36 protein-coding genes (1 of these 36 cut by a window edge) are annotated in these 47578 nt (G+C 50.8%); 6 read left to right on the top strand and 30 right to left on the bottom strand.

Annotated features, from left to right (window positions below):
• Nucleotides 1-24: 24 nt before the first annotated feature.
• Both DXC51_RS02595 and DXC51_RS02590 read right to left on the bottom strand, forming a co-directional pair.
• Nucleotides 25-549, bottom strand: a complete 525-nt coding sequence (locus tag DXC51_RS02595; RefSeq protein ID WP_117543580.1) for a DUF4276 family protein — start codon at nt 547-549, stop codon at nt 25-27.
• 17 nt (nt 550-566) lie between these two features.
• Nucleotides 567-1784: an AAA family ATPase gene (locus tag DXC51_RS02590; RefSeq protein WP_102287456.1), complete on the bottom strand. Its 1218-nt coding sequence runs from the start codon at nt 1782-1784 to the stop codon at nt 567-569.
• 439 nt (nt 1785-2223) lie between these two features.
• Here DXC51_RS02590 and DXC51_RS02585 point away from each other — a divergent pair, with 439 nt between their 5' ends.
• The gene (locus DXC51_RS02585) at nt 2224-4683 is read left to right on the top strand and encodes a cation-translocating P-type ATPase (RefSeq protein ID WP_117543579.1); all 2460 of its coding nucleotides are present in this window, start codon (nt 2224-2226) and stop codon (nt 4681-4683) included.
• A gap of 198 nt (nt 4684-4881) precedes the next feature.
• Nucleotides 4882-5376: an HD domain-containing protein gene (locus DXC51_RS02580; protein ID WP_117543577.1), complete on the top strand. Its 495-nt coding sequence runs from the start codon at nt 4882-4884 to the stop codon at nt 5374-5376.
• Between the two features lie 259 nt (nt 5377-5635).
• Here DXC51_RS02580 and DXC51_RS02575 read toward each other — a convergent pair whose 3' ends face one another.
• Entirely contained in the window at nt 5636-8176 is a 2541-nt protein-coding gene (locus tag DXC51_RS02575; RefSeq protein ID WP_117543575.1) for a glycoside hydrolase family 95 protein, read from the bottom strand.
• Nucleotides 8177-8298: 122 nt separating this feature from the next.
• The gene (locus DXC51_RS02570; protein ID WP_117543573.1) at nt 8299-9711 is read right to left on the bottom strand and encodes an MATE family efflux transporter; all 1413 of its coding nucleotides are present in this window, start codon (nt 9709-9711) and stop codon (nt 8299-8301) included.
• 345 nt (nt 9712-10056) lie between these two features.
• Here DXC51_RS02570 and DXC51_RS02565 point away from each other — a divergent pair, with 345 nt between their 5' ends.
• Nucleotides 10057-10995, top strand: a complete 939-nt coding sequence (locus tag DXC51_RS02565; RefSeq protein ID WP_117543571.1) for a LysR family transcriptional regulator — start codon at nt 10057-10059, stop codon at nt 10993-10995.
• 62 nt (nt 10996-11057) lie between these two features.
• Here the strand turns inward: DXC51_RS02565 and DXC51_RS02560 are convergent, their stop codons facing one another.
• From DXC51_RS02560 to DXC51_RS29245, 3 genes are all read right to left on the bottom strand, one after another.
• The gene (locus tag DXC51_RS02560) at nt 11058-11333 is read right to left on the bottom strand and encodes a hypothetical protein (RefSeq protein WP_021634649.1); all 276 of its coding nucleotides are present in this window, start codon (nt 11331-11333) and stop codon (nt 11058-11060) included.
• 10 nt (nt 11334-11343) lie between these two features.
• Entirely contained in the window at nt 11344-13032 is a 1689-nt protein-coding gene (locus DXC51_RS02555; protein WP_117543569.1) for a thioredoxin domain-containing protein, read from the bottom strand.
• Nucleotides 13033-13165: 133 nt separating this feature from the next.
• The gene (locus DXC51_RS29245) at nt 13166-14128 is read right to left on the bottom strand and encodes a GNAT family N-acetyltransferase (protein WP_147332328.1); all 963 of its coding nucleotides are present in this window, start codon (nt 14126-14128) and stop codon (nt 13166-13168) included.
• A 153-nt stretch (nt 14129-14281) separates the two neighbouring features.
• On the opposite strand from DXC51_RS29245, the gene DXC51_RS02545 reads away from it, so the two are divergent.
• Nucleotides 14282-14803 (top strand): peptidylprolyl isomerase, encoded by a 522-nt coding sequence (locus DXC51_RS02545; protein WP_021634652.1) that lies wholly within the window; start codon nt 14282-14284, stop codon nt 14801-14803.
• Between the two features lie 143 nt (nt 14804-14946).
• Here the strand turns inward: DXC51_RS02545 and DXC51_RS02540 are convergent, their stop codons facing one another.
• The 15 genes from DXC51_RS02540 to ftsH all read right to left on the bottom strand — a co-directional run bounded on the left by DXC51_RS02540 (nt 14947) and on the right by ftsH (nt 32757).
• Nucleotides 14947-15513, bottom strand: a complete 567-nt coding sequence (locus tag DXC51_RS02540) for a GNAT family N-acetyltransferase (protein ID WP_117543565.1) — start codon at nt 15511-15513, stop codon at nt 14947-14949.
• Nucleotides 15514-15609: 96 nt separating this feature from the next.
• Nucleotides 15610-16815 carry a DNA glycosylase AlkZ-like family protein gene (locus DXC51_RS02535; protein WP_117543563.1) on the bottom strand — a complete coding sequence of 402 codons (1206 nt, stop codon included), beginning with the start codon at nt 16813-16815 and terminating at the stop codon, nt 15610-15612.
• Between the two features lie 219 nt (nt 16816-17034).
• Complete coding sequence (locus DXC51_RS02530; RefSeq protein ID WP_181970014.1) at nt 17035-17982, bottom strand: helix-turn-helix transcriptional regulator; 948 nt, start codon at nt 17980-17982, stop codon at nt 17035-17037.
• A gap of 306 nt (nt 17983-18288) precedes the next feature.
• A complete protein-coding gene (locus DXC51_RS02525; RefSeq protein ID WP_117543559.1) occupies nt 18289-20340 on the bottom strand; it encodes a TIM-barrel domain-containing protein in 2052 nt (683 codons plus the stop codon).
• Nucleotides 20337-20468 (bottom strand): hypothetical protein, encoded by a 132-nt coding sequence (locus tag DXC51_RS30230; protein ID WP_278336965.1) that lies wholly within the window; start codon nt 20466-20468, stop codon nt 20337-20339. Before DXC51_RS30230 ends, DXC51_RS02525 begins: the two co-directional genes overlap by 4 nt.
• Before the next feature lie 359 nt (nt 20469-20827).
• Nucleotides 20828-21691 carry a class II fructose-1,6-bisphosphate aldolase gene (gene fba, locus DXC51_RS02520; RefSeq protein WP_025488333.1) on the bottom strand — a complete coding sequence of 288 codons (864 nt, stop codon included), beginning with the start codon at nt 21689-21691 and terminating at the stop codon, nt 20828-20830.
• A gap of 173 nt (nt 21692-21864) precedes the next feature.
• Nucleotides 21865-22776: a diacylglycerol/lipid kinase family protein gene (locus tag DXC51_RS02515; protein WP_021634661.1), complete on the bottom strand. Its 912-nt coding sequence runs from the start codon at nt 22774-22776 to the stop codon at nt 21865-21867.
• A gap of 131 nt (nt 22777-22907) precedes the next feature.
• Nucleotides 22908-23171 carry an HPr family phosphocarrier protein gene (locus DXC51_RS02510; RefSeq protein WP_021634662.1) on the bottom strand — a complete coding sequence of 88 codons (264 nt, stop codon included), beginning with the start codon at nt 23169-23171 and terminating at the stop codon, nt 22908-22910.
• A 37-nt stretch (nt 23172-23208) separates the two neighbouring features.
• Nucleotides 23209-24234, bottom strand: a complete 1026-nt coding sequence (whiA, locus tag DXC51_RS02505) for a DNA-binding protein WhiA (RefSeq protein ID WP_021634663.1) — start codon at nt 24232-24234, stop codon at nt 23209-23211.
• A gap of 35 nt (nt 24235-24269) precedes the next feature.
• Nucleotides 24270-25130 carry an RNase adapter RapZ gene (rapZ, locus tag DXC51_RS02500; RefSeq protein WP_025488332.1) on the bottom strand — a complete coding sequence of 287 codons (861 nt, stop codon included), beginning with the start codon at nt 25128-25130 and terminating at the stop codon, nt 24270-24272.
• A gap of 175 nt (nt 25131-25305) precedes the next feature.
• Nucleotides 25306-26217 carry a UDP-N-acetylmuramate dehydrogenase gene (murB, locus tag DXC51_RS02495; protein ID WP_181970013.1) on the bottom strand — a complete coding sequence of 304 codons (912 nt, stop codon included), beginning with the start codon at nt 26215-26217 and terminating at the stop codon, nt 25306-25308.
• Between the two features lie 54 nt (nt 26218-26271).
• Nucleotides 26272-27210 (bottom strand): ROK family glucokinase, encoded by a 939-nt coding sequence (locus DXC51_RS02490; protein ID WP_021634667.1) that lies wholly within the window; start codon nt 27208-27210, stop codon nt 26272-26274.
• Nucleotides 27211-27212: 2 nt separating this feature from the next.
• Nucleotides 27213-28160 (bottom strand): HPr(Ser) kinase/phosphatase, encoded by a 948-nt coding sequence (hprK, locus tag DXC51_RS02485; RefSeq protein WP_025488330.1) that lies wholly within the window; start codon nt 28158-28160, stop codon nt 27213-27215.
• A 63-nt stretch (nt 28161-28223) separates the two neighbouring features.
• Nucleotides 28224-30095 carry an excinuclease ABC subunit UvrC gene (uvrC, locus tag DXC51_RS02480; protein WP_102287441.1) on the bottom strand — a complete coding sequence of 624 codons (1872 nt, stop codon included), beginning with the start codon at nt 30093-30095 and terminating at the stop codon, nt 28224-28226.
• A 184-nt stretch (nt 30096-30279) separates the two neighbouring features.
• Nucleotides 30280-32757, bottom strand: a complete 2478-nt coding sequence (gene ftsH / locus DXC51_RS02475) for an ATP-dependent zinc metalloprotease FtsH (RefSeq protein WP_117543555.1) — start codon at nt 32755-32757, stop codon at nt 30280-30282.
• 535 nt (nt 32758-33292) lie between these two features.
• Between ftsH and DXC51_RS02470 the strand changes: the two genes are divergently transcribed.
• Nucleotides 33293-34768, top strand: coding sequence for a DUF1846 domain-containing protein (locus DXC51_RS02470; protein ID WP_025488327.1), 1476 nt, complete (start codon nt 33293-33295; stop codon nt 34766-34768).
• A gap of 180 nt (nt 34769-34948) precedes the next feature.
• Here DXC51_RS02470 and DXC51_RS02465 read toward each other — a convergent pair whose 3' ends face one another.
• From DXC51_RS02465 to DXC51_RS29415, 5 genes are all read right to left on the bottom strand, one after another.
• Nucleotides 34949-35863 carry a YitT family protein gene (locus DXC51_RS02465; RefSeq protein WP_049942257.1) on the bottom strand — a complete coding sequence of 305 codons (915 nt, stop codon included), beginning with the start codon at nt 35861-35863 and terminating at the stop codon, nt 34949-34951.
• Between the two features lie 153 nt (nt 35864-36016).
• The gene (locus DXC51_RS02460) at nt 36017-37642 is read right to left on the bottom strand and encodes a M56 family metallopeptidase (protein ID WP_117543553.1); all 1626 of its coding nucleotides are present in this window, start codon (nt 37640-37642) and stop codon (nt 36017-36019) included.
• Nucleotides 37632-38012, bottom strand: coding sequence for a BlaI/MecI/CopY family transcriptional regulator (locus DXC51_RS02455; protein WP_025488324.1), 381 nt, complete (start codon nt 38010-38012; stop codon nt 37632-37634). The genes DXC51_RS02460 and DXC51_RS02455 overlap by 11 nt, the downstream gene beginning before the upstream one ends.
• Nucleotides 38013-38217: 205 nt before the next feature.
• Nucleotides 38218-40491, bottom strand: coding sequence for a glycoside hydrolase family 3 C-terminal domain-containing protein (locus DXC51_RS02450; RefSeq protein ID WP_117543551.1), 2274 nt, complete (start codon nt 40489-40491; stop codon nt 38218-38220).
• On the bottom strand, nt 40464-40607 hold the full coding sequence (locus DXC51_RS29415; RefSeq protein WP_021634679.1) for a hypothetical protein: 144 nt from the start codon (nt 40605-40607) through the stop codon (nt 40464-40466). The genes DXC51_RS02450 and DXC51_RS29415 overlap by 28 nt, the downstream gene beginning before the upstream one ends.
• A 124-nt stretch (nt 40608-40731) precedes the next feature.
• On the opposite strand from DXC51_RS29415, the gene DXC51_RS02445 reads away from it, so the two are divergent.
• Nucleotides 40732-41694: an AraC family transcriptional regulator gene (locus DXC51_RS02445; protein ID WP_051358318.1), complete on the top strand. Its 963-nt coding sequence runs from the start codon at nt 40732-40734 to the stop codon at nt 41692-41694.
• Between the two features lie 35 nt (nt 41695-41729).
• On the opposite strand, the gene DXC51_RS02440 is transcribed toward DXC51_RS02445, so the two are convergent.
• The 3 genes from DXC51_RS02440 to DXC51_RS02430 form a co-directional block, all read right to left on the bottom strand.
• Nucleotides 41730-41942 (bottom strand): DUF378 domain-containing protein, encoded by a 213-nt coding sequence (locus DXC51_RS02440; protein WP_021634681.1) that lies wholly within the window; start codon nt 41940-41942, stop codon nt 41730-41732.
• A gap of 110 nt (nt 41943-42052) precedes the next feature.
• Nucleotides 42053-44563 (bottom strand): transporter substrate-binding domain-containing diguanylate cyclase, encoded by a 2511-nt coding sequence (locus DXC51_RS02435; RefSeq protein ID WP_117543549.1) that lies wholly within the window; start codon nt 44561-44563, stop codon nt 42053-42055.
• A gap of 215 nt (nt 44564-44778) precedes the next feature.
• Nucleotides 44779-47578, bottom strand: partial view of a D-serine ammonia-lyase gene (locus tag DXC51_RS02430; protein ID WP_117543547.1) — the 3' portion only. It continues 74 nt past the right edge of the window; the window shows 2800 of its 2874 coding nt (coding positions 75-2874); its start codon lies off the right edge, out of view — the gene reads right to left on this strand; the stop codon is at nt 44779-44781.

Raw genomic sequence — 47578 nt, 5'->3', positions numbered from 1 at the left:
GGAAACCGGGTACATACCAATTTACTACAATACACAGTTATATAGACAGTCTCGATATATCATATTGGCTAATACTTCCCATGTATCGCAAATGCCATCCTGGGTATAGCTGCGGATATACGTTTTCCTTACCTGAGGATACGCTGCTTCAATGGCATTTAAATCGCCCAACAGCCACGCTTCCATTTCTTTAATTGCAATGCAGAAAACATGATCAATCTGGATTTTGTTTTGGATTGCCATGTTTTCCAGCTGCTTCCTGAATTGTGTGGTATCTCTTTTATCATTATCCAGAACGATTACTAATGCCGCTTTATCCCAATAACTTAATTCTCTGTTAAAAGCCCTTAAATACATGGGTAAATCGTTTAGAAGTTTTCCTGTCTTCTGTTCCAGGGGCTTTCCCTTTTTTACAAATCCTCCTATTCCTTTGAAGGCTTTGCAGTCGAATGTGATTTTCTTTTCAGAATATTTCCTCAGTAATTTTATCATTACAGCATCAATCAGTTTATTTGTTGAATCGTCTTCCACCAAGAACTGAAAATGCATAGTATTCTGTCCTCCCTTTAACCAAAATACTTGCTGTACCACATATCACCCAGGGCTACTCCTTCTTCCGACAGAGCCTGGACAAATTCATACTCCGATGCTTTCTTAGCCGTCGAGCAGCCGTCGCTGCCTTTAGTTAAAACCCAGACATCCTCCGGTGACAGGGCATTCACAAAAAATGGGCTGTGTGTTGTTACGAAAAGCTGTTTTCCATATCCGGTTCCTACATTTCTTTTCATTTCTTCAGCAAGGGAAGCCAAATAATAATGGTATAATCCATTTTCCGGTTCCTCAATAAAAATAAGCTGTCTGGGATTTTTCTCATGCAGAAGCAGATAATATGCAAATAATTTTAGGGTTCCGTCCGACATTCTGGGAGAATAGAACGGTTTCTCAAATCCCTGTTCCCAGAAACGCAAAATCATCTGTCCATTTTCTAACTTGACCGGCTCAATCTTTTCAATCCCGGGAATTTTTGTCTGGATATCCCTGAGTACCTTTTCAAAATCCTTACTATTTTCCCGATACATATACTGTGCAACGTTATTTATATTGCTTCCTATACGATCCAGATATGGCTGGGGTGCTTCTGTCTGGACCTTTCTGGCAGCATCAGGTGAAAAATAACACAAATACCAGCCCCTCAGAAAAGTGAGAAATTCCACAACTCTCTCATACTGGCGCATAATTCCCAGTGTCACAATTCCCGGTTTCCGTATATCCGCCAATTCCACATCTACTTTATTCCCGATAATACTGCCGTCATCATCTTGTCCGCTTTCCAAACCTTCAAAAACATAGCCCTTACCATTTTGCAGATACATAAACGATAAAGGCCTCCCTATGCTTTTTACCCTCTGGCGTAAACGTTCCTCCTTCACAAAAGGTCTCCCCAGGCTGTCCTTATCTATAACCAACTCATAGATAATGGGTCTGACATTACCGGATTCCCGATAACACAGTTCAAAAGAAATCGGATTATTGCTTCCTTGTGTCTGAATCTGGTCATAGCCGCCCCGATTATTCGCATCGCATGCTGCTTCCGCCCCAATTTCCAGACAATCAGCAATAAAACCGAATGCATCTGCAAAAGTACTCTTTCCGTTTCCGCTTGCCCCGATAACTGAAACCAGATTTCCCAAAGCTTTCGTATTTGGATGAGATAAAGTTTTCCCTAGTGTAATATCTTTCAGCGGACCATAATTTTGAATTCGTATTCCTTCTATTTTTCCCATTTCAAACCTCCCTGTATCCGCCCGGATTTTAAACTGTTCATGTCACATATCTTAGCATAAAGTATACTCCTTTAAAACTATTTTGTACTACTTCTATTTTTTTAAATAGTAAAAGTATGTTTTATAATCTTTTAAAGATGAAACCTTCATATCATATCGGCAAAAAATAAAAAATACTCTTCCAGACGCTTTAAGCCATAGCCGGATTATAAAACAATTCTTAATCATTCCTTAAATTACCATAAATTTAGACAAATGTGGCAAAATGAGTATAGGAACAGGCGTTGTGGAGGGTTATAATAACATAACATATGTTGGGGGCTGTATGAAAAACCGGTTGGATCCGGCCCGGAAGGGTGTGGATACGTTATAGCAGAGCAGGTAACTGTAAAGCAATTGAACAATTGTACAGTTACCAATGCAGAAGGAATGATTGCTTATGAATTGGAAGAAAAACAGCAAAAGCCTGGAAAACCAGGAAGCAGGGAAAGGAAATGTGGACACAGAGGAACGCAGGGAAATCGCGGTTTTGGAGGCAGAGCCCGGATGCGGGCTGGGTGCTGAGGAGGTACGGCTGCGGGTAGAAAACGGGTATGTCAACCGCAGTGATTCTTCTCCTACGAAAAGTGTGGGGGATATCATTAAGTCTAATACGTTTACTTTTTTCAACCTGGTATTTGTTGTGCTGGGGGGCTGCCTGATTGCAGTGGGCTCTTATACCAACCTGCTTTTTCTTGTGATTGCCGCTGCAAATACGTTTATCGGGATTTTTCAGGAGGTCCGTTCCAAAAGTGCTGTGGACAGGCTCACGCTTCTGGCGGAGCAGAAAATACATTGTATCCGGGACGGGGAATGGGCGGAAATTCCTTCTTCAGAGCTGGTGCGGGACGATATTGTGGAATTTGATAACGGGAGCCAGATTTGTGCGGATGCCGTGATTTGCTCCGGGCAGGTAACTGTGAATGAGTCGCTGCTTACGGGGGAAACCGACGCTATTTTGAAGCAGGCCGGGGACGAGCTGAAATCGGGCAGCTTTGTAAACGGCGGGCGGTGTGTTGCCAGGCTTTCGCAGGTAGGCAGTGATTCTTATGCTTCCCGTCTTGCAAGAGAGGCGAAAAGCGATGTAAAGCTGGCAAAATCCGAGATGATGCGTTCTTTGGACAGGCTGATCCGGGTGATAGGTATTTTACTCGTCCCCGTGGGGATCTGCCTGTTCATCAATCAGTATCAGATGCTGGGGCTTCCGGTGAAGGGGGCTGTGGAGGCGACGGTTGCCGCGCTTATCGGGATGATCCCGGAGGGGCTGTATCTTCTGACAAGCATCGCCATTGCCGTAGGGGTTCTGCGTCTTTCCAGGCGGAAGGTTCTTGTGCGGGATATGAACTGTGTGGAAATCCTTGCCCGTGTGGACACGCTTTGTGTGGATAAGACCGGCACCATCACTGAGCCGGGGATGGACGTGGATCGTTTTATTCTGCTGGATGAGGAAAATTTCCCTGAGGAAGCGGTAACGGAAATGCTGGCCGCATTTTATGACAATATGGATGCGGATAATGATACGGGACGCGCTATGGCGGAGCGTTTCCGGCAGGATTCGGACTGGGAGGCCGCTGATATCGTTCCCTTTACCTCTGATACCAAATGGAGCGGCATCACCTTTGAGGAGCATGGCAGTTTTCTTATCGGCGCTCCGGAATTTATTATGGGGTCCCGTCTGAAGGAGCTTAAGAAAAAAATCCGTCCCTGGGCGGAGCAGGGCATGCGTGTCCTTCTTGCCGCCGCTTACGATGGCAATCTGAAGGAAGACGGGCTGCAGGAGGCGTGTATCCGTCCCATGGCTCTCATTCTCATCACCAACCGGCTTCGGGGCGAGGCCGCGGAAACGTTCCGGTATTTTAAGGAGCAGGGCGTATCCGTCCGGGTTATTTCCGGCGATAATCCTTCCACCGTATCCGAGGTGGCAAGGCAGGCCGGCATTGAAGGCGCCGAGCTTTATGTGGATGCTTCCACGCTGAAAACGGAAAGCAGCCTGGAGGCGGCGGCTGAAAAATACCGTGTTTTCGGACGTGTCACTCCTGAGCAGAAATGCAGGCTGGTGAAGGCGCTACAGAAAAACGGACATACGGTGGCCATGACGGGAGACGGCGTCAACGATGTGCTTGCCCTGAAAGAGGCGGACTGCGGCATCGCCATGGCCTCCGGCAGCCAGGCAGCCTGCCAGATCGCCCAGCTTGTGCTGCTGAATTCGGATTTCCAGTCCATGCCCGCCATCGTTGGCGAGGGACGGCGTGTTATCAATAATATCCAGCGGGCGGCATCGCTTTTCCTGGTTAAAAATATTTTTTCCTTCCTTCTGTCTTTAGTAAGCCTGTTTGCCGGCTTCCCTTATCCGCTCCTGCCGCTGCAGCTGTCCCTGATCGGATCCCTGACCATAGGCATTCCCTCCTTCTTCCTGGCGCTGGAGCCGAACAGCAGCCGTGTGGAGGGGCATTTTATGAGCAATGTCTTTTACAAAGCGCTTCCCGGCGGCCTGACAAACCTGTTTCTTGTTTTGGGAATCGAGCTGTTTACCTACGCCTTTGATTTCCCGGTGGAACAGCTTTATAGCATTTCCGCTGTAACCGTCCTCTTCGTGGGGCTTCTTGTCCTTTATCAGGTATGCAGGCCCTTTGACTGGAAGAGGCGCACGGTCTGGGGCGTCATGACCGTTGCCGCCCTGGTCTGTGTTGTCTTTTTCGGAGAGCTTTTCAGCATACGTCCCCTGACGCTGCAGACCGCGCTGGTTCTGGCAGTATTCCTTCTCCTCGCCCAGCCCGCCATGCATCTGGCCCTGTGGCTGTTTGAGCAGGGTAACCGTCTGTACCGCCGCCTGAAGAAATACGGAACGGAAAACAATTAGCCAAAATCCGTCGCGGCAGATAATCCGGAATGTTTCCGGGCAGTAACTGTGAGTGGTACTGAACAGTTACAAAAAAATCTTATTTCTTTCTTAAATCCATTGATTCACTGGCAAAAACGCGCCATAATCATAGTATAAAGAGTAACGTTTCAGACCGGAATGTTGCGGCCGTTTCAAAATGGAAAGGACGTGTTGCCGATGGACATTACATTGTCGGAGGATATTGACGCAGAGTATCTTGAGGATGTTGCCGACATCCTCACAAATAAAGAATTTCTGGCCCTGAACAGCTACAGACACCATGTGGCCACGACAAGGCTGATGCACAGTATTAATGTTTCCTATATCTCGTGGCTTACGGCAAAGAAGCTGGGATGCGACGCCCAGGCAGCCGCCAGGGCGGGGCTGCTTCATGATTTCTTTCTGTATGACCCCAGAGAGGGCAGGCCCTCCAGGGAGCTGCAGGCCTTCTGCCATCCCAAGGTAGCCGCCAGGACCAGCAGGGAAACCTTTGAAATTTCCGAAAAAGAAAGGGACGCCATACTGTCCCATATGTTCCCGCTGGGACCCCTTCCCAAATCCCGGGAAGCATGGATTATATCCGGCGCGGACAAAATATGCGCCTGTGCGGAAGTCTTCCATATTACGATTGCACTGGCAAGAGACGGACGCGTGGCAGTCAGCCCGGCGTAAGGATGAAGGTTTTCTTTCCAACTGCATAAAGAGTGCCGGAGAGGGCGCTTTTCAAGGCGCTGTTTCCCTCACGGCAGTACAAAGGACCGGCCGGGTTTATCCCGCGCCGATCCTTTGCTTTTTTGTCCTCCTATAGTAAAGCGGCCTCCGCTGCCTGCCGGGCCTGAAGCCTGCTGCCCGCCTCATTGTCATGCAGTCCGTCAGGCTCACATCTGGCAGCCTCACATCCACCTGTTAAATTACGGTATTCCCTTATCCGTTAAATATAGTACTCCCTGCCTGCGATTTCCTCTGCGTCAAATCCCAGCACATAAGAAACCCCTTTTTCCGCAGTGAAGCTAACCATGCCGTCCTGCGCCCTGACGTTTACGCCGGGACCGCTTACTCCGGCCAGCCCTTTTGCCTTCACACAGCATGGGCCGCCGATAAGGGCTTTGATTTCTCCGGTCCGAAGCTTTCCCCTGTCCCAGGAAGCCGATACCTCAAAACCGCCCCTGGCGCGCATTCCCCGGAAATGGCCGTCAGCCCAGTCCACCGGCACCGCAGGAAGGAGCTCAATGAAGCCCTGGTGACTCTGCAGAAGCATTTCCGCGATTCCGGCTCCCAGACCGAATATGGCGTCAATCTGCTGGTTCACATTGGTCATCATTCCCGCTCCCAGACCCTCTCCCGTGCTCTTTAAAAGATGGCCACATTCCAGTGGATTCTTGAACCGGGCCATCAGGCAAATCTTCCAGGAGCCGGGCCAGCCGCCCTGTTTTCTGGCATGAAGAAGCCTTCTTTCCAGGCTGCGCCTGGCCGCTTCAAATAACTCCGGTGTTCTGGTTTCCGTAATCAGTTCTCCCGGATAGACAGGGTACATATGGGAGGTGTGGGACATTCCCGGCGTACACTCCTCGTAATCCTCATACCATTCCAGCAGTTGTCCGAAGCGTCCGGTACGAAGAGGCGGGAATTTTTTCATGGCTTCCTGAGCCTGTGCAGGGACAGGATCGTCCTCCAGCTTGAGAATATCGGCAGCCTGCGCCACATTGGAAAACAGCTCACGCAAAATACTCATATCCATCGTGGATCCGATTGTCACCGCGCTGATCCTGGGGTGATTGGGCGAACATCTGCTTTCCCTGGATACCTCATCGATAAGCTCAATTACCGTATCCTCCCCATCCGTGATGAATTTGTTTTCCGGGGAAAGGGAAGGCGCCGTCACCAGATAGCCTTCCTTATTTTCCACAAGGAAATCCAGCATAAATACCGCAGCCTCCCTGAGCACCGGATACATTTTCCGCAGGAATGCCTCATCCCGGGTAAATTCATAATGCGTCCAGATATGCTGGCACATCCATGCGCCTCCGAAGGGCCACCAGCTCCAGGAAGCATCCTCACAGCTTGGCTCCGTAGAACGCCACAGATCCGCATTATGGTGGGTTACCCAGCCCCTGCTATGATAATAGCCTTCGGCTGTCTGTTTCCCGCTTTCGGAAAGCTCCGTCAGCAGATCCATCATGGGCAGATGGCATTCGGGAAGCCCCAGCGCTTCACAGGGCCAGTAATTCATTTCCACATTAATGTTATTGGTATAATTGCTGGACCAGGGAGGCGCGGGCGTATCATTCCAGATGCCCTGCAGGTTCAGCGCCTGTGTGCCCGGCCGGGAACCGGCAATGGTCAGATATCTGGAATACTGCAGCAGCAAGGCGGCCAGGGACGGATCATCCACACCCTCGGCGCAGTAGGCCAACCGCTGTGTTGTGGGCAGGTTCCCGCTAAGCTCCCGTCCCAAATCCAGATCCAGCCGGTTATAAAGAGACTGGTAATCCGAAATATGCCTGTTTTTTATGGAAGCATAGCTTATGGACTTTGCGGCAGCCCCGACTGTGCTCCCGTACGCTGCCTCAAGGCTGTCCAGATCTTGCCGGATCTGTTTCAGAAGCTTTCCTGCATCCCTGTCACGCTCTTTACGGAAACCTGCATAATTCGTTTTTGCCTGTACGGCAATCAGCGCATAGCCTGCATGGTTCACATATACCCTGGCCCCGTCGGAAAAAACCCTCCCGTCACAGGATACCACTCTGGCGCAGCAGGCAAAACGTATGGCATCCGATTCCTCCGGCGCCTTGTAGATGAAGCGGGGCGTAACCGCCGTATAATTGGGTTCCGCATGATCAGGGGCAATCCCTGTCAGATAAGCCTCCCCGTCCTGTGTCCCGTTAACATAATGCAGCGAGGAGTCCAGGCCAAAAGCGAAATCCAGCAGTTTTTCTCCCTCCGCTCCGCCTTCTTCCCTTTCTGCGGTACAGTAAATAAACGCTTTATTATCAGGAAAGCTGACAAAATATTCCCTGGTATAACGGATGTTATCCCTCACCCAGGAAACAGTCTCCAATGCAGTTCCAAGCTGCAGCTGCCTTCTGTAATCGCTGATATCATCCTTTTGTGGCTCTATCACCATCTTCAGCGGCATATTCCGTCTGTTATTTGCCTGCCCCACAGTTAAATGCAGGCTTGCCAAAGGCAGATACGCTTCAAACCAGCGCCCTTCCATATCATTATTAATGATATTGTTGGCTTCCTTCACCTTTCCTTCCAGGGAAAGCCTTCTTGCCTCTTCAAATTTGTCATAATGCTGAGGATTCAGATAGAATTCCTCGCTGCCCGACCAGAGAGTATCGTCGTTGATGTAGACCTCTTCCAGCGGCGCGCCTCCCATCACCGACATGCCAAGCCTGCCATTGCCCAGATAATGGGCGTCACAGAATTTTTCCGCAGGCTTATCTTCCCAAAGCAGATAATCCTTCATTCCCTTGTTTCCCCTTTCCCCGCTGCCCAGTTAATTCTTTTTATGTGCGGCAGCCTATCTTCTTTGTACCACATTCGGGGAAAAATGGAAAGGAACATTTCTTCACATCCGGTTACAATATTTCAGGCGTTTTCCTCTTCCATGAACATAAGCGCTCCTTCTGTCTCCAGCTCCGGAGCCTCCTCCATATCCTCCGCGCTGTCCGTAAGCGCACTGCTTTTCCAGACACCTTTTTTATAGAAGGAAAGGGAAAGCACCATGGCCACCATCCAGCCAATCGGCCAGGACAGCCAGATTCCAAGCGTCCCGAAGGGGCCTGCCAGAATAAATGCCAGGATAACGCGAAGCAGCAGATCCGAAAATGTAGCTATCATAAAAGACTTCATTGCGCCGGCGCCGCGCAGTACACCATCCGCCATCAGCTTCAGGGAAATCACGAAATAGAAGGGCGATACAATTTTTAAAAATTCCATGCCCGTTTCCATTGCTACCGTGCTGCCTTCATTCATAAACAGGGACAGCATGACGTGGCTGCCGAAGAAAAAAGCCACAAAAAAGGGCACCGTAATAATCAACGCCAGCTTCACAGCTGCGCCAAAGCCCGCTTTCACTCTCCCCTGCTTTCCCGCGCCCAGATTCTGTGCCGTAAAGCTGCTCGTTCCGTTTCCCAGCGTGGTCAGGCTGGTGATGGCGAAGGTATTCAGCTTAATCGCTGCAGAGTAACCGGCGATAACAGAAGAACCAAAGGAATTTATCAGGCCCTGGATGAAAATATTTCCGATAGAGATAAAGGACTGTTGCAAAATACTGGGCACTGCGATCCTGCTGATTTTCCCAAGCATATTCCAGGAAAACAGCGCTGCCTTACCAGTCGTTTCAACAGAGGCCAGCCTTCTTTTCAGGGTAACGAGCGCCAGCACGCAGGCAACGCCCTGGGCAAGGAAGGTAGCCCAGGCCACACCGGCCACGCCCCAGTGGAAAACCGCCACAAAAAGCGTATCCAGTAAAATATTTCCGATGGAGGAACCAATCAGAAAATACAGCGGCGTTTTGGAATCCCCCAGGGAGGTAAAAATTCCTGTTGCCACATTATACAGGAAAAGGAATACAAATCCGCCGATGTAAATCCGCAGATACAGATCCCCGTCCGCAAAAATATTATCCGGTGTGTTGATCATCACCATCAGGCCTCTGCTGCCCAGAAGCCCTGCGACAGTAAGCACAAGGGAAAGAGCCAGGGAAGCGATCAGCGTGGTGGACACCGCCGTTTTCATTTTGTCATACCATTTCGCGCCGAAATACTGAGAAATCACTACGGAGCAGCCAATATTGCTTCCCACGGCAATCGCCATAAAAATCATGGTTATGGGATAAGAAGCCCCTACCGCAGCCAGCGCGTCCTCTCCTGCAAATTTCCCCGCAATCACGCTGTCCGCAATATTATACATCTGCTGGAAAATCACGCTTACAAACATAGGAATCGAAAATTTCCACAGTACGCTCTGCGGGTCTCCTACCGTCAGGTCCTTATTCATCACTCTTACCTCTCTCATTCTGCCGTCATGCCGGCCATTTCTGTTCTGTTCCGGCTTCCTGGCCGCCAGCGGGTTACTATGCAGCCTGCAGCCGCTCTGTAATTACAACCACCCTGTAACTGCATCCATATTGTAACACCGGCGGACAAAACCTCCGCATAACATTTGCCTTTCAAACCGTCCTGTATTATACTACTTCTAAAAAGATAAATAAAATCAATCATTTCTATGTATTACATAGATTTTATCTATAGTTGTATCTTTTCATGATATAAACCGGGATAAATGCTGGCGAGGGCAGCGTTGGAAAAGCAGAAATATATCTGCCTATGAGAGGAATACCGAATGAGCGTGAGCTTTGATTCTTACAAAACTTTTTATTATGTTGCCAGGCTGGGAAGCTTTACGGAGGCCGCAAAGGCGCTTTACGTGACCCAGCCCACAGTCACCCACGCCATACAGATGCTGGAACAGGAGCTGGACTGCGTGCTGTTCCAGCGCTCCCGCAAGGGTGTTTCCCTGACCCCCGAGGCCGCCATGCTCTATGAGCATGTCAGGGCCGCCTGCGAGCACATTTTTGAAGCGGAAAGCGCGCTGAAAGCAAAAAAGAAACTGCTGGAGGGCCAGGTGAGAATCGGCGCCAGCGAAACCACCCTGCACTTTTTCCTGCTGCCCTTCCTCAAGGAATTTAAAACCCTGCATCCCGGGGTGAAGATCAAGGTGAGCAACAGCAGCACCCCCACTGCCCTGGCGGCCCTGCGTTCCGGCCATATTGACTTCGCTATTTTGGTCATGCGTCCTGGTTATAAGGGGGCTTTCCTGCCACAGGATAAATTCTCCGTTACCAGGCTGGCAGGCTTTCAGGATATTTTCATCGCCGGAAATGACTTTTCCGATTTGGCCGGCCGAAGCGTCACGCCGGGGGAGCTTTGCGGCTACCCTTTTATCTGCATGGAGCCGGGCACCGTCACCAGACAGTTCCTGGATGATTTTCTTCTTCAGTTCCATCTGGCCGTAAGCCCGGACATCGAGCTGGCCACCACCGACCTGATCACCCCTATGGCCGCCAATAATCTAGGTGTGGGCTTTGTCCCCCGCGCCTTCGCCCGCAGTGCGCTGGAGGAAGGAAGCGTCTTTCAAATCCGGCTGACGGAAACGGTTCCCGAACGGGAGATCTGCGTCATATCCCGCACCGATACACCGCTGTCCCTTGCCGGGAATGCCTTTTTGCGGCTGTTTTCTGATTTTGCAGAACCTTCCTGTATAAAGAAGGACTGCCGGTAAGCAGCAATCCCTGATAATTGTGTCACCCCGCGCATGTCCTGGCAGTCAATCTTTCCCTGGCCTTACCCGAAGTCCACACTGTCAACTGCCACTCCCATATATTTTTCCCACAGCTCCCATTCTCCGCGCCCTGCGGCTTCCTCCAGCTCTGCCAGCAGCCTTACCCTGACAGCGCTCCTGTGGATAAAGCAGGGATTGGGATCATTGAAAAATTCCTCGCTCTTTTCCAGGATAATCTCTTCCTTCAGCGGCAGATCGGTCAGCGTTCCCCTGTAAACTTCATGTTCTCCCAACCGGACGCAGATTTCATTCTCCTGCTTTTTCTTTTTCCCAAACATGGTTCTCCCCCTAAATCAGCATATACAGAGAAAATACAGCAAACACAATAAACAGCGCCGCATAGCACAGCTTTACCGCCGGCATCCGCCGCAGGCTTCCTTCCGACAGCGCCAGGATGCTCTTCCCTCCTGCCACCAGAAGAATGATGAGCAGCGCAGGAATACACATAGCTCCCACATACAGGCAAAAGACGAAGACCGGAATGCCCTTCTGCGCATCCGTCTGCACCCAGCGCAGTATGGAAGCCAGATAAATCTGTCCTGTGCAGAAAAATTCCCCCAGGGAAACCAGCACGCTCCCGCCGAATACGGCCAGGAAAAGCAGCCCTCCCAGCCCCGGACGGACTGCGGACTGCAGAAGCTTTTCATTCCATCTGCGCAGCCCTGCGGGAAGCTGCATTCTGACCTTCCCATAATTTCCTCTTTTTATCTGGACAAAATCCCAGATGTTTCCCAGTGCCGCTGCCAGGCAAAAGCATACCAGTATTACATTCAATATATTCCGGGCCAGTCCGAAGGCCTCCAAGGGTATAGCCGATGCGGCTGCGGAAACTGCCAGTCCCAGTCCCAGATAAGCCGCAAATTTTCCAGCCAGGAAACAGAAACCGTACCGCAGGAAACGGCCGCCGGCCGCCGCAAGCAATGAAAGGAACAGAAGCGTCATGGAAAGCGCACAGGGATTCAGGCCATTCAGCAGCCCCGTAAGAAGGATGCTCCCGACAGAAACCGCTCCTTCGAAGCCTTTTCCCGCCGCGCTGCCAGGCACCCGTCCCCCATCCGCCGGCCTGCCGTCCGAAGGCAGATACAGCGCCCCAAGGCCTTCCAGTGCATTGATATACTCTTCCAGCCTCCCGCTGCGGATCTGTTTTTCTCCAGCAAGATAGTGAGTTCCGATAAATACCACAGGCACCTTCTGATCTGCCGACGGCACCTGGAAGGAGTCATACAACTCCATCAGGTAGTCCGCATTGTCCTCCTCCATCACGGAAATTTCACCAAGCTCAACGGGATAGCTCCTCCCGTCCGCTACAGCTTCCGTCGGCAGTCCTGCCAGATATTCCTTTGCCTTCTCACAGCTGTTGCAGCTTTCCGTGGTAAACAGCAGAATATGTATGGAATCCTGGGTTTTCCAGCGGAAACCGCTTTCGCCGCTTCCATTCATTCCGGCGGTTCCCCCGTTGACAGCATCTTCTTCCCCGGTCTTTACCACTCCGTCTACGGCTGCTTCCCTTTCCTCTTGCGCCCCGTATCCGGCTGTTTTCCCCGACTCTGCCTCTCCGCTGCTTCCTTTTTCAGCAGCCAACTTAAGGCTGTCGTATAATTCCTCTCTTATCTGGGTATAGCCAATCAGACAGCGTTCTCCTACAATTGCCAGCGGATAGGAAATATTCTCCTGAGAAATTCCCCTCTCTTCCATGAGCCGGTTCATTTTTTCCTTATTTTCGGGCCGGTAAATATAATATTCATCTATCCAGTAGGGAATGTTGTCTTGCTTTTCCGCAAGCGTATCCCTGACCAGCTCCCTGAATTTTTCACCCTCGTGGCAGGATTCACAGGGATTATTATGGAAAAAATAAATCACTGTTTTTTCCGGTTCCGTGTCCGCATCAGCCTCTTTTTTCCCCGCTGTCCACAGTCCAAAGAAACCTGCCGCCGCCAACAACACAATAACAAGAACCGCTGCCGCTGCTTTCCTCATACTCCCGCCCCTGCCTTTACTCTGAATTCACCAGCTGTTTACCACTGTCCGGTATCTGCACATTTAACTGAATTATAGCTTTTCCACGTCATATACGTCAATAGCCATGCTGCCGTTCAACAGCCAATCCCGGCTACCTGCTCCATACGAACCGTACATAACTTCTGCCCTCCCATACGATGCTTCCACTCCTCTGCCCGCCCAATTTCCGGCATACAGCCAGAGAAGCGCTATTCCTCTCCGCCGCCAGCGCCTGCACCCGCTCAAATCCCAGCTCCCGGAATCCATACTCCAGTATTGCGCCACAGGCCTCCATACAGTACCCCTTCCTCTGTGCCTCCCGGGCAATAATGAAGCCAAGTTCCGGTTCATCGAACCCTTCCCTCATAAAAAACCCCGCTCTTCCCACACATCTGCCCGATTCCCTCTCCGCAAGCATCCAAAGCCCAAATCCGTAAAAAGGATAGGCCCGTTCTATATAAGCCCTGACATATGCCCGCTCCTCCTCCCTATCCTCCGACAGCCCATCCATAACATCCTCAATTCCCGGCTGGTCATAGATCCGGTACAGCGCATCCAAATCCTCCTCTGTCATTTCCCGGACAATAAGCCGGTCCGTCTGCAGAATCTCCCAGGGCTCCTTCACATGCCGCTGATAGACCTTTTCCAGGAAATCTCCGTCCAGTCCTTCCAGACCTTCCACCGCATAAGGAATATCCCCCCATATTTTGCCCCTGTTTTCTTCTGTCAGATACAACAAAATACAGGCGTCTTCTCCCGCTGCCGCCCTGACCGCATCAGGCCTGTCCGTAATGTAGACGGCGGCGTCTTTCCCGGAAGCTTTTCCATCAGCAATCCGGCCCGCCCCAACCGTTTTATCCGTCCTGTCTGTCTTATCCGTCCTGTCTGCCTTATCCGCTTTGTCTGCCTTATCCGCCTTATCTGCATTTTCCGCCTTATCTGCCCGTTTTTTCCCCCTACACAGCCCTGTATCCACCAGCAGCTCCGTCTGATACAGTGCAAGCTTCTCCCTAAGTTCCTTTATTTTATCTTCCGCCGCCTCTTTTTCCAGCGACACAATCACTTTTTCCAACATAAACCGGTTAACTCCCTTTACGAATTCCCGCATTTCGGCTACAATAGACCTGTCGGCCATGCGCCTTGCCGCATAGGCTTATTGCAACGTAACTGTGAGGACATTGAACAGTTATATTGTAACCAAATAAATACCAGAAAGGAAGTTTTATTTATGGCACAGAATCCCGTTGTAACAATCACCATGGAAAACGGAAATGTTATAAAGGCAGAGCTTTATCCTGAAATCGCCCCTATTTCCGTAAATAACTTTATCAGTCTGATCAATAAGAATTTCTATGACGGGCTGATTTTCCACAGAGTCATCAAAGGCTTTATGATCCAGGGCGGCGACCCGGTTGGTAACGGAACCGGCGGCCCCGGCTACTCCATTAAAGGAGAATTCTCCCAGAACGGTGTAAAAAATGACCTGAAGCACACAGAAGGCGTTCTTTCCATGGCCCGTTCCATGGCTCCCAACTCCGCAGGCAGCCAGTTCTTCATCATGCATAAAAATTCACCCCATCTGGATGGCTCCTATGCAGCCTTCGGAAAGGTCATCGAAGGAATGGACGTGGTAAACAGCATCGCTGAAACCCGCACGGATTATTCCGATCGCCCGCTTGAGGATCAGCGCATCAAAACCATGACCGTGGAAACCTTCGGCGTGGATTATCCGGAACCGGAAAAAATGTAAGCTGTAGCCGTCCGGGCAGCCGGATGGTTACACAGGCTTTTCCCCAAAATTTCAGCCGGAGCCGGAAAGCGTATTTACGCAGCAGTTCAGACAATCCTGAACCTGCTGCCGCTTCCGGCTCCGGCTGAATTATGGACATTTCCTCACTCACACCGCAGCATATAATAATCACCATAGGCTGTCCCATCATGGCCTTTCAGCTTTTCCGCCGTCTCCTTAAATCCCAGACATTCCAGAGCCTTCCGCCTCTCCGCCGCTTCCTTCACCGCCTTGGTGGAAACAGATTCACACCCGAACAGCTCCGGCGCCTGCTCCAGCAGCGGCTCCAAAATACTGCATATCACATCTTCCTTCTCATACTCACTTTTTAAATCCAGCCGCAGCAACCCCGTCTTATTAAAAAAATCATCCGCCATCCTGCAGAACATTTCAATCGTTCCCACAGCCCTGCCGCTGCTCCGGTCAAAAATACTCCATCTGACAAATGCCCTGCTCCGGTAAGAAGCTTCCCAGAAGTTTATCTCTGCCTGCATCTGCTCCAGCGTCCTGTAAAAAAAATTGTCCCCGTTACAGTTATCACTGTTGAAAAAAGGCACCGCCTTCTCATCAGAATAAACCTCCAGAAGCTCCTGAGCATCCGCCATCACCGTTCTTTGCAGCAAAAAAGCCTCGTTTCCCAATACCGGACATTCTACATACACATCTTTCATATTGCCCTTCCCTTTCCCACCGTTTTTCCCAATGTTTTGCTTAACCTTTCACTTGATGTTTGATATACTGTTTTACCTGATGTTCTGCTTAACCTTTTACTTAATCACCTGCACTGTCCCTTCCGTTCTCTCAGCGCCGAGATACGCCCCGAACCGTTTCCATGCATCCGCCAGAGACTCCCGCATATCCATGTCACCCCCGCAGCCTTCCTCCCACCACCAGTTTTTAATCCGCAGCACAGAATCCCCCTGCCGGTACTGCTCCGGCTCAAACCTTCCCGCAAACCGGCTTCCATACAAGACAGGCAGTACATAGTAACCGAATTTTCTTTTATCTGCGGGCAAATATACCTCCCAGCTGTAGGTAAAATCAAACAGCATCCGCAGCATCTCCCTGTCCCACAAAAGATTATCCAGCGGCGCCATAAAAGTCGTCCTTCCCTCCTGAAACGGCCTGTTCAGAACATCCGCATCCTCTGTGCGCATATAAAAAGGCTCTTCAATCCCCTCCACCCGGAATTCCCGCAGCTCACCCCTATCCAAAAGCTGCCGGATACACGCTCCACGCCGCTCCCTATCCGATACAAAGTGCCCCAGCCAGGCGCCTCCGTTTTTATTCCACAGCATTCCTACACTGCCAATCCTGCGCTTCACATACCATCGGAAAAAAGCTGACTCTCCATCCTCTCCCTGGAATTCCTCTGTCCTTACTTCGTGAAACAGATTTTCAGTAAAATCAAATATCTTCTGAGTGCCTGTTTTTCCCGCAACCGACAGCTCACCCGTATTGTAAAGATAATCCAGCGCCGAGCTGGACAGCTTTTTCGGCCCCCACCTTCCCTTCCGGTTACAGCCGATGGAAAAATCCTTCGCCTGGGCAGGCCCATTCCTGCGGATATCCTCTCGTATCACATCCAAAAGCTCCAGCGCTTCCGTCTGTCCCCGGCGCCGCATCACAGCCGCCGCGCCATCCGCCGCCGCTTTCCTGACCCGCGCCATCCTTCCGAAATCCTCCGTCCTGTAAATGCACATCATCTTGTCATAACCATCCACCAGGCTCCGATCCGTATACAAAAGCTCCTCCAACAGCCTGGGCCGATAGCCCACAATTCTTGACTGCAATACTAAGTCCGCATTCCGCCCCGCCACATTCAGCGGATCGTACTGAATACATCCCACGCGGTTCATAAACCGCATGATCCCATCCTTTCCCGACAGCCCCTGGCCGCCGTCCAGTCCATGGTACTTCACCAGGAAACGCCTGGCCTCCTCTTTTGATATACAATTGCTGCCAGCTGTCATACCTGCCCTTCCTCTCCTGCATTTCTTACATTATACCAGCCAAAGTATGACAGCTGTATGTCATAGTTGCCCTGCCCGGAATTTTAGCAGCAGAAATATTCATAACAGACGGGGCCTGACCATCATAACTATTCATCTCCGGACCTTAATGAATCCACATCAGACATAATCTCATAATAATGATAATCCCCGCTAATCCGATCACACTCCGGAAAATGTTTATATTCGGTTTTTATATAACGCATGCCGCTTTTCTGCATAACACGCAAGCACCTCCCTGCAGTCCCGGCAAATCCGTTCCTTCAGGCTTTCCGGCTCCAGAACCTTTATCTGGTTTCCCAGCCCCAGAATTGTCCCATACCAGAAATGCTCATTTTCCGGCACCCTGAGCCGCATTATGAAATCCCCGTTTTCCTTCTCCTCCTCAATTTCACCCTTCAGGTATTCCATGCATTTTACCTTTACCTTCTTCCTGCCCTCCAGCCTGATGTCCAGCTGTTTTCTTGTATCCGGCCGGCTGCGCAGTATTTCCGCCGCCTCCCCTGCATCATGCTTTTGCCGCATTGCCTCCTCCATACAGCAAAGTGTGCGCATCCTCACCAGCTTAAACAGACAGTAGCTTTCCTTTTCCGGATAATATGCTGCCAGATACCAGGCGTACCATTGAAAAATACAGGCGGCAGGCTCCACCTCAAACTGCTTTTCCCTGTCTTCGGCATTCGTATAAAAAAAAGACAGCTTTTTCCCCTGATCCATGCATTCCCTGATAATTGCCAGCTTTCCGCTGATGCCGTTTTCCTCCCTGGCCACGCTGAAGTCAAGGATTACCTCCGGAGCGGATGTTCCCGCCAACGCCTTCATTTTTTCAAGCGTATCTTCGGCCGTTTCTTCCTCGTAGGCGGAAAGCAGGCCCTGCAGCGCCGCCACAATATGCTGATAATCCATCTGCTCTGCGGTCTGGCGTTCCATGCAGAAGGTATCCAGTATTTCATAGCCGCCGTCGGCGCCCATACTCGCCGCAACAGGGATTCCCGCCATACACAAGGCTTCAATATCTCTTTGAATCGTACGTACTGAAACCTCAAAGCGCTTTGCCAGGGTACTGGCGCTGGTTTTCTCATGATTCAAAAGATAAATTGTGATTCCCAGAAGTCGGTCCAGCTTCATTTTCACCTCCATCGTCTGCTATTACAGACGTATAAAACATGTTTTTTTCTGTCAGTTTTTGCCAAAAACAGCGTTCATATTTTGTTCATATTTATTTTAAAGAAAGTTAATCTGCCAATCACTGTTTAGACACTTCTCTTTACTATACTATAAACATAAGATGAAGCGAGAAAAACATACAACTTCATCTTCCCTCCTTTAGCGTACAACAAAACTTTTTATAAATAGCTTTTTCATAATAAATGCCAGGTAAACAGTTACCTGGCATCCTCCCTGTCCAGGGGAGTTTTTTTGCGTTTTTTGAAGTCAAATCAAATAAAATTCCTTCCGGCTTCCCTCTCCGCCGCTGCTTATCCTTCCCTCTGCGTCCACAGTAATCTGCGTATAGTGGGAAGGCGATTCATAATCCCTGCTGTATCCGTCGTCATCATACAGCTCATAGGAGCCTTCCTTTTCCACAAAGCCCAGAAGTCCAAGATGATCAAAATCCACCTTTTCCACACAGCTTCCGCCCTTTGACATGGGAACCAGATGATCCGGCCGGATAAAGAAAACCACCTCATCCAGAGCGATATGCACATAATGGTGGCCCTTTTCCAGAACCTCTTCCTTCCTGTCCTCAGGCCCCCGGAAACGTACCAGCTTCATTCTCTCCGGCAGATATACATAACGCCCCTTTGCGTTCTGCTCATACACAGGAGCAATCATAATGCTTTCGCCTACCATCAGCTGATCCTCCACACGGCGGGCAAAGCGATCCCCGGCGTACACAAAGGACAGCGGGCGGAACATCATTTCATCTCTCAGCGCTGCCTTCATATATTCACTGTACAGGTAGGGAAGCAGACAGTAGCGCAACGCAATTATTTTCCGGAAGCTCCCTGTCTGGGTAAAACGGTAAACCTCCTGCCGTCTTGTCCCCCAGGCAGAATGGTTGCGCATCAGCGGCGTGAAAATTCCCAGCTCCAGCCAGCGCATGAGCAGTTCCTCCGTTGTATCCGCGCCGAAGCCTCCGAGATCAGCCCCTGTGTACAGGAAACCGCACATATTCAGGGAAGGCATCATATGCAGATTCAGCAGGATATGGGACCACCAGGAAAGATTATCCCCCGTCCAGATGCCGCCGTAACGATGCATCCCGATATAGGAGGAACGTGAAAACATAAGAATCCTCTTATTCGGCTCCAGCTCCTCAAACGCCTCTCCCGCAGCACGGGTCATATTGTATCCGAACAGATTATGTACCTTATCATGCCTTACCCTGCCATCCTTATGCTCATGGTAAAAAAGCTTATAATCCTCTTCATTATTGCTCAGTCCGCCAACCAGCCTGTTCAGGGACGCGGAGGCTTCATTATCCAGATTGATCCCCCTGAATTCCTCCAGCTGCTCAAAAACCTCCTGCAGATGCTTTTCGGAATAAAAAATAGCCGGTTCATTCATATCATTCCAAAAGCCCTCAATCCCCTGATCAAGAAGCACCTTATATTTTCCGCCGAACCATTTTCTCGCATCCGCATTGAGCATATCCGGAAAATGCACACGCCCGGGCCATACGCCGGCCACAAATTCACTACCGTCCTCTTCCTTGCAGAAATATCCGCCCGCCATGCCTTCCTCGTAAATATCATAGCCCTCTTCTATTTTCACACCCGCGTCGATTATCGGCACCAGATGGATTCCCTGCTCCTTCATCTCTTCCGCAAAGCCCGCAAGATCCGGGAAGGTTTCCTCATTTACGGTAAAATCCTTATACTTGACCATATAATCAATATCCAGATAAATGCTGTCCAGGGGAATACCGGCCTCCCTGTGCTTCTTCACCACCTCCCGGATTTCATCCTCATTCATGTAGCTCCATCTGCTCTGTCCATAGCCGAAAGCCCACTTGGGCGGAATGTAGCTGCGTCCCACAAGCCCGCGGAACTGCTTCGCGATGTCCTCCGGCCCCTCCCCTTCGATCACATAAACATCAATATCCCCTGTCTGTGCTTCTATGAGCATCACGTTCCTGTCGGTATAACCAATATCAAAGGTAAGCTTACCCGGATAATCAAAAAACACGCCAAAGCATTCCTTTCCATCCACTATAAGGAAATTATGGGCGCCGTAAAGAGAGCGCTTGTCCTCCCTGTGGTTCGGATCATCGCTGCATTTGCTTTCATAAATCCAGCCGCGCTTATTGATTCCGCGCACATTTTCCCCAAGGCCGAATACAATATCCTCCTCCGCCATCCTGTAGGAAAATTTTCTTCCCTCTTCCTGGGAAAAATAAGGCAGCTCTCCCTGCCAGCTTTCATAGGCTCCGGTAACCGCCTCCGTATCAAAGGGGGCTCCATAGGTTATTTTCTTTATCATCCTTCTGCATCCTTTCTGCGGTATTGCCATAATTTGATAACACCCTTTTGCAAAACCTCAATTCCGCCGGTTCCTTCTGCCAGCCCGGTTCCTTCTGCCAGCCCGGCTCCCTGGCAAAACCTTTTCACCTTCCTGGTAATCCTGGTAAAACCGGCTCTTTTTTATACTATAACCGTGCAGGTCCGTAACTGTCAATCCGAATATTATTGACTGTCAGGATGAAAATTTTTTTAATAATATGCATCAGCATAAAGCTGCAGGTACACCGTCTTCCATTTTTAATTCTTATCTGCATGGCTGTTCCGCACAGTTCCCGCAGCAGGCAGAAAATCACCCGCCGCCCCCGCTGTCCCGGCCCATCTATTTAAAAAGAGCGCCGGCATACTGCCGACGCTCTGATTTTATCTGTAATTATAAACCTGTGAAAGTCCGATAAATACGCAAGCGCATTCATCCGGCCTGTCCCCGTAAGAAATAAAACCTATATTCAGGCTTTTCCAACGGAACCGAACATTTCCATTTTCTCTTTCACGGTATCCTTGATAGCCTGTGCTCCGGGAGCAAGAAGCTTACGAGGGTCGAAGCCCTTGCCTTCCTGATCCTTGCCTTCTTCGATGTACTTTCTGGTAGCTGCTGCGAAGGAAAGCTGGCACTCTGTGTTAACATTGATCTTGGAAACGCCGAGGGAGATAGCTTTCTTGATCATGTCTTCCGGGATACCTGTGCCGCCGTGAAGAACGAGAGGCATGTCCCCTGTCAGCTGCTGGATAGCATCCAGAGTTTCGAAGGAAAGTCCCTTCCAGTTTGCAGGATATTTTCCATGGATGTTGCCGATGCCTGCTGCCAGGAAATCGATTCCCAGATCAGCGATCATCTTGCATTCCTGAGGATCTGCACATTCGCCCATTCCGATAACGCCGTCTTCTTCACCGCCGATGGAACCAACTTCAGCTTCGATGGAAAGTCCTTTTTCATGAGCTGCTGCAACCAGTTCTTTAGTCTTGGCAACGTTCTCTTCAATAGAATAATGGGATCCGTCGAACATGATGGAAGAAAAGCCAGCTTCGATGCACTTGTAGCAAGCGTCATAGCTGCCATGGTCAAGGTGAAGAGCTACGGGAACAGTGATGTTCATCTCTTCCAGCATTCCGTTAACCATACCAACTACAGTCTTGTATCCGCACATGTATTTGCCAGCGCCTTCGGATACACCGAGGATTACAGGAGAATTCAGTTCCTGTGCTGTCTGCAGAACGGCTTTTGTCCATTCCAGGTTATTAATGTTGAACTGGCCGACTGCATAGTGGCCTGCTTTTGCTTTGTCGAGCATTTCTTTAGCTGATACTAACATTTTATTTACCTCCGTTAAATTGTAAAATAAATTCCCTTTACTGGTGTTATTATAACCCATCTTCTTCAAAAAGGAAATAAGGAAAGTTAAACTTTTCACATAACTTGCCTGAATATAACTGTTCAGTCCCTCCACAGTTACTGCCCAAAACACAGCGGACCGGAAGCACTGCCTTAAATCAACACATTTTCAGGCCAGGGAACCCTGATTTCCAGAGCCTGCTTCCGGTTTTCCATATCCACTACCCTGTGGCGCCCTCCGAATTCCCCGTCCAGGGTCCAGGCAACCTCTTCTTCGGATTCAATATGAAGGGAAGCCGTCTTAAAGCAGTACATCTGATCCGTATCTATGTTCCTGTTTACAAGATCAGTAAGGATCTGGTTCAGCTCAATGGCGTTGGTGGGGCGCTTAATCAGGGTCACTTCGAATTCCCCGTCATCCAGTTCCACATATTTTCCGGTGATCCGCTTGAAGCCTCCCACGGACATGGAATTGGTAATCATACCGAAAATGAAGTCGCCTTCAATCTCCAGGTTCTCCGCCGTCACCTTCATCTGATAGGATTTGATGGAAGGCAGGCGCTTCATCCCTTCCAGGATATATGCCATATGTCCCAGGACGTTCTTATATTCCTGCTTCGTCTCATAGGAAACATCGGTAAAAAGCCCAAAAGCCGCAATGTACACAAACGTGTCGTCATTAAAGGCGCCGATATCGCAGGCAAAGGGTCTGCCGCCGACCACTGTTTCCGCGGCGGCCTTCATATTCCTGGGAATCCCCAGGCTGTTGGCGAAATCATTGGTGCTTCCCGCCGGGATATAGCCCACCGGAACCAGCTTGTTGCTCTTCATAATACCGGTGACCACCTCATCCAGCGTCCCGTCACCCCCGCTGCAGACAACACAATCGTATTTCTTTGACTTCTCAGCAGCCATCCTTACCGCATCCCCTGCATACTGGGTGGGATAAACGGTAACCTCATTCCCTGCCTTTACAAAAACATCTATAATATCACAAAGGTTGTTTTTAATCTGTCCCTTGCCGGCCTTTGGATTATAAATAAACAGCATTTTTTTCTTAGCCATCTCAAATCCTCCATGTTTTGCGGAGCAAAATGCGAGTCCCCTGTTTTCCTCTTTTTAATGGCCCCCTCAGAACTTCAAAAAAGGAGCATGTAAATGCTCCTTTCGCTATTATTTTAAAGCCTTTTCTTCATTCAGTTGCTTTTGCCGCTGCAAAGATATTTTGCAATGTCTTCCACCGCAACCTCCTCGTCAGGGCCATCGGCGATTACAGTTACCATTTCGCCGCTGTCCAGTCCAAGGCTCATCATTCCCATGATACTCTTTGCGTTTACCTTCTTGCCTTCCGATTCCAGATAAACAGTACTGTCATGCTGGCTGGCCACCTGAACAAGCATAGCTACGGGTCTCGCTTCCAGTCCGCCGTTTAACTGAATTCTGACTGCCTTCATTTTCATAATTACTCCTCCTTTTACTGCTTTCCTTCCACTTCTGTTAACTCTTTATCCCCTGCTGTGATCTGACCTTGTCCGCCAGCTCACCCAATTTACGAAGCCTGTGATTCACACCGGACTTACCAACAGGAGGATCCAGATATTCCCCCAGCTCCCTCAAGGGGGCGTCGGGATAGGCCAGTCTGACCTCCGCCATCTCCCTCAGGCTTTCCGGGAGATTCTCAAATCCGTATTTTTGCTGCAGGAGAAGGATATCCTCCGCCTGTCTTGTGGACGCACTAACGGTTTTGCCGATATTCGCCGTCTCACAGTTCACTCTCCGATTTACAGAATTGCGCATTTCTTTTACAATCCTGAAATTTTCAAAATTCATCAGGGATACATGCGCTTCCACAATATTCAGGAAGTCTGAGATCCCGGTGCCGTCCTTCATATAAACCACCTGGTACTTCTTCCGCTGTACAATCCTCGCTTCCACTTCAAATGCAAGAAGAATGGACTGTATCTGTTCCGCCTGGAATAAATTCGTACATACAATTTCCAGATGGTAGCTCTTTCCCGGATCGCTCATAGAACCCGACGCCAGAAACGCCCCTCGCAGGAATGCCCTCTGACAACATGAATTCTTGATAAGAATCGCGCTGACAGGCGCTTTCATATCCCTCAGATGCCCTTCCCCGTCCATGAATTTAGTGGCCTGGAGAACCTGCTTTATCTGAGAGGGATCCGTAAGCTCAATCTCATAAGCCCTGGGCTTTGCACCGGTCCCGGCGCCTGCTTTTCCGCTCTTTCCGACTCTTTTTTCATTCACGCTAGTATTTATATTAAATGTTTTCTTCAATAATGTAAAGCATTTTCTGATAACCGCCTCATTTTCTGCCTGAATCAGCAGCTTTTCACCGTTAAAAATGCTCTTTTTTTCTTCATTTTGTAAATTATTACTGCCCTCCGCCGCCGTATGGCTGCCGCAGAAATGCAGTATGGATGCAAGCTCCGCCAGCTGGCAATGCCTGGCCGGAGGCGTGTGTTTCATCAGTTCTTCTTTTACTTCTCCCGAAAAAGACATATTGCGCCCTCCTGGATATGAGTCCCGCCGGCCATTTATTTCACATCCCGGTGGCTTAATGTCAGTCCATAGTTCCCTTTATCCTTCATGCGCCCGTACAGTTCATTTGCAAGCGTCACGCTGCGGTGTTTTCCTCCGGTACAGCCTATGGCAACCACCAGCTGATATTTACCTTCTTTAATATAGTTGGGGATCAGAAAATGCAGCATGTCCTCCAGCCTGTCCAGAAACTGCCCGGCCTCAGGAAAACTCATCACATAATCCTGTACGCCTTTATCAAGGCCTGTCAGATATTTCAGCTCGTCAATGTAAAATGGGTTGGGCAGGAATCTCACGTCAAAAACAAGATCCGCGTCCGCCGGTATTCCGTGCTTGAAGCCGAAGGAAACAATGCTTACTATAAGATTATTATATTCCCCGTTCTGCACAAAAATTCTGTCTATTTCTTCCTTCAGCTCGCGTGTCAGCAGCTTGGAAGTATCTATGATATAATCCGCCTGTTTTTTCATGGCGGTAAGGATTTCCCTTTCCCTGCGGATGCCGCTCTCAATCCGGTTGTCCTCCGGAGTAGCCAGGGGGTGTACCCTGCGGCTTTCCTTATAACGCTTCATCAGGGTTGCATCGCTGGCATCCATAAAAAGGATTTCAAAAACAAAGCCGTTCTGGCGCATCTTATTCAGTATTTTCATGGCATCGCCAAAGGACTGGTCGGCCCTCACATCCAGCCCCAGCGCAGCTTTGGATATTTCGTTATTGGGCATCATGAGCAGTTCCATGAACTTCTCAATTAAAGGCACCGGCAGGTTGTCCACGCAGAAAAATCCTGAATCCTCAAGCATTCTCATGGCTGTGCTCTTGCCCCCGCCGCTCATTCCCGTCACAATTACGAATCTCACCTTTTATACCTCCTGCATATCGCAGGCCTGCCTGCGATACTGCATAAATCAGTAGTTTGAAAGGAATCTTGCGCTTCCCTTCCGTATTCCGGCAGGCAGAACGAAAGCCCCTTCAGGGGCCTCCGTTTACCCGTTTCATACTGTTAAAAGCGCTGTCCACACAAAGGACAGCCGCCTAAAAATCTCCCAGGAAAATAACCTCCGGCTCCAGCGTGACTCCGAATTTTTCCTTTACAGTCTCAATGACCTCCTGGATCAGCTCCGCAATGTCCGCCGCTACTGCCGTGCCGTCATTAATCACGAAGCCGCAGTGCTTTTCGGACACCCGCGCGCCGCCGATTCTGGCGCCCCTCATACCGCTGTCCATAATGAGCTTTCCGGCAAAGTGGCCTTCCGGCCTCTTAAAGGTACTGCCCGCGCTGGCGTATTCCAGCGGCTGCTTTTCCTTCCGTCTTGCCGTCAGTTCATTCACTCTGGCAAGGATCGTCTCCCTGTCACCCTCCTGAAGCCTCATGGAAACCTGGAGCACCACATAAGGCCTGTTTTTGATTACGCTGTTGCGGTAACCGAACTCCATGGTTTCATTGTCAAGGTCCAGTATGCTTCCGTCCTTGTACATCACCTGTACGGATTCCACGATATTGCGCATTTCGCCGTCATAGGCCCCTGCGTTCATCTTGACGCCTCCGCCCACGCTTCCCGGTATGCCGGAGGCAAATTCCATTCCGGCCAGGCCGTTTTCCATAGCCGCCCTGGCGGCTGCGGACAGCAGTACGGAAGCCCCCGCCGTCAGAAGCGTCCCTTCCACTGTAAGATGGTTGAAATCACCGCCCAGCCGGATGATGACTCCCCGGTAGCCTTTATCCCCTACCAGCAGGTTGCTTCCGTTGCCAAGGATAAAATAAGGCCGCTCCACAAGATTCAGGTATTTGATTATTTTTTCCAGTTGTTTACTATTCTCGACAGTTACAAATACCTCTGCCGGTCCTCCCACCCGGAAGGTGGTATGCTTGTGCATGGGTTCCTCCAAAAGGATGTTCTCTGCCGGTACCACACTTTCCAGATATTCTAACAAAGCTCTACTCACTTGTGCTCCCATTCCTCATAAACTTAAAAATATATTATGCCGTATCCGGCGCTTTTAGTCCAGCACCATCTTTGCCGCTCCGTAAATACCGGCGTCATTTCCCAGGGTCGCCAGCGCAAACAGCGCGCCCCTGCTTCCTGCGAAGACATAAGGTATGTAATTCTTCTGGATATAATCCAGCAGAATCGGGCCTGCTTTGGATACGCCGCCGCCGATTACAAAAATTTCCGGATTCACAACGCCTGCAATGTTGGCAAGCTCCTTACCCAGGATTTCACCGAACTGCTCCGCCACCTCGATTGCCAGCTCATCCCCTGCCTTTACCGCATCGAATACGGTCTTGGCGGAAATGCTGTCGTTCCCTCTCAGGCTGCTGGGCTTATCATCAGCCGCCAGCCTGCGCTTTGCAAGCCTTACGATACCAGTTGCGGAGGTGTACTGCTCCAGGCAGCCGTAATTGCCACAGTTGCACATTTCCTGCTCGCCGTCCATCACATGGATGTGTCCGATTTCCCCTGCGGCTCCCGTGGCCCCGGAAAGAATTCTGCCGTCGGCGATGATGCCGCCGCCAACGCCGGTTCCCAGCGTAACAGCCACCAGGTTCTTATGGCCCTGGCCGCCGCCCTTCCACATCTCTCCCAGAGCGGCCACGTTAGCGTCATTGCCTGCCTCTACGGGAATGTTCAGAAGTCCCTGCAGCTGGTTCTTAATGCTGAAGGTTCCCCAGCCCAGGTTTACGGCATTATAAACGGTTCCTTCCCCGTCAATGGGACCGGGAGCGCCTACGCCCACGCCGATAACATCTTCCCTGGAAATCTCACGCTCTTTCATCTTGTCCAGAATGCTGGCGGCAACGTCGGGCAGGATCGCCTCGCCGCCGTTGGCCGTCCTTGTGGTAATCTCCCATTTTTCCAGAAGGGTTCCCTCCGTATCAAAGCAGCCCAGCTTGACGGTGGTGCCTCCCACATCTACTCCGAAACAGTACTTTGCCATAATCAATCGTCCTCCTCATCTTCTTCTCTTCTGCGGGCCAGGGAATTCTGGACACGGGTGTACAGCTCCTGCGCCGCGTTATAGCCCATCTTCTTCTGGCGGTGGTTAACTGCCGCAGATTCACAGATAATGGCCAGATTACGTCCGGGACGGATGGGAATATTGTGGCAGACAACCTTGTTGCCCAGATAATCCGTATATTCCTCCTCCAGACCGAGTCTGTCGTATTCCTTATCCTTATTCCAGTCCTCCAGACGGATCACCAGATCAATGGACTGGGTATCCTTTACGCTGGAAACACCGAACAGCGTCTTTACATCAATGATTCCAATACCGCGAAGCTCAATGAAATGCTTTGTGATATCAGGCGCATTGCCAATCAGCGTATCATCGCTGACCTTGCGGATTTCCACCACGTCGTCGGATACGAGACGGTGTCCTCTCTTAATCAGCTCCAGGGCCGCCTCGGATTTACCGATTCCACTCTCTCCGGTAATCAGCACGCCTTCGCCATAAACGTCCACCAGCACGCCGTGTACGGAAATGCAGGGCGCCAGCATCACATTCAGCCAGCGGATAATTTCCGCCATAAAAGCGGAGGTCGCCTTCTTTGTCATCAGGATAGGCACATTTTTTTCCTTTGCTATCTGCAGGAAAAGAGGGTCGGGATGAAGCTCCCTGGAAAATACGATACAGGGAATGGGATAGGACAGCAGCTGGTTATAAATCTTGTTCTTCCTCTCCTCCGTCATCGCTTCCATATAGGTATATTCCACAAAGCCGATAATCTGCAGGCGGGTGGCCTCGTAATGCTCAAAATACCCCGCCATCTGCAGCGCCGGCCTGTTGATGTCCGGCTGGGTGATTTTGATCCCCTTGACATCGATTTCCGGTGTCAGGTTTTCCAGTTTCATTTTCTCAATGATCTGTGTTAGATTCACATGTGACATACCTTGTCCTCCACTTTTATATTTTCCGCTGTTATACATATATCGCTGCGCGTTTATCTTTGCTTATTTTACCACAGAACCATGAAAAAAAGAATAGATTTCTTCCGCGATATGCTCCGGTATCTCCGGCACCTGGGAAAGCTGCGCCGCGTCCGCCGAACGGATGTCGTCTATGGACTTGAAATGACGCATCAGCGCCTTACGCCGCGCAGGCCCCACGCCGGGTATATCGTCCAGCACGGAGCGCACCTGTTCCTTGCTCCGCAGGGAGCGGTGGTATTCTATGGCAAATCGGTGGGCCTCATCCTGGATACGGGTAATCAGCTTAAAGCCCTCGCTGCGGGTGTCTATCTCAATTTCTTCATTCTGGTAATAAAGCCCTCTGGTACGGTGGTTGTCATCCTTCACCATGCCGCACACCGGTATATTAATATGCAGCTCCTCCAGCACCTGCTTCGCCACGTTCACCTGGCCCTTGCCGCCGTCCATCAGCAGCAGATCCGGGAATTTGGTAAAGCTGCCGAATTCCTTTTCCAGCTGTTTCTCCTGCAGCTCCTTCGCTTCCTCCATACCGTGGAGGAACCGCCTGGTGAGGACCTCCTTCATGCAGGCGTAATCATCCGGGCCTGACACTGTGCGGATTTTGAATTTCCTGTAATCGCTCCGCTTCGGTTTTCCTTTTTCATAAACCACCATGGAGCCCACGTTTTCAAAGCCGCTGATGTTGGAAATATCGAAGGCTTCCATCCGGCTGATTTCGGGCAGGGAAAGAAGCGCGCAGATTTCCTTCACGGCGCCGATGGTCCTACCCTCCTCCCGCTTGATGCGCTCCCTGTCCTTGCTCAGGACAAGCGCCGCATTGGTAGCGGCAAGCTCCACCAGCTTTTCCTTGGTCCCCTTTTTGGGCACCCGGATATGGACGCGGCTTCCCCTGCGGTTGCTGAGCCACTGCTCCACAATCTCCGTATCCTCAATTTCCTCCTGCAGCATCAGCTCCCTGGGCACAAAAGGCGTTCCCGCATAGAACTGCTTGACGAAGTCCAGGAGTATCTGGGCCGAGGTGCTGTCCGAAATATGCGTCATATAAAAATGCTCCCTGCCGATCAGCCTGCCGTCCCGGACAAAAAACACCTGGACCACCGCATCGTTATCATCCTTGGCAAGGGCGATAATGTCCTTATCCTCCCCGTTGCTGTCCGTGATTTTCTGCTTCTGGGCTACCTGCTTCACACTGTTGTACAGATCCCGGTAGCGGATAGCCTCTTCAAAATCCAGGTTTTCCGACGCTTCCTCCATCTTCTGCTGCAAATCCGTAAGTATGGGCTTGAAGTTGCCGTTCAGGAAATCCAGCGCCTTATCCACCTGCTCCCGGTATTCCTCTTTGGTAATCATGCCCTGGCAGGGCGCGCTGCACTGTCCGATATGGTAGTTGAGGCAGGGTCTGTCCAGACCGATATCCCTGGGAAGCACCCGGTTACAGGTCCGCAGACGGTACAGCTTATTGATCAGCTCTATGGTGTCCTTCACCGCCGCGGCGGAAGTAAAGGGCCCGAAATACCTGGATTTATCCTTTTTCATCTGTCTGGAAAAAAGGACTCTTGGATATTCTTCCCCTGTTGTCACTTTAATATAAGGATAGGTTTTATCATCCTTAAGCATGGTGTTGTAGCGCGGGCTGTGCTCCTTAATCAAATTGTTTTCCAGCACCAGCGCTTCCAGCTCGGAATCCGTAACTATATATTCAAATCTGGCGATTTTAGTCACCATTTTTTCTATTTTGGGGCTTTTATTCGTGCTCTCCCGGAAATAGGAACGCACCCGGTTGCGCAGACTGATGGCCTTTCCCACATAAATAATCGTGTCATCCTTGTCATGCATAATGTAGACACCGGGCTTGGGGGGGAGCTTTTTCAGTTCTTCTTCGAAGTTAAACATATGTTTTTCCTCCCTGCGGGTGTAAAAGTGTATAGCGGCAAAATATATGGCGGCATCAGGAGACTGCCGACAGGAAAAGGGATTCTTACTTTATCTTAACATAAGAATCCCTTATCCGTAGCTTTTTTTATGAATTTAATGTCCCGCCTCGCTTTGTTTCCTGCGAGGGAAGCTTAATTACAGGTTATTTCCTGTCTGTCGGCGGAAGAACCGTATTGGAAAACCTGCCTACCGGGCCGGCGGGCTTGCCCGCTCCTGCCGCGCCGTCATCCGGCGTGCTGCCGGCGTCTGTGCCGTTTTCCGGTTGTCCGGCCGCCTGTTCGGAAGAGCCTTCCTGATGGGAATCACTTCCGTTCCCATTCTCCTCCGTGCGGAAGAAATTCAAATCCTGCCCGGGGATGCCGCTTTCGCCGCTGCTCCACCAGTCATTGCCGTCCGGTCTGTCGGATCCGTTTCCTGCCGGGGCTGCGTTAGCTTCCCCTGCTGATGCAGGCGTCTGTCCCATGGGCTGCTGCCCTGCGGGCATTTGCTGCGTTCCTGCCGTATTTTCCCCTGCCGGCGCGCTGTTCTGCGTCTGCTGGAAATGGAGATCCCAGGGCTTGGGGACAATCTCTTCCTGCGGCTGTGCCGGGGCGTCCTGTGTTTTCTGTATGTCCGCAGTTGTAACGGAAGGGGTGTTTTCACTGATCCTCGGCCTGGCCTCCTCCGGGGTCTCCGTTTCCTCAGGCTCCGGGATTCCCTTTTCCCTGCGGTATATCTTCATAAATTCCTTACCGGTAATGGTTTCCTTTTCGATAAGGTACTCTGCGATCTTATCCATAACGGCGCGGTTTCCGCCAAGCAGCTCCAGCGCCTTTGCGTAGCATTCCTTGAGGATGCGCATTACCTCGGAATCCACCTCCGCCGCCGTCACGTCGGAACAGTTCATAACCGCGCGGCCGTCCAGGTACTGGCTCTCCACCGTCTGCAGGCCGATCAGGCCGAATTTCTCGCTCATGCCGTACTGGGTTACCATGGCTCTTGCGATACTGGTCGCCTTCTCAATATCGTTGGAAGCGCCGGTAGTTACCGTATCAAATACGATTTCCTCCGCGGCCCGGCCTGCCAGCAGGCCTACCAGCATATCGTGGAGCTCCGCCTTGGTATTGAGGAACTTCTCCTCCTCAGGCACCTGCATCACGTATCCAAGCGCGCCCATGGTTCTGGGGACGATGGTGATTTTCTGAACAGGCTCCGAGTTTTTCTGCAGCGCGCTCACAAGCGCGTGGCCCACCTCATGATAGGAAACGATGCGGCGTTCCTCCTTGCTCATGATGCGGTCCTTCTTTTCCTTACCTACAAGCACCTGCTCCACTGCCTCGAACAGATCCTTCTGGCAGACATAATCCCTGCCCTGCTTTACCGCATTGATAGCGGCTTCATTTATCATATTGGCAAGATCGGAGCCTACGGCCCCGCTGGTTGCCAGCGCAATGGCATCAAAATCCACGGTGTCATCCATCAGCACATCCTTGGCGTGCACCTTCAGGATTTCCACGCGGCCCTTCAGATCCGGCTTATCCACAATGATCTGGCGGTCAAAACGGCCGGGACGCAGAAGCGCCTTATCCAGGATTTCCGGGCGGTTGGTAGCGCCCAGGATCAGGATACCCCTGGAGCTGTCAAAACCATCCATTTCAGACAGCAGCTGGTTCAGCGTCTGTTCACGCTCTTCATTGCCTCCGCCGTACTTGGAATCACGGCTACGGCCGATGGCATCAATTTCATCGATAAAAATAATACAGGGGGCGTTCTTGGTGGCCTCCTTAAACAGGTCACGCACACGGGATGCGCCCACACCTACGTAAAGTTCGATAAAGTCGGAACCTGTCAGGGAGAAAAACGGCACATGCGCCTCTCCTGCCACCGCTTTGGCCAGCAGCGTCTTACCTGTTCCGGGAGGTCCCACAAGCAGCGCGCCCTTGGGCAGCTTGGCGCCGATTTTGGAATATCTTCCCGGATTGTGCAGGAAATCCACCACCTCCACAAGGGATTCCTTGGCTTCGTCCTCTCCGGCAACATCCTTGAAGGTAACACCGGTTTCCTTCTGTACATATACCTTGGCATTGCTCTTACCCACGCCCATGGGACCGCCGCCGCCGGACATTTTCTTCATCAGGAAATTGAAAAGGAAAATGATTACTACAAAGGGGAGCACATAGGTCAGTAAAATAGAGAGCAGAAAACCTGAATTATCGGGGATTTCCCCGTTGATTTTCACGTCCTTTTCCAGAAGGTGGGAAATCAGCGTGGCATCCTCCACCCGTCCGGTATAATAGGTAATTTCTTCCGCGGGCATGAACGGGTTTTCCTTGGCGTCGGATTTGGGGACTATATTGATCTGTTCATCCGTAATCTCTACGCTTTCAACCTCTCCCGCGTCCACTTTTTCCAGAAATTCATTGTAAGTGATTTCCTGGTTGGAAACGCCGCTGAGCATCTTCATAAAAAAGCTCATGCATACCAGCGTCACCAGCGCCGCAACCAGAAGGAGCATCAAATTCTGCTTCTTCGGAGGCTGCCCGCCGCCCCCCGGTCCGCCCTGGCCGTTACCGGGACCGCCGCCCTGGCCGTTATTGTAGCCATTGCCGCCGTTATAGCTGTTCAAATTATTATTATCCATAATGTAAAAACCTTTCTATAAACAGTTTCCCTCGGGAAACTGGCTAAATTCTGATAATCATTTCCTATTATAGGGTTTCAGGAAATATAAATCAATATTAATTCTATGAAAATATGGGGCAAACTATAAAAGATTTATTAATTTTTTTGCATGAAACGCTGGATTTTTTTACGTTTCCCGTTGTATAATAATGAAATTGGATTGTTTTTGCGCGGGTTTGTGAAAAGCTGGAAACAAAGGGCGCAGTCCAGTTCCAGAAAATGCATGTTCTCTATACAGCATGCTATACAAAGGACGGGGAACCGGTACGCTTAACGGCGTACTTTTCTAATTTATCCATAACTGTAAGCCCCATCACAGTTGCAGCTTGCTGAAGCTTTGTATTGTAAAGCCGTCACCTACGGCAGAATGGAGAACGTCATGGCAGTAAAATATGTATTTGTAACAGGCGGCGTGGTATCCGGGCCCGGAAAGGGAATTAATAGCTGTAAAAAACTGAACACAAACCAAAAAAATAAAATACAAAGAGGGAACTATGAAGTACGGATTTGATAATAACAAATATCTGAAAATGCAGTCAGAACACATTAAGGAGCGGATCGCCATGTTCGGCGACAAGCTTTATCTGGAGTTTGGCGGAAAGCTTTTTGACGATTACCATGCTTCCCGCGTCCTTCCCGGCTTTGAACCGGACAGCAAATTCAAAATGCTCCAGCAGCTGAAGGATCAGGCGGAAATCGTACTGGTCATCAGCGCGCCTTCCATTGAAAAAAATAAAATCCGCAGGGATTCCGGCCTTACCTACGACGCTGAGGTCCTGCGCCTTATCGAAACCTTCCGCAAAATGGGCTTCCTGGCCAATTCCGTTGTTATCACCCAGTATGCGGGACAGCCCTCCGCCGACCAGTACCGCCGCCGCCTGACCAATCTGGGGCTCCGTTCTTATCTTCATTATGTAATTGAAGGTTATCCGGATAATATCGACCTGATTGTCAGCGATGAAGGCTACGGCCGCAACGAATATGTGGAAACCACCAAACCGCTGGTTGTCATCACGGCGCCAGGCCCGGGAAGCGGCAAGATGGCCACCTGCCTTTCCCAGCTGTATCATGAGCATAAAAGAGGGATCCAGGCAGGCTACGCCAAATTCGAAACCTTCCCCATATGGAACCTGCCTCTGAAGCATCCTGTGAACATGGCCTATGAAGCCGCCACCGCGGATTTAAACGATGTAAACATGATTGACCCCTTCCACCTGGAAGCCTATGGCCAGACAACGGTCAACTATAACCGTGACGTGGAAATCTTCCCTGTCCTCAATGCCATTTTCGAACAGATTCTGGGGGACAGCCCTTATAAATCACCCACGGACATGGGCGTCAATATGGTAGGCAACTGTATACTGGACGATAAAATCTGCTGTGAGGCCGCCAACCAGGAAATCATCCGCCGCTACTATCACTGTCTCTGCGATCTGAAGCGGGGCAACAGCTCCAAGGAAATCCTTTATAAGCTGCAGCTGCTCATGAAGCAGGGAGGACTTACCATCAACGACCGTCCCGTAGTGAAGGCCGCCATGCAGCGGGAGGAGGAAACCGGCCATCCCGCCGTGGCGATTGAGCTTTCCGACGGCACGCTGGTCACCGGGAAGACCACGGAGCTTCTGGGCGCCGCCTCCGCGTGCCTCCTGAATTCCCTGAAGGTAGTGGAGGGCATTGACCACGAAGTGCATCTGGTATCCCCTCAGGCCATTGAACCTATCCAGACACTGAAAACCTCTTATCTGGGAAGCATTAACCCCAGGCTGCATACGGACGAAATCCTCATTGCCCTGTCCATCAGCGCCGCAACGGACAAGCGGGCCGCGCTTGCATTAAGCGCCCTGCGCCAGCTGAAGGGCTGCGAGGTCCATTCCTCCGTCATGCTTTCCTCCGTGGATGAAGCGGTCTTCAAGAAGCTGGGAATGCATCTGACCTGCGAGCCGAAAACAGAATCGGATAACCATCAGTAAACAGGCTTCATGCAGGAAAACTGTCAGCAAATAAAAACAGCACAAAACCCCCGGAAAGAAAAGCCGTCTGTCAGGCAGGGCGCTTTTCTTTTCGGGGGTTTTTTACATGGCGGACGTGCATATACACGTCCGCCGTCATTTACAAGGCATAAATCAAATTTGTGCTTCCATATTACAGGCTTACAGACGCGTTTTATAATTTCCCACCACGTTCACGCCTTCGTTTACCACGATAAAGGCATGGGGGTCATATTTATGGACTATATTTTTCAGCTGGCTCAATTCGTATTTGGATATGAGCACGAATAAAATGTGTACGGACTCGTCCGTATAAGCGCCGATGGCCTCCCACTTGGTTATGCCGCGTTCCAGCTCGGTGAAGATCTCTTTCTCCATCCCCTCGTCCTGCGCCTTGGTTATGATGCGCACCTCCACGTTTATCGTCTGGGCGTGCACCTTATCTATGGCAAAGGAGCTCAGGGAAGCGTAAATAAGGGAATAGATCACCGTAGGGATATCAAACAGGAACAGGCAGACCGAATACAGGATAATGTTGGTGATCAGATTCACCCGGCCGACCCTGAAATCCTTGCGCCATTTAATCAGCATCATGCCCACAATGTCCATGCCGCCCAGGGAACCGCCGTTCTTTAAGGCAAGTCCCATTCCCAGGCCGCAGATAATTCCGCCGATCACACAGCAGGCCAGCGTATCATCAGGCAGTATGGGCTGCACCGGAATCGGTATCACCGACAGAAGGACAGTAACCGTAGTTACGCACATCACCGTTTTAATAAAGAACCTTCTCCCAATCCGCTTCATGGAAATCAGCAGAATAGGAATGTTGATCAGATAATAAATTACACCGGCGATATCAAAATTCTGCAGGGGCAAATTCAGGTACTGGATAAGAATCGTCCTCAGTATCTGTGAAAAGCCCATGATTCCGCCGCTGTACAGGGCTACCGGCACAATAAACAGATTGATTCCCAGGGAATAAACCACCGCGCCTGCCAGAGCGCCGAAGAATCTGTTAATCTGATACCACTTCCAGCTTTTTTCCATATCCCTGAACTTCTGCATCGCAGTTTCCATTGATAAAATCCTCCTGTTGCCAGTATTTCCAAATCTATTATAACTTACCCGCAGAGGGATTGCATCAACCATTTTTACATCCTTTTGAAAATTATATGCAAAAAATAAAAAATACCGGAAACCGCTGACGCAATACATCTGTCAGCAAAAGTATCATTCTTCCAGGAGGTCGGTGTAAAAAGCCCCCCAATGTTCGTTTTCCGCCAGCGAACCATTGTAATAGCTTTCCTCCGCCAGTTCAGCCGCCGTTTTTCCGGACACATCCCTGATGCTGACAAAAAAAGGTGTCTTTACGGCAAGATTTGACTGCTCCCCAAGCTTTTGTAATCCGGGGTATAAACGGATAAATGAATCTATAACAGCTTCATCCTCCATATACTGTTTTGTTTTTTCATTGAAAAAACAGGTGATATCCGTCCCATCTGTCTGCCGTATTATCCGGCTGTAAGGGTAATCCGCTGTTTTCTGTTCAGGGATGTTCCAGCCGATTTCCATCAGATAAGGATATTCATAATAGGTATTTTGTATATAGGGGGTTACTTTTTCCTTCCATCCCAGGCTGTCTGCCTGTTCCGCCGTATGCTCCTGCTCCCCTGTGCCCTCCTGTCCTGCTACATTCCCCGGTCCAGCCGCAGCTTCCCGCACGTTCTTTATTCCTGTGGGCGCTGCTGCAGGCGCCGCACCCGCACCTGACCAGGAAGGCTTCGCAGACGCATAGGCTCCTGCTGAAATAGCACACCACCCGATCAGGACAGCCGCAAGGCAGCCCAGGATCTTTTTTCCTGCCGTTATTTTCCGATAAACCATAATCGCACCCAGCCTCTCCTTTAACTGTTCCATCCCCTCTGACAGCATAGCCGCAGGCGCCTTCTGCACCTCATGGGGGCGCATGGCCGAAAGGAGTGTGTCTCCATAGCTTCTTCTCTGCTTCTTATCAAGCATTTTCAAAACAGCTTCATCACAGGCCAGTTCGCAGGCCGCTCCCGTTTCCGTTTCCAGACGGCGCAGAAAGGGATTAAACCAGTGGATACAGATACACAGCTGTATCAGCCATTTATAAAGGAGATCGTGCCTTTTTAAATGGACCAGTTCATGAAGCAGGATATAATCAGTGCTGCCCTCTATGGGTTTTGCCTCCGGAAGCACAATGCAGGGTTTCCATACGCCTGCCAGCATTGGCGAAGAGATGCCCGGGTTACAGTAAACCGGCACCTGCCTGGTGATCCCCAGCTTCGCCTTCTGTCTTTCCAGGCTTTCCAGTATGAATGTATCTTCCACAGGAACCCAGCTATTGTGCAGGCTGCCGCAGAACTGCCGCCAGATCCACAGTCTGTGTGCAAAAAGGATTACCGCCGTCGCCAGCCAGATAACGCTGAGCAAAATGCCGGGAACAGATGTCCGCAGCCATGCGGCACCCGGGCTTTGCCTCATAAAGGAGGGGATGTCCCCCTCTGCGGAAGGAATATTATTCCCTCCCGGCGCAGCAAAAACGCCTTCCCGGACTCCGCCGCTGTCCGCCTCCTGCAGTCCGTATCTCCCCTTTTCCCCTGTTTCCGCCTGCATCTGCAGCTTCTCCACAGGCTGCATCAGGCCGCCCACCAGATTCAGCGGGGCCGTAACCGGAAGCAGAAGCCGTGCGGCCACGACAAGCCAGATATAATACTGCCACGTTTTGCTGAAGCTTTTTTTCCAGATATGCTTCCCTGCAGAAAGAAGAAGCATTAAAAGCGTACCAGACAGCGATAATGAAAGAACAAGCTTCCATAACTCACTCATCATTTTCCCCCCTGTCCCAGAATTCCTGCAGCTTTGCGTAGTCCTCCGGCGTAAGCATTTCCTTTTTAATCAGGGTGGCCAGCAGGCCCTGTACGTTTCCTTCATAGATTTTTTCCACAAAGCTTTCCGTCTGCCCTGCCTGATATTCCTCCTGGGAAAGCAGCGCCGTATACCGGTTCCTTCTGCCAAATTTGTCCGTACGAAGCATTCCCTTTTCCACCAGGCGGGAAAGCAGGGTTATTATGGTATTCTTATTCCAGGTATTTCCCTCTGCCGCCAGTCTTCCGGCTATCTGCGCATAAAAAGCGCTGCCGCCTGATTCCCAGATTATTTTCATCAATTCAAATTCCGAATCCGATACCGACTGAGCCATTCCGTTCCTCCATAGACTACATTTTGTAGGTTACCTTAAGGATAACGCCGTGTAGTCCAATTGTCAACAGAGGATTTGAAAAATGCCATGCTGAAACAGCTTTTCCTGTTCAGCATGGCATTTTTATCTTCAATGACAACAGAGCAGGACTGTGCTCCGTCCCGATCCATTACCATTACCATCAATTATATATATTACTGCAATATTACTGCGCCGCATTCAGCTGGTCCAGAAGCCCCGTCAGCTGCTCCAGGGTTACCTTGCCGCCGGCAAAGCTGAGGATTCCGCGGATAGGCATATATTTCATCATGGCTTCCATCATCTCGCGGGATATTGCCTCTGCCGCCGCATCGCTTTCATTCTGCTGGCCGCCGATATTAAGCTGCATCATGGGAGCGATGATCTGCATGGCTTTTTCGTCCTTCATCAGATCGCCAAAGGTGGTATCCATCGTATAATGTACGGGAACCTTCACTGTGGATTCCACGGTCACCGCTGCTTCCAGCTGGATATCCCGGGAGGATTTTCCGATAAGGATACGGAATTCTCCGGTTTCCACATGCCAGTCATGCAGCTGGGTGTTCCAGTAAGCAAAGGCCCTCTTATCCAGGGTGAAGGTGACAGTCTTTGTCTCTCCGGGCGCAAGCTCCACCTTTTCAAAGCCCTTCAGCTCCTTAACGGGGCGGATCACAGTGCTCTCCACGTCGGAAACGTACAGCTGCACCACTTCTTTTCCTGCCATGCCGCCTGTATTGGTCACGTCCACGCTGACCTCCAGGACGTCGGTGTCTTTTATGTGATCTGCGCTGACCTTCAGGTTGGAATACTCATAACTTGTATAGGAAAGGCCGAAGCCGAAGGGGAAACGGACCTCCATTTTCTTGGTATCATAGTAACGATAGCCTACAAACACACCTTCTCTGTACTCCACCCTGTCGCCTTCGCCAAGATAGTACAGGTATGACGGATTATCCTCCAGCTTGTAGGGGAAGCTTTCCGGAAGCTTTGCACTGGGATTCACTTTTCCGAAGAGGATATCCACAGTGGCGGCGCCTACAGCCTGGCCGCCCAGGTAGGCTTCCACAATGCCCTTTACCTTGTCCGCCCAGGGCATTTCCACAGGGGAGCCATTATGTAATACCACGATGGTATTGGGCTGAACGGCCGCAACACGTTCAATCAGCTCGTTCTGGCAGCCCGGCATTCCCATGTGCGCCCTGTCAAAGCCTTCGGATTCAAAGGCATCCGGAAGCCCGGCAAAAATAACCGCAGCCTTCGCTTTGGAGGCATTGGCAACCGCTTCCGCGATCATGGCCTCATCCACAACATCCGCGTCATCCGCATATCCTTCTGCAAATGTGATATTTCCCCAGTCCTTTACGCAGTCCCAGGCGCCGGTTACCTTATGGCTGTTGATGTGGGAGCTGCCGCCGCCCTGATAGCGGGGTTTTCTCGCATATTTGCCGATAAAGGCAATATCTTCCTTTTCGGAAAGCGGAAGAAGATTGTCTTCATTCTTCAGAAGGACAATGGTTTCTTCAGCGACCTTTTTCGCCATTTCATGATCCCTGTCTCTGTCAAATACCGCTGTTTTATCCCTGTTTTCCTCAAAACGGTATACAATGTTCAGGATACGCTCCACAGCCCTGTCCAGCACCGCTTCATCCAGGTTGCCGTCCTTTACCGCATCCACGATCAGCTTGTCATTGATGCCGCCGGAGGAGGGCATTTCCAGATCCAGGCCGGCTTCCAGATCGGGTACTCTGTTGTTCACCGCGCCCCAGTCACTTACCACAAAACCATCAAAGCCCCATTCCCCTCTCAGGATATCGGTGAGCGCTTCTTTATGCTCTGCCGCATAGGTGCCGTTGATTTTGTTGTAGGAGCACATAACGGTCCAAGGCTTCTGTTTGCTTACCGCCCCTTCAAAGGCCGCCATATAGATCTCGCGCAGCGTCCTTTCGTCAACCTCGGAGGATGAGGACATCCTGCGTGTTTCCTGGTTGTTTGCCAGGAAATGCTTGATGCTGGTCCCCACGTTTTTGCTCTGTACGCCCTTGATCAATGCGCCTGCCATCTCGGAAGCCACAAGGGGATCCTCGGAATAATATTCAAAATTACGTCCGCAGAGAGGAGAACGCTTGATATTCACCGCCGGCCCGAGGATAACGCCTACGCCCTCCGCCTGGCATTCTTCTCCCAGTGTCTCTCCCATTCTGGTAATCAGCTCTCTGTTGAAGCTGGCCGCCGTGCCGCAGCCTGCCGGGAAGCACACAGCCTTAATGCTGTCATTCATTCCCAGGTGATCCGCCTCCTGGTCCTGCTTTCTTAAGCCGTGAGGGCCGTCGGACACCATCATTGCCGGTATCCCCAGCCGGTCAACGCTTTCCGTATGCCAGAAATCTGCGCCAGAACACAGGGACGCTTTTTCCTCCAGTGTCATCTGTTTGATTAATTCCTGTAATTTTTCCCTTTCCATACCTTCTCCTTCTTAAACTTGCTGTTATCCCCCAGCCGGCTGCCGTCTCCGGCCGTCCTCAGCCAGGGCTTTCCTGAACCTCCGGCGCCATCCGCCGGCGCCTGTATTTTCATCATAGCATGTTATAACCTGCTTTTCTATTGCAAAAATGACTTGCATTGGGTCGATATTGACTTATTTTGAAAAATAACGGATAATTAAGAGGTATTTTAAGGCAATTCTTAACCTTATGGAGGTTTCATGAAATATTATAATGAAGCGGGGCATTTCCCCGCAAACTGGGGTGAAAAGGAAATCGGTTATCAGGGTACCTCCGATTCCTGTCCCGGCAGTTATTTTGACGGCATCCAGGTAAAGGAATCCTTTTCACCGGTGGTTTATACCCATGAAAACATCCAGGTGGAGCCGGATATCCAGGTCCGCTGTTTTTCCTATGAGGATGCCGGAATCCTGGTCCCCCGGCACTGGCACAACAGTCTGGAAATTCTCTATATCGAGGCAGGGGATATGGATCTGCTGGTCAATGATCTCTCCATACGCCTGGAAAAAGGGGATTTTGCCATCATCAATTCCAGGGATATCCATGCCACCAGCAGTTCCGAGCATTCCCGCATAGATGTGCTTCAGATTCCCTATCAGTTCCTGAAAAAACACATTCCGGATTTTGACCGCATCCGCTTTATGAACGGCTCCTGCGGGGAAGCGCGCTCCGATGAAGCCCTTGTTTACTGTCTGAAGGAAATACAGGAGATTTACATCCGTAAGCCCTATTGCTATCAGCTGCATTTCACCAGCCTGCTTTATGAGCTGCTTTTTCTTTGCGTCAACTGCTTCCGGCTACCCGCGGGAGAGGGCGGAGGCAGCCTGAACGACGAGGAGCGCGCCCGGCTGATCACGGTGATGGATTATGTAAATGCACACTATCAGGAAAGCATCAGCCTGCGTGACGCCGCCGCCCAGGTGGCTCTGAACCCGGAGTATTTCTGCCGTTTTTTCAAAAAAAATATGGGAATGACCTTCCTGGAATTCGTAAACCAGGTTCGTTTTTCCCATATCTGCGAAGACATTCTGCGTACCGATACAAGCATTACCGAGCTTCTGGTGCGCCATGGCTTTACCAATTATAAATTATTCCGGCGGATGTTTTACGAAAAGTACGGCTGCACGCCTTCCGCCAAAAGAAAAGAGACCTCCGGAAAATAATTTTTTTCTTCCGGAGGCTTCTTCGTATTTTCTGCTTATTCGTCTCTTCCGTTTCCAACACGGCCGAAAAAGGTAAGCAGATAGATTCCGCAGATACCCACAATCACATAAATGATTCTGGAAATCCAGCTCATCTGGCCGAATATCAGCGCTACCAGATCCAGTCGGAACAATCCGATAAGTCCCCAGTTTACGGCGCCGATAACTGCAATCACAAGTGCTGTATAATCAAGACCTTTGTTTCCCATGACAGCTACCTCCTTTTTCTTACGTAACTATCATGCCCGTTCAATTCCTTTTTTATACTTTTTTTGTATTTTCCTTTTTTAAGTTAAAATGTTCTGAAAAATACGGCGGTTCAGGCGATAAAATACGTATTACGTCCTTCCTTTTTTGCCCGGTACAGCGCTTTATCCGCCTTGATGTAGAGGGAATCATAATCATTCTGCGGCCTGGCCAGAACAGCCCCAAGGCTGATAGTAAGGCTCTTTTTATCGGGCATCCTGATTTCACTGATTCTCTGGAGCAGGCGCTCGCATTTATCTCCCAGCGTCCTCGTATCCCTTATCCGTTCCATGTATATGATAAATTCATCCCCGCCGGGACGCCCTACGATATCGCCTTCCCGGAAGCTGTCCTGGAGGATGCCAGCCACCTCGCAGAGAATATGGTCTCCCTCCATATGGCCGTAGGTATCATTAATTGTTTTGAATTTATCAATATCCACCAGAATCAGTGCCCCGGTGCCTCCGTCAGCCAGCTGGTCCAGACGCTCCTGGATTAATCTGACGCTTGTTTTTGCGTTGTATACATGGGTCAGGCTGTCTCTTTCCGCCTGGTTTTTCAGCCTGTCCCGTTCCTGCTTTTCTTCATTAATATCGCTGATTCTTCCGATAACGCATACAGGCGCCCCCTTGTGATCATATATATTTTTCATGGCGATACGCATCCAGTGCAGCTCCCTGTTAATTCCGGGAAGCTGTATCTCTTCCACGCCGTCCCTGCCGCTGTGCATAATCCGGCGCAGGATTTCCCTATATTTCCCATTTTCCGGCGCATCGGCTATTCTTTCCGGGAAAAGCCTGTACACCACATTGTTTTCATGCTTTTCGCCTTCTTTTTTCCCTGAAACGGTAAAGAGCTCCTTCTTTAAATCATATTCAAAGAAATAATCATTTACCAATCCGTACAGCTCCTGATGCTTTTTCAGTTCCAGGGAAATCTTACGGTTCAGCTTTTCCCTTGTCACCACTCCCCAGGAAAGGACGCCGATAACCACAAGAAGGACGGCCGCAGCAACAGCCACAGCCTGCAGCGGATGGCGTCGCACCATTTCCAGCAGGGTAATATCCGACCGGTATATGGTATTTGAGTAAATAATCGACTGCAGTTCCTTTTCCGGCATGGTAATGATTACTTTGTTAATAATATTCAGAAGCTCCGGGCTGGCCGGTTTGCTCACACCAATACAGGTCCTGTTTTCCTGCAGCATCTGAGGCGCCACATACAGGTTTTCAAATTCCGATCTGTTATAAAAATATTGTGCCACGTAGGCATCCATATAAGTATAATCGACCTCGCCGCTGTTAATCGCCCTGACAATCTCCTCTCTGGAATCATAGTATACCGGGCTTCCCACAAATTCTCCCTGGTAATCATAGGAAGCCAGAATCGCCAGCTTCCTGCCGGCAATCTCCTCATTTCGCATTTTGTTATTCAAAAGAATCATATACTGCGTGGAAATATAAGGCCTGCTCATGGCCATGTTCCGATGTCTGGCCTGTTCATAATCGTAGCTCATGCCGCCTATGAGATCAACGCGGCCCTCTGCCGTCATCTCCGCCAGTGCTTCTTCATTTTCCACAGGCACCAGTTCGAAAACAAGCCCTGTTTTATCCTCTATCGCTTTCAGCAGATCCACGCTGATCCCCTTAAGCTCGCCGCTTTCCTTATCCTGGTAGCTATAGGGAGGCAAATCTGTCAGGACCCCTGCCCGCAGCGGTTCCGTATTTTCCACATATTCCTTTTCCTGCGCCGTAAGCTTCAGTTCCTTATTGGATGGATTGAAATATTTTTCATGCAGAGTGGTCATAAAATAGGGATCTGTCTGTTCTATGCTATGCAGCGCCTCGTCCAGCTTTGTCAGCAGCCCCCCTTTTCCTTTGGAGGTAACAAAATAAAAGGGCTTCGGTGCAAATCTGGCAACCGTCCGCAGCCCTTCTATATAATTCATGCTGGTATTCAGCATGACATCCGCCCTGCCTTCCTGCAGCGCCCGGAGGTGCTCCTCTATTGTGGTGCAAGGGACAATCTGGGGAATCTGAAGATTCATCCGGCAGTAATCTTCCATTTCCTCCTTATGCTTCCTGGATTGTCCATACATGGCCACGCGCAGCGTTTTCTCCACCTGGGAATCATTCACATAATCCGTGTCATCATACAGCACCTGAAAAACAGTGTAGACAATCCCATAGCTGTTGGAGGAATAATCATACAGCTGTTCCATCTCACTGCTGTAAAGCATGCCGCCCATCAGGTCAATCTCGCCCTTTTCCAGCATATCCATAAGCGTGACCAGGCTTTCGTTAAGATCTCCCTCCACCTGGACGAACTCATAATCCCAGCCGGTATACTGGGCAATTTCCTCCAGATACTCATAAGTATAGCCGGAATAATTCCCCTGTTCATCCACTTCGGTCATCCCCAACTGTATGGGATACCCTACACGAACCACCTGCCTGCCGCCGTCCGCAGCCAGGCCCTGTATCGGCAGCAGATGCCAAAACAACAGCATCAGCAATCCCGCCAGGCAAAGCTTCCCTTTAAAAAAACGCCTGCTTCCCCCTGTCACAGCCAGCTTATTATGCATATGTTTTATCCTCCGGACACTTCCGTCCCTGTAATGTTACTGTTCCTGTTATTTTATCACGGAGTGAAGAATAAAACCATGCAGAATAATAAAAATAAATGAAATATCGGACTGGCGCTTTCAAACGCCCCTTCCAGGAAACACTGCCGGGCCAGGGAGCAGACGGAAAGACCGGCCCATCGCGCCATGGCGGATAAAACTGTGCTAAAATTCGGCTATTTTGAAAGATTCAGATATTCCGTTATTATTTCTTCAGGCATCAGGCCGCCGCCTGTGGCCCACACGATGTGGGTCGCCTGGGCGGTCTTTTCATAAAGGCCCTGTTGTTTGAGCCAGGCGCGTCCCTGTTCTCCGGCCAGGATTTTGGGGCCGCCCATGCAGGCGCAGGCGGAGGGTTCTATTATCACGCCTTCCGTTTCGTTAAGCCGTTGCATCCATCCGGGAAGGCATTCGTCCTGTACCGTATAAATGCCGTCCAGAAGCGGACGCATATTGCGTGCCACAAGCTCTGAGGGCCGCCCTACCGCCAGGCCGTCCGCCAGCGTTTTCCCGCTCAGTCCGAAGTCCTGTACGCAGACCTGATCCCCTTTGCCGGTTGCCATGCCAAGGAGCATGCAGGGGCTTTGCACCGGTTCCGCAAAAAAGCAGTGCACCGCGTCCCCGAATACATATTTCAACCCCAGGGTAATGCCGCCCGGCGCGCCTCCCACGCCGCAGGGCAGGTAAACAAACAACGGATGAGCACCGTCCACGGGGATCTGTTTATCCGCCAGCTGTTTTTTCAGCCGGAGTGCGGCGGCGGCATAGCCCAGAAACAGTCTGGAGGAATGTTCGTCATCCACAAAATAACTGTTTTCATCCGCATCGGACAGCGCCCTGCCCTCTTTGACCGCAGCGCCGTAATCTCCCTCATATTCTTTTACAATAACCCCTTTGCTCCGGAGGAGATCTTTTTTCCACTGCCTGGCGTCCGAGGACATATGCACCACCGCCCGATAACCGATGGCTGCGCTCATAATGCCGATGCTCAGTCCCAGGTTTCCTGTAGAGCCCACCTGCATGGTATAGTGTGAAAAAAAGTCCCTGTGCTTCAAAAGGACGGAATAATCATCCGTTTCCTTCAGAAGCCCGGCCTTCAGGGCGAGCTCTTCCGTGGCGGCAAGTACCTCGTAAATGCCGCCTCTGGCTTTGACGGATCCGGCCACCGCCAGCTCACTGTCCAGCTTCATGAGCATGCGTCCGTGTCTGAGAGGCTCCCCCTCTCCCGCCCCGCAGCCGTCCCAGAGGCTTTCCGCCATGGCCGGGATATCCTGCAGCGGGGATTCTATGATTCCTCCGGTCTTCTGAAGCTCCGGGAAGCAGCCTTCCAGAAATGGGGCGAACCTGAGCAGGCGCGCCTGGGCCTCTTCTATATCCGCCATCGTAAAGTCCAGGCTTTCCTTCGCTTTTGCGAAAGAAACACGGTGGGGATTGATCCAGAAGGCCTCCCTCTGCGCTGTCACCCGGGCGATGATATCCGATGCTTCCTCCATTGCCGCATCCAGCAATGCCTGTGGCTGCGGATCCGCCGTTTCCTTTGTGGAAACGGCGTGATCCGGGGAGCGCTGCAGGCGGAATACCTCATCAGGGAAGCGGTTAAGCGTTTCCTCCTCTGTCAGCGACTCCGTATGGATCCGGCCATCCCAGACCATTTTTTCCCGCTCGTCTCCCAGCGGCTTCCATTCCGGGATGCCCTCCCAGTTGGGATCTCCGGTTTCGAAAAAGCGGACATAGCTTTCATAGATAATTTCCGCGGTCTTTCTACGTTCCTCCAGGGCAATTCCGGGGAATAAAGCATCATCCCGCCAGGCGCCGTCAAATGCGGCGGACTGATCCAGCACATGGGACGCCGTACCGAAATCCATGCTGTAATACCAGACCTGGCTTCCGTTTTTCGCAAGAAGCTCCGCCAGGCGCCTGCTGTAGGTACGGTACATGTAATCGGAAAGAAGCTGTTCCCATTTCAGCGCCCTGCGTAAAGCTGAACCACTTTCTTCCTGCCGCTCCCCGGCGTCGAACTCCTTGAATTCCTCTATGGCAATCTCCGCGTTCTGCCCAAACAGGGCCCTGGCAATGGCAGGGCAATGGGCCGTAAAATCAGGATCTCCCAGGCGGCGGAATACCATTTCATGGCGGCAGCTGCCCACAATTGCCTTGCCCGACCAGTGCCTGCCGCTTCTCAGCGCTTCCCTCCAATCCATGGGAACCGTAATTCCATCGGCAACCGGGCCGAAGGTACAGGTATTTCCCGGATTATCCACAAGCCGCTCCTGTACTGCCAGCAGGTTATCCACATCCATGGTCAGGATATCCTCCGGCCTTTTAAGCCCTGCCAGCGAGAAAAAGGAATCCGCAACCGCAGCCGCCGTTTCTTCTTCACGGATACACTGGTAAGCGCCGCTGGCCATCAATACCTGGCTGCAACAGGTTTTCAGCTCCGGCTTCAGCAGAAGCGCGCCAAGGGTCTTGGCTCCTGCGGATTCGCCAAACACGGTAATCCTGCTGCGGTCGCCTCCGAACTCCCCGATATTATCATATATCCAGCGCAGGGCCGCCAGCTGATCCAGGGTCCCGTTGTTTCCGGTGCCCCGGTATTCCTCACCCAGCGCAGCTCCCAGATAAAGATAACCCAATACGCCCAGGCGGTAATTTATGGAAACATAAATAAAGCTGTGATCGCGGATGATCTGTTTTCCGCTCCGGTCACGGTTGCTTCCGTTCTGGAATGCGCCGCCGTGAATATAGACCGCCACAGGCAGGCCCCTTCCTTCCCGGCGCGCCTCCAGGGCGTCCCGCGCCGGAACATAAATATTCAGATTCAGACAGTCCTCCCCGTATTCCTTCCGCCCTTCCCAACCGGCCTGCGTTTCTTGCGCAGGATGGGACTGGACCGCTTTTTTACCAAACGCGTCAGCCTGAAACACCCCTTCCCAGTTTATTTCCCGGGGCGCCTGAAACCGCTCCGCCCGGGCATAG

It is taken from the genome of Eisenbergiella massiliensis (assembly GCF_003435485.1).
Note: the sequence above shows the minus strand (reverse complement) of the source record. Positions and strands in the feature narration are given on the sequence as shown.

What these genes read in the sequence shown, in the direction of transcription:
- DXC51_RS02445 (WP_051358318.1), top strand. Translation starts at nt 40,732, where the DNA reads ATGAAATATTATAATGAAGCGGGGCATTTCCCCGCAAACTGGGGTGAA.
- DXC51_RS02540 (WP_117543565.1), bottom strand. Translation starts at nt 15,513, where the DNA reads ATGAAAGATGTGTATGTAGAATGTCCGGTATTGGGAAACGAGGCTTTT.
- DXC51_RS02575 (WP_117543575.1), bottom strand. Translation starts at nt 8,176, where the DNA reads ATGAAGGATTATCTGCTTTGGGAAGATAAGCCTGCGGAAAAATTCTGT.
- uvrC (WP_102287441.1), bottom strand. Translation starts at nt 30,095, where the DNA reads ATGTTTAACTTCGAAGAAGAACTGAAAAAGCTCCCCCCCAAGCCCGGT.
- ftsH (WP_117543555.1), bottom strand. Translation starts at nt 32,757, where the DNA reads ATGGATAATAATAATTTGAACAGCTATAACGGCGGCAATGGCTACAAT.
- DXC51_RS02525 (WP_117543559.1), bottom strand. Translation starts at nt 20,340, where the DNA reads ATGATAAAGAAAATAACCTATGGAGCCCCCTTTGATACGGAGGCGGTT.
- DXC51_RS02570 (WP_117543573.1), bottom strand. Translation starts at nt 9,711, where the DNA reads ATGAATAAGGACCTGACGGTAGGAGACCCGCAGAGCGTACTGTGGAAA.
- DXC51_RS02510 (WP_021634662.1), bottom strand. Translation starts at nt 23,171, where the DNA reads ATGAAAATGAAGGCAGTCAGAATTCAGTTAAACGGCGGACTGGAAGCG.
- DXC51_RS02585 (WP_117543579.1), top strand. Translation starts at nt 2,224, where the DNA reads ATGAATTGGAAGAAAAACAGCAAAAGCCTGGAAAACCAGGAAGCAGGG.
- DXC51_RS02435 (WP_117543549.1), bottom strand. Translation starts at nt 44,563, where the DNA reads ATGCATAATAAGCTGGCTGTGACAGGGGGAAGCAGGCGTTTTTTTAAA.
- DXC51_RS02555 (WP_117543569.1), bottom strand. Translation starts at nt 13,032, where the DNA reads ATGAGGAAAGCAGCGGCAGCGGTTCTTGTTATTGTGTTGTTGGCGGCG.
- DXC51_RS02515 (WP_021634661.1), bottom strand. Translation starts at nt 22,776, where the DNA reads ATGGCTAAGAAAAAAATGCTGTTTATTTATAATCCAAAGGCCGGCAAG.
- DXC51_RS02580 (WP_117543577.1), top strand. Translation starts at nt 4,882, where the DNA reads ATGGACATTACATTGTCGGAGGATATTGACGCAGAGTATCTTGAGGAT.
- DXC51_RS02490 (WP_021634667.1), bottom strand. Translation starts at nt 27,210, where the DNA reads ATGGCAAAGTACTGTTTCGGAGTAGATGTGGGAGGCACCACCGTCAAG.
- DXC51_RS02470 (WP_025488327.1), top strand. Translation starts at nt 33,293, where the DNA reads ATGAAGTACGGATTTGATAATAACAAATATCTGAAAATGCAGTCAGAA.
- hprK (WP_025488330.1), bottom strand. Translation starts at nt 28,160, where the DNA reads ATGTCACATGTGAATCTAACACAGATCATTGAGAAAATGAAACTGGAA.
- DXC51_RS02545 (WP_021634652.1), top strand. Translation starts at nt 14,282, where the DNA reads ATGGCACAGAATCCCGTTGTAACAATCACCATGGAAAACGGAAATGTT.
- DXC51_RS29245 (WP_147332328.1), bottom strand. Translation starts at nt 14,128, where the DNA reads ATGTTGGAAAAAGTGATTGTGTCGCTGGAAAAAGAGGCGGCGGAAGAT.
- DXC51_RS02440 (WP_021634681.1), bottom strand. Translation starts at nt 41,942, where the DNA reads ATGGGAAACAAAGGTCTTGATTATACAGCACTTGTGATTGCAGTTATC.
- DXC51_RS02460 (WP_117543553.1), bottom strand. Translation starts at nt 37,642, where the DNA reads ATGATGAGTGAGTTATGGAAGCTTGTTCTTTCATTATCGCTGTCTGGT.
- DXC51_RS02455 (WP_025488324.1), bottom strand. Translation starts at nt 38,012, where the DNA reads ATGGCTCAGTCGGTATCGGATTCGGAATTTGAATTGATGAAAATAATC.
- DXC51_RS02450 (WP_117543551.1), bottom strand. Translation starts at nt 40,491, where the DNA reads ATGGAAAGGGAAAAATTACAGGAATTAATCAAACAGATGACACTGGAG.
- DXC51_RS29415 (WP_021634679.1), bottom strand. Translation starts at nt 40,607, where the DNA reads ATGATGAAAATACAGGCGCCGGCGGATGGCGCCGGAGGTTCAGGAAAG.
- DXC51_RS02595 (WP_117543580.1), bottom strand. Translation starts at nt 549, where the DNA reads ATGCATTTTCAGTTCTTGGTGGAAGACGATTCAACAAATAAACTGATT.
- whiA (WP_021634663.1), bottom strand. Translation starts at nt 24,234, where the DNA reads ATGTCTTTTTCGGGAGAAGTAAAAGAAGAACTGATGAAACACACGCCT.
- DXC51_RS02535 (WP_117543563.1), bottom strand. Translation starts at nt 16,815, where the DNA reads ATGACAGCTGGCAGCAATTGTATATCAAAAGAGGAGGCCAGGCGTTTC.
- DXC51_RS02465 (WP_049942257.1), bottom strand. Translation starts at nt 35,863, where the DNA reads ATGGAAACTGCGATGCAGAAGTTCAGGGATATGGAAAAAAGCTGGAAG.
- DXC51_RS02530 (WP_181970014.1), bottom strand. Translation starts at nt 17,982, where the DNA reads ATGAAGCTGGACCGACTTCTGGGAATCACAATTTATCTTTTGAATCAT.
- DXC51_RS02565 (WP_117543571.1), top strand. Translation starts at nt 10,057, where the DNA reads ATGAGCGTGAGCTTTGATTCTTACAAAACTTTTTATTATGTTGCCAGG.
- fba (WP_025488333.1), bottom strand. Translation starts at nt 21,691, where the DNA reads ATGTTAGTATCAGCTAAAGAAATGCTCGACAAAGCAAAAGCAGGCCAC.
- DXC51_RS02590 (WP_102287456.1), bottom strand. Translation starts at nt 1,784, where the DNA reads ATGGGAAAAATAGAAGGAATACGAATTCAAAATTATGGTCCGCTGAAA.
- DXC51_RS02560 (WP_021634649.1), bottom strand. Translation starts at nt 11,333, where the DNA reads ATGTTTGGGAAAAAGAAAAAGCAGGAGAATGAAATCTGCGTCCGGTTG.